The sequence below is a fragment of the Candidatus Poribacteria bacterium genome (genome assembly GCA_026702755.1).
Lineage (GTDB): Bacteria > Poribacteria > WGA-4E > WGA-4E > WGA-3G > WGA-3G.
On record JAPPBX010000096.1, the window covers coordinates 115,343 to 163,223 of the forward strand.

Below are 47,881 nucleotides of genomic sequence, written 5' to 3' on the forward strand. Positions count from 1 at the left end.
CGAGGCGTCCAGATAAGACGCACCTGCTTCCGAACTATCCCAACCCGTTTAACCCGGAAACTTGGATACCGTATCACTTGGCGAAACCCAGTGAGGTCCAGATCACTATCTATGATACGCGCGGCACCGTTGTACGCCACCTCAATCTTGGTCATCAGCAGGAGGGGTACTACACAAGTCGGAGCCGTGCGGCATATTGGGATGGATGCAACGATATTGGTGAAAAGGTGTCCAGCGGCATCTATTTCTACCAATTCCAAGCGGACAATGTTTCACTTCTCCGTAAAATGCTCATCTTGAAATAGGCACAATGCGTCTTTGCCTTCATTTGTTGGCGAGGGGATCCTCTATTATTGGGAAGGGGATCCTACCTCGCCTTATCCAAATACATTTTCCTTTCCAGTGGCGAGGTTTCCGAACCTCGCCTACTGATCGCTGACTGCTATCCTCTAACGGATCCGATACCGTTCAACAGCGTCCATATCAAGACTGATACCCAACCCTGGTGCATCCGATAGGTTGATTGCACCATTCGAGAGATCCATACTACCGCCAGAGAGGTCATCAACGCGGATGTGTGGAAGTTCGTCAATCGGCATTGTACAGTTCGGCAGCGTACATGCGATATGTGCCGCGAATGTCGATGCAACGCATGAACCGAAGGCGAAGATCTGCACCCAAATCGGTAGATCCGCCGCTTCGGCAACGGCAGCACTTTTGCGGAGACCGGCGACATTCCCGCCCATGTTGACCGCATCCACCGCACCTGCAAGGATATTCTCTAAAATCCCCGGCGGTGCCCCCAGATGACGGGCAACTGGAACCTCGACCTGTTCCCGCATTTGACGATACCAAGACAAATCCTCAAATCGTATTGGGTCTTCATAGACTTCGATGTTATAAGGAAGCAAATCCTCTGCGAGTCGTAGTCCGGTCTCCAGATCACCGAATTCCGTGTTTGGGTCAACGCGAATCTGGAAATCGGGTCCACACGCTTCTTTGGTTAACCGCGCTGTTTCGACGATAGTCGCCTTCCGAGCCTTGAGTTTATGCACCCGAAAACCCATGTCCGCAGCACGTTCTGCTTCTGCCGCTGTCGCTTCTGCTGGCATCGGCGGTGACCAATAAGCGAGTTCAACGCTATCTCTGTGTTTCTCGCCGATGAATTTATGAGCGGGTACTCCCAATGCCTGTCCTGCTAAGTCGTAAAAGGCACACTGGAGTGCAAATGACTCGGAGGCAAGATCAATATCCCAAAGGTTCTTGCCGACATATTTTTCGGCGATTCCATCGGCTTGGTCTGTAATATCACTATTCAGAGAATTGCTCTCACCCAATCCTGTCAGCCCTTCATCTGTATGTACCCAAATCAACGTGGTCGGATAATCCATGCCCGAATGTTCCTGTATCGCAGGAATAAAAGGGATGGAGATGGTCCGGTATTCAAAACCTGTGATTTTCATCGGTTTCCCTCCAATCTTTGGTCTCTAATGGTTGAAATTTTATGCGATTCATCCGATTGGTGTCAAGTGCTTTTCTGGTAAAATCGAAAGCGAACCTGTTTCAAAAGGTAGGTATATTTTCATATCGCCCTATAATCTCCTAACGCCACCCTATTTTCTTCTGGTTTTTAGATTGAGAATTTGCTATAATTTTCCTATATCTCGTAATTACAAAGGGCGCGACCTGTCTGCCCATATAAAATAAGGAAAGTATTCGTAATGAAACACATAAAGATTCCTGGCGTTAGCAAAGACATCTCACAGTTAATTCTGGGTACCATGATGTTTTCGCCCGTAAAATTCGACTATAGCACCGAAATGCTCGACGCATTTTTTGAAGCGGGTGGAAATGCCCTCGACACAGCACACGGTTATGGCGGTGGCGATAGCGAGATGCTCATCGGTCTCTGGATGCGGCAACGCGGCAACCGAGATGAGGTGTTTCTCATTGATAAGGGAGGGCATCCACAAGGCAGAGTGCCTCGCCCGCGTCTCTCCCCTGAAGAGTTAAAAAGCGATCTCGATGAAAGTCTCATCCGGCTCCGCACCGATGCCATTGACCTTTACATGCTCCATCGCGACGATCCTGTGATCCCTGTTAGCACGATTATTGATTATCTGAACGACGAGATTGGTGCAGGACGCATCCGAGCTGCCGCCGCTTCTAATTGGCAGCCGCAACGCATCATTGATGCTAACACCTACGCCGCCGAGAACGGGCTACAGGGATTTGTTTCTTGTAGTAATAACATTAGTCTTGCTGTGCCGATGGAACCGATGTGGGGGGGTTGCGTTTGCGTTGACGATGCCGCGCGTGAATGGCATAAAGGGAGTCAGTTTCCGCTGATGCCTTGGTCTTCACAGGCACGTGGTTTCTTTAGTGGTGCGTTCACACCGGAGAACCGAGACAATGGAGATATGGTACGCGTCTATTATAATGACGACAACTTTGAAAGGCTTGCCCGCGCAGAGAAACTGGGCGAGAAATACGGCTATTCTGCAATTCAGGTTTCCCTCTCATACTGCTTGAACATTCCATTCCCCGTTTTTCCGATTGTTGGACCGGCAACCTTAGCGGAGATGGATTCTTCTGTTGGTGCCATTGGGCTTGAACTCTCCGATGCCGAAGTGGAATGGCTCAACTTAGAAACGGATACGAACCCCCTATGAGAACTCGAATTTTTTTGATATTCCTCTGTTTCCAATTCATTCTTCTCCCACTCGGTTTCGTGCAGGAGAGCTGAGGCGCGTGAAGCAATCCCGCAATTCCACGTGGCGGGATTGGTGAAGTCAGTTTGACTTCAGGAGAGATGAAGAGATTTCAGAGCTCTTTCAGTATGATGCGGTGGTTCGATGCCCAAGGTGGACACTTAGAAACAAAGGGTATCTCACCAGACAGGAAAGTAATAGATGTCCCGCTTCATCGACACCACGTTACATTGAATGTTTTCCGTGTTGATGTTGGCTTGAAGTATCACCTCAGTTCTCGGTGGATACTGGAAGCAAATGTGCCTTACGAGACCAAAGTCCAAGAGGCAACGATTGAAGAAATTGAACCGGTTACACAGACAGAACTGGAAGCGATTATACGCAACCGGGACAATCATCACCGAAATGAGACCTACAGGGGACTCGCCGACACAGATGTTCTCTTGGGATATCATACACGTGGTCTTTTTAAGGAAAGTGATTTTGTAATAGGTCGTATCGGAACGACAATTCCGTTTGGCCAGACTGAAGAAGATCCTTGGAAATTAGGAGATGCAGGACTTGAGCATCTCCATATCCAATTTGGGACCGGTACCTTTAATCCGATGGCAGATTTACATTACAGCCTTCCTCTTTACAAAGGTGTGGGCGCGAGTGTTAGTATTCGCGGAAAGTTTCCGTTCTATGAGAACAACAAAACCTATCGTGGTTCCAGAGAACTGACTTACACAACCAGTCTAAATTACCGTCTTAATAATTGGCTCTCGTTCCAAGCAGGTTATTTTGGCTTTTATCAATCTTACGCGTATTGGGCAGGGGAGCAGGATATCAATACTGGGCTCCGTTTCAGTATGGCATCTGTAGGCGCGTCAGTCGCAACACCCTACAATATTCCATTGTCTGTGAGAGTGATGCTACCCTTGAGCCAAGAGACGCTTTATGATGATACGGATGCTTTGTTAGATGGTGTCTATGAGGAGAGCGATGCTTTTAAGTTCGGTCCTTTGGTGTCGTTAACGGCTCTGTATGCATTTTAGGGTTCCATCCTTGTCTATTGAGGAAATATCGCGAGCAGCGTTCACTCCTAAAGGAAGATATGAAATTACCGAAACGTCAGCGCACGTCGCAGGACATCAGTTTTAAGGTGTTGTTTTCAAACGAATGTTGCATAGTACTAATAGTGCTTGCACTTTTAGTCGGTTGTGGTGTGCCGAACAATCCATATCCGAAGTCTGAGCGGGATAAAGAGATTTACTATAGCACATTCGATGAAGAGCCAAAACACTTCGATCCGGCGGTCTCTTACAGTTCAGACGAATACAGGTTCATTCAACAGATTTATGAACCACCGTTGCAATATCATTACCTGAAGAGACCCTACGAATTGATTCCGTTGACAGCAGAGGCTGTGCCACAACCCCGTTATTTTGATGCCGATGGACAGCAGTTGCCGTTAGGTGCTCCTGCGGCATCGGTGGCGCGTGCGGTTTATGAAATCCGTATTCGACAGGGGATTATGTATCAGCAACATCCCTGTTTTGCGAAGACTGAAAGCGGCGAATGGCTTTACCGCAATTTAACAAGCGCGGATGTTAAAGGCTTTAAAGAGGTTAAAGATTTTTCGATGACAGGCACGCGTGAGCTCGTTGCCGCTGATTATGTCTACCAGATTAAACGCATGGCGGATCCAAGTGTCGCCTGCCCTATTCTCAGTACGTTGAAGGACTATGTCCTCGGTATGGAAACATATTCAGCCGCTGTTGCTGCAGGACAAAAAGACGCGCCATTTCCCGGTGTCAAGGTCGTGGATCGTTACACCTATCGGGTTATCCTCAAGACGAAGTATCCGCAGTTTGTCTATTGGTTGGCGATGCCGTTCTTTTCGCCGATGCCCAAAGAAGCAATTGATTTTTATAGTCAACCGGTTGTCGAAGATCGAAATATCACGATTGACAGGTTTCCTGTAGGAACGGGAGCCTATCGGATGGAAACTCTCCTCGCACATAAAGAAATTGTTCTCGTCAAAAATGAAAACTTTCGGGTAGCACGCTACCCATCAAGCGGGGAACCCGGCGATAGGGAAGCCGGACTTTTGGATGACGCATGGGAAGTCATTCCGTTTATTCCAAGAGTCGTCTACAAATTAGAGAAGGAATACATTCCGCGTTGGAATAAATTCTTGCAAGGCTACTACGATAGTTCTGGCATCTCTTCCGATACGTTTGACAGTGCGGTTTCTTTCAACGATACGGGTGATCCTGCTGCAAGTGAATCAATGAAAGCAAAGCGTATTGTGCTGCGCACCAACGTTGAACCGACGACGAGATACCTCGCTTTTAATATGTTGGACGATACCGTTGGTGGATACACTGCAGAGAAACAAAAACTTCGCCAAGCAATTTCCATTGCCCTCGATTATGAGGAATTTATTGAAATTTTTATCAACGGACGCGGTGTAAGTTCTCAGAGTCCTGTTCCACCCGGTATCTTCGGTTACGAAGCAGGGGAAGTTGGCATTAACCCTTATGTCTATAATTGGGATACCGAGACGCAGCGTCCGGTTCGGAAATCTATTGAAGAAGCACGGCAGCTTCTCGCAGAAGCCGGCTACCCGGGTGGGCAGGATAGTAAAGGGGATCCGCTCGTTGTCTCTTTTGATAACGCATGGAACTCCGCAGGTGCCACAGCATACTTAACATGGATGCGAAATAAATTAGAGCAACTCGGCATCACAATGGAGAGCCGCACCACCGATTACAACCGGTTTCGCGACAAAGTAAAAAACGGTAACTTCCAAATCATCTCTTGGGGATGGCACGCTGACTACCCTGATGCGGAGAATTTTCTATTTCTTCTCTATGGGCCGAACGGCAGAGCCACCCACGGTGGCGAAAACACCGCTAACTACGATAATAAAGAATACAACCAACTCTTTGAGCAGATGAAAAACATGGAGAACTCACCAGAACGGTTAGAAATCATTCGCAAGATGAACCATCTGCTTCAACAAGACGCACCGTGGGTCTTTACCTATCACCCTGTTGCTTTTGGGTTGTCGCATCAATGGGTGAAGAACAGCAAGCCGAGTTCTTTAGGCGGGGGGACGCTCAAGTATCTTCGCATTGATGCCAGTCAGCGATCAGAAAATCGTCTGGCATGGAATAAACCTGTTGTCTGGCCCCTGTGGGTATGCGTCGCGGTCCTCATTTTAGGCACGATTCCAGCTGCAATCACAATTTGGAAACGGGAACGAGGAACCTCTTAGCTGCGTTCTTTTTGTTGGCGTGTTTTCGACCACGCTTCTTTTCAGCGAGGCAACTTTTTTGTAGTAAAATCCAGAAATAAGAGGGCACTTTGGGAAACACAAAACACTTCACCACCGCTGGCGAGGTTTGGAACCTCGCCTTTCCACAATGTCTAATTAATTGTAGGTTTTACTATAAATGATCACTTATATTGTCCGACGAACCCTTTATGCGATACCAATTTTAATCGGCGTGAATCTTATTGTGTTTTTTCTGTTTTTTATTGTTAATTCACCCGATCAGATGGCGCGTCGGATTCTTGGTGAAAAGAATATTACACAGGAAGACGTTGACAATTGGAAAAAGCAAAACGGCTATCACCTCCCCCTTTGGTTCAATGCTGAAGCATCTGGAACCGCGTCTTTTACGGAGACTATCTTCTTCGAGAAATCGGTTAAACTTTTCTTCTTCGACTTCGGGACATCAGATGCCAATAACATTGATATTACATCACAAATTTCGCAACGAATGTGGGCAAGCCTCGCTATTGCCCTGCCGACCTTTCTGGTCGGTGTTCTGGTAAATATCACTGTTTCGATGATTGTTGCGTACTACCGAGCAACTTATGTCGATTTCTGGGGCACAATCATCGCGGTAATCCTTATGTCCGTCTCCACGCTCTTCTATATTATCGGTGGACAGTGGGTATTCGGGAAGATATTACGACTCTTTCCGATCTCTGGATACGATTCCGGTGTAGACATGCTGAAGTTTGTTATTCTGCCGGTGGTTATTGGCATTATTGGCGGGGTCGGTGGGGGTATCCGTTTTTACCGGACGATATTCCTTGAAGAGGTCAATCGGGACTATGTGCGCACAGCGCGCGCAAAAGGATTGAGTGAAGCGGTGATTCTCTTTAAACATGCCCTGAAAAATGCGATGATTCCGATTCTGACGAATGTGGTTTTGGTGATCCCCTTGCTTTTTATGGGAAGTTTGGTGATGGAGGCATTTTTCGCGATTCCAGGACTCGGAAGTTTTACGATAGAAGCCATCCATGCCCAAGACTTCGCGATTGTGCGAAGCATGGTCTATCTCAGTTCTGTGCTGTATATTATCGGTTTGTTACTGACGGACATCAGTTACACGCTGGTGGACCCGCGCGTTCGGCTTGGTGCCGCTGCCTCGTAAATTTAAAATATGGTTTCACAAAATAGAAGTTATCAAATTATGCAGGGAATAATGAGTCTCGTATTGGGATGCTTCAGTATCGGTTTACTGATAACATTCCGGCATTCAGGGTATCCGAGCGCGATTCTCTTCGTCTTTCTGGTCGTCGGACTTGCGCTAATCTTTTCCGGCGATTATCTTCTCAATCTTTTCAGACTGCCAGTCACACAGCGGAAGCAGGAATTGGCGAGTGATATTGGTCTCATCGCTTATGGACTACTGTATTTTGGCATCGCTATGTCGAAACTCTTACAACCCCGTTGGTTAACCTTCCATTTACCAGTCTTTTTACAACCGATTTGGGTGCGACGCGGATTAGCAGGCATCGGGATTGTCCTAATCGCTGCGGGTATTTACGGCATTTATAAATTGTATTCAGAAGGCTTGCCGGTAGAATCTTCGGAAGCAGAATAAGCGTGGTTAAAAACCTCACCTGATTACAACTGAATTCATTTTGCAATAATCACAGCGTAGCGGAGCGGGATCTCACCGACGTTGCGTATACCGTGTAAAACTTGACAATCGACATGGACGGCTTCGTTGTCGCTCACACGGTGCGTCTGCTCTCCAAATAGCACTTCACCTTCGCCAGAAAATACATAGAAAATTTCTTGTCCGTCGTGTGTATGCGGTGGATGCGCGCGTTGCCCAGGTCCAACTTCTGAGATGTGAAGATGGAGTTGTTCTCGGTCTGCCCCTGCTTCAAAGATAAAGCGGTTAATGCCTTTAATATCCTTTCTAATTTCCTTTTCCATGAGAAATTTCTCCTTTTGATATTGCTTACGAAACAGTATTGCTCTAAAAATTTGGGAATTAATGTAGCATGTACACGAAGAATTGTCAATTTGCAAATCAAATCACAAAGGTGTGTAGGTGTTTTTGCTTGGGTGTTTCTGCGGATTTCTCTTAGGTTGAACGGAGATCTCCTAAAAATCACACACAGCACAGATTTTTCTTTGCTTTTCCCTAAAAATATTGTATAATGTTAGTCAGATATGGTCTTATAATTTAATAATTGACATAATAACGAAAAAAATCAACTAAATTATAACCTCCGTTGCGAGTTGTAAGTCTAAGCGAAACCCAACATCTCACTTTTATTAAACTCAAAGATTAGTGTTCGGTAAAGTAAGATTCATCTGATGGTTCAATTTCAAATTCAAAAGGAGATTTCATGAATACGAAGAACTTAGTTGCCGAATTTATCGGTACTTTCGCGCTGATTTTTATAGGTGCTGGCGCGCTGGCGATTACTCAAGCGAATTTGGTGGGCGTTGCGCTTGCCCACGGTTTGGTGATTGTAACATTTGCTTATGCTTATGGACACATCTCCGGCACACATATCAATCCGGCTGTGACGCTTGGCTTGTTGGTAGCAGGTGAGATCGAATTCGTGGCAGCGATCGGCTACTGGATTGCGCAATTTCTTGGTGGAATCCTGGGGGCAGTTGTGCTTAACGCCGTGCTACCGAATCCCGGCGATCTGGGTGTAACAATTCTAACCACCGAGGCGAATGGTGGGGCTTTTACGGTTACTGCAACGCAAGGACTCATCGTCGAAATCGTACTCACTTTCTTCCTCGTCAATACCATTTTCAATACTGCTGTGAGTGGGAAAGCGGGGAATTTCGCAGGATTGGCTATTGGACTAACGTTGGTTCTTTGCATCCTGATGGGTGGTCCATTGACACGGGCTTCGCTCAATCCCGCGCGGACGCTGGGACCTGCCATCGTCAGCGGTAACTATGCGGACATCTGGCTCTACTTTGTGGGGCCCCTCGTAGGCGGAGTTCTCGCCGCACTTCTCTATATCGGTGTTTTGAAAGACAAGGGAGAGGCGTAGCGCGTTTATTATCGGCAAAAAGAGAAGGCTGGCACATTCACGCGCCAGTCTTCTTTTATTTTTTGCTATGGTAAATGTATTAGGATACAGTTGTGATAGGGACTTCGGTCGGTTTCGCAGCTTCCGCTTTCGGGATGGAGAGTGTCAACACACCATCGCTGAATTCGGCTTTGATGTCGTCCGTTTCCACTTCCGGTGGGAGTGCGAATTTCCGTTGGAAGTTCCCATAACGTCGCTCGACTCGGCGATAGCTTTGGGTGTCGTCCACCTTTTCCTGTCGCTTTTCGCCGCTGAGGGTCAAGAGGTTATCTTTGACGGAAACATGGAGATCGTCCTTTGCGACTCCGGGAAGCTCAGCGCGAACTTCAAAGTTGTCTTCCGTTTCTGAAACATCAACCGAGGGTGCCCAATTATATGCGCTTGTATCGGTTTTGACACGTATCGGTGCGAAGAAAGGGCTGTAAAACCCAAACGGATTTCTTGTCGGTTTGCGTAAGGTCAAATAAGTCATTTTTGTTCTCCTTTTATGTTTCATCGGTCATTGTGTTGTTGGGAGTATGCCCCGTGGACTGTTATCTATCAGACGGGGCATATCCGAGTTGTTAGCTTACGAGTTTGTCGCGATCGGGATCTCAGTTGGCTTTGTGACTTCCACCTTCGGGATTTCAAGTGTCAAAACACCATCCGTAAACCCGGCTTTGATACCGTCGGTCTCGACGTGTCTCGGTAGCGTGAAACTCCGCTGGAAGCTGCCGTATCGCCTTTCAACACGATGGTAACTTTTCCCTTCGCTCTCTTCCTCTTGACGTTTTTCGCCTTTGATAGTGAGGAGATTATCGGTTACGGAAATATTGATGTCGTCTTCAGAAACTCCGGGGAGTTCCGCGCGAATTTCAAACCCATTTTCTGTTTCACAAATATCAGCTGTGGGCATCCAAGCGGTATTATCTGTTTCATTTTCGCTTGAACCCAAGAGGTCACCGAAGACTCGCCCCATTTCGTTGTGGAGGCTGAACAGGTTTCTCATCGGTCTGCGTGTCGTTAAGTAAGTCATTTTTTTCTCCTTTTGAATTTTGTTTCTGTAGATGTTAGTGCAAGTTCCATGCCAAATAGGTTGCAAGTTTTATGCCAATCTTTTTTCAGGTACTTTAAGGCTACTTGCCTTCCTGTTTGCATATAGAGCAAGTTCCGTGCCAAAGTTCTTCTACGCAACGCTGGTAGGGATTTTACCTAAGCGCGTGGGTTTCTCTGAACAGAGTAGATGCGGTTTTCTAACCGCATCGGTTATTCTTTTGTCTGTAGGGGAGGTATTTATTATAGCAGGATTCACAAAGATTCAGGCGGGAAGCAGTTCGCCAAATTGGCACAATTCTTGCCACTGTGGCATTGCGTGATGTCAAAATGACTTTGGTAGATAATGCGGGTAAAGGCGGGCGCGCGTTCCGCGACTGTTAGCTGCTAAGATGACCGATTTTCCTTGATTCAATTTGATCACGGATTCCGGCGACAAGTGTATACAACGCAACCGGATTTTCGTCTTGGAACGGGATAATCAGATCCGCATACTGCTTGCAGGGTTCAGTATAGACAGGAAAATTAGGGAGGACATCGCGGCGGTACCAGTTAATAGCCCACTCCAGATCACCGCCGCGTTGTGCAACATCACGGAGCATCCGTCGGAGGACACGCTCATGCGCATCTACATCAAGGAATAGTTTGATGTCCATCAAATCGCGTAGGTCTTCACTCCAAAAAATGAGATGCCCCTCCACAATCACGACCTCGCTCGGTTGCACACTCGCTTTCTCGTCGTTGCGTTGCGCAGCGCGGGTACCCGGTGTCGGTGTCTCGATAACATTGCGCTCTCGGAGTTTTTTGATGTCTGTAATAAGGGCATCCCACAGGACGGCATCTGGGTGATTCGCGGTGATGACGCGTTCCCGTTCTGCTTCTGAGTATTCCGACCAATCGCGAAAATACGAGTCTTGGTTTAGCACGACAGGCGAGAATTCCGAGAGTTGTTCCGCTAAAGCACTCGCAAACGTTGTTTTCCCAGAGGCGGAACCGCCCATGATCCCAACAGTGATAGGTGTAGCGTGTTCTGATTTCTGCATAGTTTTCTCCATGTTGTCTTTCTTTTCCTATCTTAGCGGATGTAGGTTCTGGAGTCAAGATTATTTTCCGTATTCATCAGTAGAAAGGAAATCCGATTTCCGACTCTTAACCGAAAACTGAGTACTGAAAACTGAGTACTTCTTACAAAAAAGAAATTTGACTTGAAAAAGAAATTATGTTATTATATAACTAAAGTAAGTTCTGAAGGTCCTGTAGCGCGCGGCTCAATCTCGTATTGTAAACCTTGTGCTTATACCGAAAAAGATGTAAACGCTTTTTCACAAACAACGTCTTAAGTTATAGGAATATATGCTTCAATGGCACAATTTGCTTTCGGAACCTTAAACGTAAATTTCTTTGTTACCCGAATTTTTAGGAATTTGATAATGCAAACGCTTGAACCCAACACCACTACAGCACAGATAACTCATGGAGGGATTGCTCCGGTCTCCTTACGGAGCGGTACTCTCAGCGCATGGCCACTTTTTACGCAGCTTGCAAGCAAAAACTTGCTTTTAGCAGGCGTGTTTGGGTTATATCTGTACGTGTATTTTTATTTTTACGGCAACGAGAGGTGGTGAAGGTTCGTAGGCGATGCTATTCTAACCGATTGATTATCACCACCCAGCGTTGAAAATTTTCGATGTTGGGTAATTTTTTTTAACCGAATTTAATGTGGGACAGAGTTACTTTTCGGTGTATTGGTTGCCAGTCATCAGGCAGGGACTATTGATAGACTCTTGTGGCAGTTACAAAATTTGTTAATACCACAAGTTGCTCTTTACCGACTGCTGAAAACTGATGGCTGATTGCCACTCTTCCGAAAACTTGCTATTAAAGAGGCGGAGGTAGTTGAAAAGCATGGTAATCGTTACCAAGACTGATGCGACACAAGCAGATATCGATGCTGTTGTCAAACGGATCGAAGGTGTGGGATTGAAAGCCCAAGTCTCGACTGGCGAGCGACACACTGTCATCGGTGTCATAGGAGATAAAACGTTGCTTGGTGATATTCCGATAGAGTCAATGTCCGGCGTTGAACGGACAATGCCGATTACAGCACCGTTCAAGTTAGCAAGCCGTGAGTTTCGGGATGAACCCACGGTTATTGCGGTGAACGACACAAAAATTGGTGGACGGCAGGTGCCGGTTATCGCCGGTCCGTGTGCAGTAGAAAGCACGGAACAGATCGTGACCATTGCACAGCTTGTTGAAAAAGCAGGTGCGAGTTTCATCAGAGGCGGTGCCTTTAAACCGAGAACGGGACCCTATAGTTTCCAAGGTTACGGTGAAAGCGCGCTCAAAATGCTGGAAGCGGCGAAAGCTGAAACCGGACTCGGCATCGTCACAGAGGTTATGACACCGCATGAAGTGCAACTCGTCGGTGAATATACAGACATGTTCCAACTCGGTACCCGGAACATGACGAATTTCTATCTATTGCGTGAAGTCGGACGCGCACAGAAACCGGTGATTCTCAAACGCGGAATGTCCGCGACGATTGAGGAGTGGCTCCTCGCCGCCGAGTATATCCTCGCGGAAGGGAACCCGGATGTCATTCTATGTGAGCGCGGTATTCGTACCTTTGAAACGCATACGCGTAACACACTCGACTTGAACGCTGTCCCCGTTATTCACGAACTGAGCCACTTGCCTATTATTGTCGATCCGAGCCACGGCACGGGTATCAGGAGCCTTGTCTGCGATATGACGAAGGCATCTGTGGCTGCAGGAGCAGATGGGTTGTTACTTGAGGTGCATCACGATCCTGATCATTCAATGACCGGAGACGGAGCGCAATCCCTCTTCCCAGATCAATTTGAGACATTGATGCAGGAATTGAAACAGATTGCTATCGCTGTTGGTCGTGAAATGTAAGGAATAGTTATCAGTCGTCAGTTTTCAGTTAAGAGACTTCTTGAAGAGTGTAACTGATAACTCTTCTTCTGACGACTCTAAATTGGAGGAAAAGAGCCTTGGACAATGTTGAAAATAGCCAGCAGAAGGTTTATATTTTTGATACAACACTCCGCGATGCTGAACAGACCCCCGGTGCTGCACTCGGTATTGAGGAAAAGCTGGAGATTGCCAAGCACCTTGCCAAATTAAATGTTGATGTCATTGAAGCCGGATTTCCGATTTCGTCACCGGGGGATTTCGACGCTGTCAAACGGATAGCGAACGAAGTCGAGGGACCGGAAATTTGTGGGCTTTCTCGCGTTGTGGAGAAAGACATTACTGCGGCGTGGAAAGCCATTGAAGATGCCCCTCGCGCCCGTATCCATACTTTTGTTGGAACATCACCGATACACATGGGTCGTATCACGCGCACAACGCCTGAGGATACGCTCCGAATGGCAACCGACGCAGTCGCCTACGCAAAGAGTTTGTGCGAAGTACACCCGGACGCGAATGTCGAATTTTCACCGATGGATGCTGGACGGACGGAATTAGCGTTCCTCTATGAGGTCGTTGAGGCGACAATCGCTGCAGGCGCAACTGTCGTCAATATCCCAGAAACTGTTGGATGGACGGTGCCGACAGAGTTTGGCGATTTGATTAAAGGCATCATGGAGAACGTACCGAATGTTAACGATGCTATTATTAGTGTTCACTGTCATAACGACCTTGGGTTAGCCGTCGCAAACAGTCTGATAGCAGTTGAGCAAGGTGCGCGTCAGATAGAATGCACAATCAATGGACTTGGTGAACGTGCGGGGAATACCTCGTTGGAAGAGGTCGTCATGGCGATCCGAACCCGGCGCGATTATTTCAAAGAATATTATACCGACATTAACGCGAAAGAAATTGTCCCGATCAGTCGGCGTGTGAGTCGTACAATGGGTATTGCCGTTCAACCGAACAAGGCGATTGTCGGCGCGAACGCTTTTGCACACAGCTCAGGTATCCATCAAGATGGTATTATCAAGTCGCGTGTAACATTTGAAATTATTGATCCGAAAGAAATTGGATGGAAAGAGAGTCAATTGATTCTCAGCCCACGTTCGGGACGCAATGCACTCAGGCACCGACTCAGCGAACTCGGCTACGAAGTGGACGCTGAACAACTGGATAAGGTCTATGAAAGATTCCTGAGGGTCGCTGATAAAAAGAAAGCGGTGCAGGATGCCGACCTTGAGGCGATCATGAGCGATGAGATTCGCTCAATTCCTGCTGTTTATGAACTGGATTATATCCAAGTCGTCAGTGGAACGAGAATCTCACCGACAACGACGGTCGGTGTTCGGACGGAAGACAAGGTGATTGAGAAAGCGTCAACTGGTGATGGCCCCGTTGATGCAGCGTTTAAAGCGATTGGTCAGATTGTCGATATCCAACTAAATCTCATTGATTACCAGATCCGTTCTGTAACCGAGGGTGAAGATGCCATTGGTGAGGTCTCGCTGAAGGTGCAGGATAACGGGAACATCATCACAGGACACGGTGCCAGCACAGACATCATCGAGGCGAGTGCCCGCGCCTACATTCACGCTGTTAATAAACTAATTCAGATTCGATCTGAGGGATAATGTTTACAAGTTCAATTTGGCGGAAGGGGTTACTAAAACCTCTTTCGCCATTTTTTTTCTCTGGTGGGAGGGACTTTGAATCGCGACTTGTTCTATAAGATCGAAAATTCCAAATATTCTTGTTAAGGTTAGGATTTTACAATTTTATGCACGCTTTCGCTTTCAAATTACGTCATTAATAATTGAAAGGCTATTTACTCGTGATTTAAGTAACAATTACGTACCGCTCTCAATTAACATTAGCAATGGAAAGTGAGAAGTAAAAATCATGGCTAATTTAGAAAATCTATTCAGTACAGTCAAAACGAGTTTTAACGCGCCTCACGAAGTCAGTCTGCGTATCAAAGAACAACACGAAGGGCTATCTAAGCCAGAACGGCGAATGCTTCAGTTTCTACCGCAAAAATGTTGTATATTGGACATTGGATGTGCAACCGGCAGGGCATCAATTGCACTTGCTAAAGAAGGTCATGTTGTTACAGGCATAGATGTTGCTGAGCGACTCATCGAAGAAGCGAGAGTAAACGCCGCGGAACAAGAACTCACAATAACCTATCAGGTTTGTGATCCTGCGACGCTACCATTTCCAAATGAAGTTTTCGATGCGGTGCTGATGTTGAAAACATACTGTTACGTTCCCAAACGTCGGAATCGAGTTGCGTGGCTGAACGAGATTGCCCGCGTGTTGAAACCTGAGAGTTGGCTCTTCTTAGTTCAGTATTCCATTGATGGAATACTCGACAACTACGACTCGATTCATGAGGAGAACCAGCAGCGTTTCTCTGATGATATCCTTGAAACTTTAGAGGAAGGAGATGGCTTTTCGACGCATGAGATCCCGACATTTATCCACTATTTTATGGAGGCTGATCTAACGGATGAGTTAGTAACTGCCCCTTTTCAAATTGTGGATTCCTTTCGGGAAGATACGCTATGCCACTATGTCTTGAAAAGCCGACTTGGTTAGGGACATGTCTAATACCAATTCGATTTTTATGATGTTTCCAAGTCTATATTCTGAACTTAAAGAAACCGAAGTTTTAACTCGGAAACATCATAAGACTTTCTGCCTTTCATTTCAAAAACTACCAATCTTCAACTAACTGCACCAACAACCGCACACCGTAGCCCGACGCACCTTCAGGGATGTAGCTGGCACCTTTCATGCCCCAAGCAGTGCCAGCGATATCGAGATGCACCCACGGGTAACCCTCTGCGAATTTCTTCAGAAACGCCCCACCTGCGATTGTGCCTGCACCACCATCGCCGATGTTCTGTACATCTGCGACCTTGCTTTTGACCCCTTCATCGTAATCGTCCCAAAGCGGCAATTCCCAAACGCGCTCGTGTGTCTTTATAGCTGCCGACTTCACTTTCGCCATGAGTTCTTCATCTGTCCCCATCGCCCCTGCTGCGATATGTCCTAAGCAGGTAATTACGGCACCAGTGAGTGTGGCTAAGTCGATAACGCCTTTGGGGTTATACTGTGCTGTCCATCCGAGGGCATCCGCCAACACCAACCGTCCTTCTGCGTCAGTGTTGAGAATCTCAATAGTTTTGCCACCGTAGGAGGTGATGACATCACCAGGCTTAACAGCGGTACCACTGGGCATGTTCTCGGTTGCGGCGACCACACCAATAACACGAACATTGGGTTTGAGTTGACCGATTACTTGCATCGCTCCTATTACCGCCGCGGCACCTGACATATCATGTTTCATCTCATGCATGCCGCTGCCACTTTTGAGCGAGATACCCCCTGTGTCAAACGTAATCCCTTTTCCGACAAGCACGACCATGTCTTGCCCTTCACCGTCAGGCGTATATTCCAGAATGATAAACCGCGGCTCTTCGGCACTTCCTTGTGCGACGGCGAGAAGTGTTCGGAACCCTTTTTCTTCGAGGGTTGCTTTGTCAAAAATTTCGTAACTGAGACCTGATGTTTCTGCCACCGTTTGTGCTTTTTGAGCGAGTTGTGTCGGTGTGAGATAGTTCGCTGGCTGATTACTTAGGTCACGGGCAAGGAGTGTGCCTTTGGCTATCGTTTCCCCGCGCTGCGCAGCATTTTCTATCATTGCTTTGCTCTGTTCACTCTCAGCTAAGAACGTAATGGATTCAAGCTTCTTTTTTTCGTCGTCATCGTCGCTATCTGTTTTATGTTCATTGAACTGGTAGAGTGCGAGAAGGGTCGCCTCCGCTGCGGCTTGAATCATTTCAGGTGTGGCTTCAATCGGGATCGGAATCGCTGCGGTGCTTAATCCCTTGTCGCGAATTGTTCGTGCGGCATTACCGGCTGCCTCACGGACTTTCTCAACAGTGAGGTCATGATATTCACCTAAACCGACCAGCAGCACACGAGGGGCAGCTATCGCTCCATTTGTATAGATCCAACAAGTGGTTTTGTGTTTGCCTTTGAAGTCCCCAAGATTCATAACTTCGCGAATGCGCCCACCGAGTGCTTGTTCTATATTTTGGAGAGGCGCGCTATAGAAATCCGGATTTTCCAGTATACCGATGGCAATGACATCGCTCTGCTCTTGGGTAAACGCACCCGTTTTGACGGTAATATTCATAAATACTCCTTTTTTAGTTGTTGCGTTTTCGCATTCCCGTCAGGACGAGCAAGGGTTCTTTACTCGTGACGGTGATCGAATGATAGGTATTCGCAGGAACGTCCATCCGGTCACCAGTTTCAACGTTACCCTGTTCATCGGCAACCTTCACGTCAGCGGTGCCAGATAGGACACAGACAACTTCATCTTGGGTATGGATATAATCAAGGTAAGCACCCCCCGGACGACCTGTCCATTCATAAGCATTGAAACCTTCGGATTGCAATTGTTGTTTTAAAGCGTCAGCATCTGGGTGCTGTTCTGACCAGCGCGATTTCCAATTCATGAAGCATCTCCTTGGTTGGTTTATTGGTGAGAGATTTCTGTGGATATTATACCATTTCTGAAATTATATCCTGCACTCACGCCTCATATCAAAATGAACCACCCTCACTCAATTTCTACGATCTGAATATTATTTCCGCAAGTATCATCGAAAACAGCAAAAATTGTTGTTCCTATATCAGTAGGTTCTACACTGAATTCGACTCCAAGGTTGATTAATCGCTCATATTCTTTCTGAACGTTTCCTACACTGAATTGAGTATATGGAAGCCCTGCATCAAATACAGCTTTTTGATACGTTTCGGCGGGTTTAAAATGGTTATCAGATAATGGTTCTAATAAAAGTTCAGGCCCGTCTTGTTCTTCTTTTGATACTACCGTAAGCCATCTGTCCCCATTTTCTAAGGGAATGTCCCTCTTCTTGACAAATCCCAATTTTTCAGTATAAAACTTTAGGGCACTTTCCTGATCTTTAACGAAAATGCTGGTTACTCTAATTTTCATAATGTTATTTACCTCGAATTCGCCCGATGAAGCGAACATTTTTTACAATTTCACTTAAACTTGCTTAAATGAAAATTTTAGAATTTAATTCGGTTCTGTCCTAAACGGCTCTTACCCTTAACCATCAACGCGAAGAAACACCCAAGCAAAAACCCTCCGTTATAAATGTTAAAGCACGAGTTGATGGTTAAAACTGAAAACCCACTAAAGTGGCTCCAACCGCACCGGACACACTTTTAATTCAGCCGTGTGCGTAATCGGATCATAACCAGAACCTGTCAATAGATTGACCGGCACATCTGCGAAGCTAAAACTGGCGAAAACGGTCCCACTGGGCGAACGGTTCGTCGCTTTCACTTTGATCGTGATACTCCCGCGTGCACTACTCATTTTGCACCATTCTCCATCCGTTAAGTCCCATTTTTCGATGTCAGTGGGGTTAACTTCCAGGGATTCCTCCGATAGGAGGTAGTCGATCCCTTGTGCTCTGCCTGTCTGTGTACGGGTATGATAAGATTGCAAGCGTCTCCCCGTTGTGAGCCAGACTGGAAACTCTTCGCTGATCGTCTCAGCAGGATCCCGGTAATGCACATTGGAAAAGATACCACGTCCGTTTGTGAACGTTTCTTCGTGTAGCCGCGGCGTGCCTGGATGTTCTTTATGCGGTACGGGCCACTGATTGTTTAAGATGTCCGTGGCACCCTTGTCAATGCGTTCCCAATCTAATCCAGCATAAATCGGTGAAAGTTGACAGAGTTCGTTAAAGATCGGTTTCGGCGTATCGAATTCAAAACCTTTAAAACCGAGGCGTTGTGCGATTTGACAAATGATCCACCAATCCGGTTTCGCTTCACCGGGTGGTGGGACTGCGGCGCGCATCCGTTGGACACGACGCTCAGTATTCGTACAGATCCCGTCCGTTTCACCCCATGCGGTCGCGGGCAGCACCACATCGGCGAGTTCGGCAGTTTCGGTGAGGAAAATGTCAATAACCACGAGATGTTCCAACGAACGAAGCGCGTGCTCACAGTGCTCTCGATCAGGGTCTGATAGCAATGTGTTTTCACCATCAATGAGCATTGCGTGGATGCTGTCACCGCAGAGATCCAAGGCAGTGACTTTGGTAATCCCCTTCTCTAAGTCAACCTCTCTGCCATAAGCCGCTTTGAACTTCGCCTGATACTCTGGCTCTGTAACGGCTTGGAAACCCGGATAATTATTTGGCAGTGCGCCGCTGTCCCCTGCGCCTTGGATGTTATTCTGCCCACGCATCGGGTTGATACCTGTTCCTTCTCGTCCGACATTACCGGTCATTAGCGCAAGGTTACACAAACTCTGGACATTCTCAACGCCACAGATATGTTCCGTGATTCCGAGTGTATAGTAGATCGCACCTCTGTTCGCAGTGCCGTACCACATCGCCGCCGTTTCAATGTCTTTCGCTGGCACACCTGTGATCGTTTCTGCCCATTCTGGTGTCCATTCGCTGATGTGTTCAAAGAAGTCATCAAATCCTGTCGTGCGTTTGTTGATGAAATCTTCGTCAATCAACCCTTCGCGGGCGATCACGTGTGCCATACCGAGAAGCAATGCAGTGTCCGAACCGACGCGGAGCGGTAGATAAAGATGAGACATCTCCGCCAAGCCGATGCGCCTTGGATCTGCGACGATAAGTTTCGCACCGCGGGCGACTGCCTTCTTAAGCCCCGTCGCGGCAACAGGGTGGCATTCCGTCATATTCGTGCCGATGCAGAAAATAACATCCGGCTTCTCCATGTCAACCAGCGGGTTAGACATCGCGCCACGTCCGATTGTCGCTGCCAGACCGGCAACGGTCGGGGCGTGTCAGGCACGGCTGCAATTGTCAATGTAATTCGTCCCGAACCCTGTACGGATAAACTTCTGCATGAGATACGCCGCTTCACTGGGTGCGCGTCCAGAAGCAATCCCGTAGATGCTATGCCTCCCGTGTTCAGCATGGACGTTCCGAAACCCTTCGGCGACTCTGTCGAGTGCCTCTTCCCATGTGGTTTCGTGGAGTTCGCCATCGTCGCCACGGATGAGCGGGGTTTTCAGCCGGTCGGGATGTTGAACGAAATCGTAAGCGAACTGTCCTTTGACACAGAGCGCGCCTTGATTTGCAGGTCCGTCCATTGCGGGATGAATGCCGACGATCTTTTCGTTTTTCGTTAGCATATCAACGGAACAGCCGACACCGCAGTAGGGACAAATGGTGCGTGTTTTCTCAAGTGTATCGTCGGTTACCTCGTTAATTGCACGGAGTGCCTTCTTGTCGGCAAGTGCGCCGGTCGGACAGGTCTGGATACATTGCCCGCAGAAGGTACAGGCAGAGTCCTTGAGAAGACCATCAAATTCGGTCGTAATCTGTGTATGGAAACCGCGGCTCATGACGTTGATCGCATGGTCACCCTCTTGTTCGGCACAGACACGGACGCACCGATAACACGAGATGCAGAGTTCGTAATCTCTGAGAATGAATGGATTGTCATCATCAGTCTTGCTCGTACCAGATGTTGTGCCTGTTATGCCCGTACTGTTAACACCGTATCTGTTGCGGAGGTCGGCGAGTTCACCAGATGCATAACCGCGCAATGGTGACACATCGACTTCACGATTCTCACTAACCACCATTTCCAGCAGCGTCTTCCGGTATGCCTCTATTGTATCAGTTGTTGTTCGGACGACCATCCCTGCTGTCGCTTTCGTTGTGCAGGATGCTACCGGATTTCGCGCCCCTTCTAACTCAACAATACAAAGACGACATCCACCGAAAGGCTCAAGCCTTGGGTCGTAGCAGAGCGTTGGAATCTCTTTTTGATGACGTTCTGCGATTTCAAGGATCGTTTCACCCTCGGAAAAGGCAACTTCAACACCGTCAATTTCTATTGTGTGCGTCATGATGTATGCTCCAAACACAGATTTTCACATTTTGCAGAGCCTATTCTTCAGGCATCGCGGTGAAATCAGTTTGCGGTACTTCTAATGTGCCCGCGAGGATTTGCAGCCTCGCCTCTTCAATCTTTTGCTGCACTTCTTTGGGGACCTGATCCTTTAGTGCTGGGTTATAGGTCAAAGCGATTGCGCCGTCAGTTGTCATTGTGAAAACATAGAGTTTGGGTTCAAAAGTCCCTTCCTTGACAGCTGTCGCGAGTTGTACGTAGGCCCTCGGTGTAATGACGGCATTGGCAAGCACTGCACGAGGCGAGACAGCAGTTTGATCTCGGTTGGCACCGAATGCATAGACGGTCTTGCCAGCGTCTTGCGCCAAGACGACTGCTTCAAACACACCGATTCCCGCCTCATTCGCGTTGTGAAAAATAAAGTCAACGCCTTCATTAATCTGCGCAAGTGCCAGTTTCCTTGCCTTGGCGATATTTTCCCAGTCTCCCACGTATGCGCGTTGCACGACAGCGTAGGGATTAACGCTTTTCACGCCCCCTTCAAACGCCATAAACGTGCTATTACCGGACGGAAGTTCCTGCCCACCGATAATACCGATCTTGTCTGTTTCGGTCATCATACCGGCTATCATTCCCAAAAGATACGTAGCTTGTTCAAGCCGAAAGACGATCGGTGAGACGTTCTCGCGAATAGCCCCACTCGCTCCGGCGGACGTGATAAAGACGATTTCAGGGTAGTCTTGTGCAACCGCTATCGCTGCTTCCTGATATTCATAGCCGTGCCCGAAGATGAGGTGGTATCCTTGCATCGCATAGGCACGAAAATCCGCTTCCCAATCCGAGGGAGTTAAACTTTCAACGTAACTGACTTCCGCTCCTAATTCCGTTTCAATCGCTTTTAATCCGTCGTGTGCCAAGGCGTTCCATCCTTGATCGCTAATGGAACCTGGCAGAAGCATACCTACCTTGAACGTTTCCGATTCTGGCGCGTGGATAATTTTGCTGCTATCCTGAAGCCGCTCACAACCTAACATGAATCCGATTGCGAAAAGACACAAATGTACGGTATAGATTGCAATGCTATATCTTGATTTGCAAGATATATGTTTCACGCAACTCCCCCTTTGTATTTGCTGGCGCGCTGAAAAAACACGCCAACAACACACGATTTAGAAGAATATGTTAATCTTTGTCGTCTTCCTTTTCGGAGAAGTCGATTTGTGGCACCTTCAACTCACCAGCGAGGATTTTGGCTTTGGCACCTTCAACAGCTTTTTGCACCGCTTCCGGTACCTTACTTTTCAATGTAGGACTATAGGTAAGTGTGATCGCTTCGTCGGTTAGCATGTTGAAGGTATAGATTTGCGGTTTAAACTTGCCTTCTTTAATGATCTTGGCGATTTGCACAAATGCGTTCGGTGTAATCACTGCGTTTGCAATCACAGTTGGAGATATATCGCTTTTATCTCGGTTTGCCCCGAAGGTGTATACCATTCTTGCCTCTTTTTGGGCGGTTTCAGATTTATTAAAAATCTCAGCGGCTTCATAGGCACCGAGTCCAGCTGCGTCAGCATTGGGAAAAATAAAGTCAACGCCTTCGCTAATCTGTGCGAGTGCGAGCTCCTTGCCTTTGCCGATGTCCTCCCAATTTCCGACGTATACCCAAGATACCTCTGCATCAGGGTTCACGCTTTTTGCACCGCCTTCAAACGCCATAAACGTGCTGTTAACAGATGGGATGTTCTGTCCGCCCATGACACCGAGTTTATTTGTGTTGGTCATCATACCAGCAATCATCCCTAATAGATAAGCAGCCTGCTCAACACGAAAATTAACCGGTGAAATGTTGTCGGTGATGGTGCCGCCGGAAGACGTAATGAAGATCGTCTCAGGAAAATCCGGTGCGACTGCTTTGGCGGGGTCTTGAAACTCATACCCGTGTCCGAAAACCATGCTGTACCCATCAAGGGCATAGGCACGGAATTGTTCTTCCTGATCTGTGGGGGTTCGGGTCTCAGCATGGCTGATTTCCGCACCGAGTTGTTTTTCAATTTCTTTCAGACCTTCATACGCTAAAGCGTTCCAACCCGCATCACTAATTGACCCAGGAAGCAGCATGGCGACCTTAAATTTTTCATGTCCTTTTGCTTCAAGGTTTGTGCTACCGATTAGCATGAGTCCGATGATGAAAAGAGACAGGTGTAATGCATAGATTGCAACGTTATTTCGTAACTTGTAAGATATTTGTATCATGTCAAAATTTCCCCTTTTTTACCAAGAATATTTGAGATAGTATAGCATGTTTGCACGAAAAATGCAAAGTGTTAATAACATTGTCTCAGGTTATTAATTTCTTCTGTAGGCGGGATCTCCAAATCCCGACTTATCCATAGAAAATGATTGGAATCAACAAAAAGGTACTTGCTTGAATGGCTGAAAGTTGAAAATTGCTATAAATTTTCTATTGACACCTCTACACAAATCACGTATACTTTTTTCTGTTATTTCGAAGAAGGGATCGTAAATAATACAATTCGTGCTTTTTTATGGCGAAGAGTCCACATTAAATACAAATGGAAAATATGAAAAACATGTTTGAAGTCAAAGTAAATGCGAAAACACATTTAGTTGTTCAAAGCGATACAGGGCGTTGTTTAGGTGGTGTCGGTGCTAATTTTTATCGTCCCTTCGTTTTTCCGTTCTATACGCCAGCAGGACATACCGTTGTTCAGGAGTTCGCCTTCGATCATCCGTTCCACAACGGTATTTTTGTTGGACAAGGACCCGTGCAGGTCGGCGAGAGGGAAGCAGGTTTTTGGGCATCACCGCCTCGCCGCTCTTGGACAGACAAGGTTTTTGAAAAACTGGGACGGATGGACACGCAAAAAGAGGTTGAGATTACCCCGTATACCGATGGTGTTCAGTTTGTTCAGAATGTTATCTGGCGGGATGAAAACGAAGAACCGTTAATTGACGAAATCCGCACTGTCAATCTTTACGCGCTTGATGATGCCACAGTCTGCGATATGACGAGCGAAAAGATTGCATCCTACGGTGCTGCGACATACCCACAGACGAAGTTTGGAAGCATTGGCATGCGTGTCGAGCCGAGACTTCTGCCTGTCATGGGCGGTATTGTCCTGGCGGACAGCGGACGTAAAGGGAGCGTTGATGTCGTTCATGAAAGCGAATCGGACTATGTTGCCTATCAGAACGTGCTAACCGGACACGGACAGTTTGGTGTTTTTATGTCAATCCTTGATGAGAATATTCGGGGTCCGTGGTTTATTCGGGATTATGGGATGGCACTTTATAACCCGACTTGGACGGGTCCCGTATCAACACCAGCAGGTGAGCGTTGGAAAGTTGCGCTTCGATACGTCGCTTATGATGGCGAATTAACGGCGGGAAGAGCCGAAAAATGGTGTCTGCTGTAGATGGACAAAGAAAACATCCTTGAACTTCGGAATGTTACGAAGACCTTCGGCGATTTTGTTGCTGTTGACAGTGTTGATTTTGCGCTCCAAGCCGGTGAAATCCACGCGATTTTAGGAGAAAATGGTGCAGGGAAGTCCACGCTGATGAATCTTATCTATGGTATTTACCAACCATCAGCGGGACGGATCTATGTTACGGATCGCGAAAACTGGCGGCACAGATTCCGAGCGAAGTCGCCGCGTGATGCGATTGCGAACGGTATTGGCATGGTGCACCAACACTTTATGTTGGTTGAAAATCTTACTGTCGCTGAGAATATCGCTTTAGCTCTTGGGCAATTAAAAGGAAAGCAGAAAGATCGGAAGGATGGATCGAAGAACGGAAGGATGGATGCTTCTCAGTCTTCCAATCTTCCACGCTTCCTGTCTTCTCTTCCATTCCGTGCTTTTTGGTTTAAGAAAGAGGATGCGATTCGTATTACTGAAGAGCTCTCGGAACGGTTCGGTTTAGCTGTAGATCCAACTGCGCTGGTCCGGACGCTTTCGGTAGGTTTGAAGCAGCGTGTAGAGATCCTTAAGGCACTTGCTGTTGATGCTCGGATTCTGATTCTCGACGAGCCGACAGCTGTCCTGAGTCCGCAAGAGGTTGAAGGCTTCTTTACAATTCTACGCAAACTCCAAGCTGATGGTCGCGCAATCATCTTCATTAGCCATAAAATGAAAGAGGTTTTGAGTATTAGTAATAGGATTACTGTCTTGCGACGCGGCAAGAAGGTGTACCTTGGTAAAACAGGGGCACTCACTGCACGAGAACTCGCGCGGGAAATGATTGGCGAAGAAATTAGTGAGGTTGAACGTTCAGCCAGTTCGCACCTCGAAAGCGATCCACCAGATAGCGTCCTACAGCTTTCAAACTTGACGGTACTCGGCAATCGGGATGAGGTTGCGGTGTCAGATGTCTCTATGGAGACGTGTCGCGGTGAGATCGTCGGTATTGCGGGTGTAGATGGCAATGGCCAGCGCGAACTCGCTGAGGCGATTATGGGTTTACGACACAATGCATCTGGCACGATAAGCATCTTGGGTGCTAACCCGAAAGGGATAAATGCAGTACGACATCGCGGTGTCGGCTATATCCCTGAGGATAGACAAACGACAGGTGTCATCGCAGCGTTTTCAGTTACGGAAAACCTCTTGTTAAACGTAACCCACTTAGAAAACATTGCTCAGTGGAATATCCTTAACCAGAAGAAAAAGCGTGAAACAACAGAAAACCTAATTGCTGATTATGACATCCGCCCCCCTAATCCTGATATTCCAACTTCTGCCCTCTCTGGCGGCAATCAACAGAAAATCGTCATCGCCAGGGAAATCTCACTTCAGCCCGACCTCCTTATCGCCGTCAATCCCACACGCGGTTTAGATGTCAACGCCGCTCGCTATGTACACGAGAATTTGTTGGCACAACGCGACGAAAAGAAGTCTGTCCTCTTAATCTCAACAGAACTGGACGAGGTACTGCTGCTGAGCGATCGACTTTATGTCATGTCGAGAGGTAAACTCATTGAAGCGACTGCAGAACGCAACAACATCGAGGCACTCGGATTATTAATGACGGGGGAAGGGTTATAAGTTATCAGTTATAAGTTAAAGAGGTTCCTTGCAGTAATTCAACGGGTCTTGGAATATTCCAGAGCAAGGTTGATTGTTCCCAAACGCCTCTTAACCAACAACTTATAACTAACAACCGACAACCCTTAAAACATGATAGTAAAAAAAATCAATATTCACTGGTTGGCAACACCTGTTATAATTCTCGCGAGTGCGTTTGTCACAAACGCCATTATAATGTTGCTATGTCATTATAACCCGTTAGAAGCTTACCAAGCAGCGGTGAGCGGTGCGTTCGGTAATAGTAGGAAATTGGGAGAGACATTGGTGAAGAGTACCCCGTTTCTGATGGCAGGACTCTCGGTTGCGATGGCGTTTCGGTGTGGGATATGGAATATTGGTGCTGAAGGACAATTTTTGATAGGGGCGTTAACGGCGACCTGGTTTGGGACGAAGCTCGCTCCATTTTTCCCTCAAAACACGTGGATTGCTGTACCCATCTGCCTCTGCTTTGCCACACTCGCAGGCGGAATATGGGGACTCATCCCTGCCGTCCTTAAAGTGACACGCGGTGTCAATGAAGTTATTAGTACGATTATGTTGAACTACGTCGCTCTCCATCTGGTGAGTCTGATGATAGATGGGGGTCCATTGCAGGAAACAGCGCAACGCGGTCCGCAGAGCGATCGGATCGTCGAGTGGATGTTTCTCCCACGGCTTATCCCACCGCATCGAGTTCACTTGGGTATTATCATCGCTGTAATATTGGCGATTATTCTCACGTTCGTTCTCTTTCGGACGGCGTTTGGGTACCAACTCCGCGCAGTCGGAGAGGGTGCTGCTGCAGCGGAAGCAGCGGGGATTTCGATTGTACAAAACACGCTCCGGGTCTTTTTTATCAGTGGTGCACTTGCAGGACTTGGTGGAGCGATTGAACTAACTGCGCTGACCCGTCGACTTTTTCTCAACTTTTCGCCCGGATACGGTTACACAGCAATTGCTGTTGCGCTGTTAGCGAAGTTGAATCCATTGGTGACGGTTGCTGCTGCCCTCCTGTTTGGCGCGCTGACAACCGGTTCGTATAGCATGCAACGCGAAGTGGGTATCTCTGACAAAGTAACGTTCATAATGCAAGCAACAATTCTGCTTTTCGTTATTGGTTATGGTTCTATCCAACTTTTCCGTAAGCGTGCGACTGCACAGGAACAGTAGAGGGAATAGTTATCAGTTTGCCTCACAGTGAGAGTTACAAGAGGGTTCTGTTAAACGAAAACCTCTTAACTGAAAACTGAAAGGTTTTCTGAAAGAAAACCGTACTGAAAACTGACAACCCGTACAAAAATATGTTTGAAGAGATTCTTTCAGCTACAATTCGCGGGGCAACCCCGCTTCTACTCGCGGCGTTAGGCGAAGTCATTTCCCAACGTGCGGGTGTGCTTAACATCGGTATTGAAGGGATGATGCTCATCGGCGCGTTCTTCGGGATGGTAGGTTCCTTCTACACGGCGGAACTCGTGATGTTCGCACCGTGGTTTGGGCTTCTGATGGCAGGACTCAGTGGACTTGTCGCTGCCGCGTTGTTTGGGCTGTGTGCGATAAGATTGCGTGGGGACCAAGTTGTTATCGGCACAGCGATGACACTTTTGGCATTGGGTTTGACAGAGGTCATCTACCAGCGACTCTTTGGTGTAACAGGCATCGCGCAGGGAGTGCCAGCGTTTCAGCAGATAGACATCCCCTTGCTTTCACAGATTCCTTTCCTTGGATCTGCCCTGTTTTCACACAATATCCTTGTTTTCATCACGTTTCTGCTGGTGCCGTGTGTCTATTTTTTCCTGTACCACACGCAACCCGGGCTTCGGATACGCGCCTGTGGTGAACACCCAAGGGCGATTGCCGCTGCTGGCTCTAATGTCCACCGTTTGAGAATGCTCTGTTTGTTATTTGCGGGTGCTATGGCAGGCATGGCGGGCGGTTATCTCTCTATTGCCGATGTCCCGTATTTCACGCCTGGGATGACAGTTGGACGTGGGTTCATCGCTTTGGCGATCGTTATCTTTGGGAAATGGCATCCTGTGAAGGCGTGCGGTGCTGCGCTGCTCTTTGGACTCGGTTCAGCATTGGATGCGCGGTTCCAAGCATTGGGGTGGGAAATCCCGTACCAATTGTTTTTGATGTTGCCTTATGTGCTCTGCTTAGCAGTGTTGGCGGGGTTTGTCGGGCGTGCCGAAGCACCCCTCGCGTTGGGAAAACCCTACGGCGAATCAGAAGAATAGTTTTCAGTACTCAGTTAAACGCTTGTGTCGGTTACTTTTAGTGTTACTGCCACAAAACCCCTCTTAACCGACAACTATTATAGTAGAATCCGAAAATAAGTTTATATTTTGAAAAAACGCGCCCTGCTTCATGAACCCTGTAGGAGGGAATTCCGATTCCCGACTCTTCCCCTAAGAGTGTATAAGTAATTACGGGATCTACCATAACTCGTAAATGATAACTATTCCTCTAAAAAGTACTGCCGAGGCGAAGGTGGAAGGCTCTGTAGCGATCTAACGCACCTGGAACAGATGCGAGTGGGATCGCGTAGTCTATTCCGCCGGTGAGAGCACCGAGATCCAAGTAAAGTCCCGCACCAACAGAAGATGGCAACTGCGCTGTCGTATTGACATCTTCCAATGAATTCCAAACATTGCCAACGTCAAAAAAGAGCGCGCCGCGGATCCACCAATAGATCGGAAAGCGTAGTTCTGTATTAAAGATGAATTGTACATCACCGCGATGGATACCTGCGCTATCTTCAGGACCGAGAGAGCGTTCCGCGTAACCTCGAACTGTTGTCCCTCCCCCTGCCCAAAACCGCTCAAAAGAGATCAATTCCGCGCGACGGCTTGAGTGCAACCCAGTGGTGATACCGAATCGGAGTGCGGTTGCCAACACAAGTCCCGGGTTCCCGCCCGCTACTGAGAAGGGACCGACGAGTTTTTGGTAGTATCGGGTATCTGTTGTGGCTTTGATAAAACCGGTTTCGCCCTGCAAAAAGCCACCCGCATATTCAAGTGTGAGCGCGTTTAACATGCCACCCGTAGGATTCAGATAACGCACACGGCTATCATAGGTCCAGGAAAGTTGAACACTGCTCACAGTTGCACTGAAAGGGTTCTGCGCCTCAGAAAAACGGATAACTTCGAGTGTTTCCGGCATCAATGGAACCGGTTGGTCCAAGTCTCGGTAGCTATATCTTAGATCGAGGTGGTGCGATTTAAACAAGTCCCTGCTGAGAATAAAATTCCCTTGAAGTGCACGGACGTTATCGTCGACCTCTAATTTCTTGGCTAATACCTGTAAACTCCCCCGCGTCCGTCCAATCAACCACGGTTCCGTGAGCGTCGCATCGAAGAGATAACCTAACTCATCTCGCCACCCAAGTCTGCCGCGCACGCGCCCCCGGATGTTCCGTTTAAAGAGAAAGTTGCTATCTGTTAGTGCCAATGTTCCTCGGAAACCCTCTGCGAAACTGTAGCCGCTGCTTAAACTGTACGTCCGCGGTTTCTGTTTTTCGACCGTTATTGAAACATCATTGATTTTCCTTGGGCGAGGTGTCCCTGTGCTGCGGGTAGGCTGCGAGAAACGTTCATCTTTAACGCTGTGAAAAATCCCTAAACCGTAGAGATTTTGCAAGGCACTGCTTAACCTCTCTGCCGTCCAAAGGGTTCCCTCAAGATGTGTGACCTCCCTTTCAAGCACATGTCGCTTCACAACGTCCGTATCCCCTTCAAAATAGAATTTACCAAAAACTACCTGTTCACCTTCCGTATCCACGTTGAGTTGGAGGACACCGTGTTCAAAAACCTCAAGGTGCGTCGCTTCCTGTCTGAGTGTATAGCGAGGATTGCCTTCAATGTCTTGGATGCTCCAGCGGTTACCAATACGGGTTGCTATGTCAACACCAGCAAGCGTAAGATTGTGCTCTTTAAATTTTCTTCGGACTTCAAGAGGAAGTCTGCGCGCATCAAGGGACTCCGAGAAATTACCTGCAACGCGAAAGGCCGGGACTTCCGAGTCTGGTATATACCTGCCACTCGCCACTGCATCAATATACCCATGTTCATGATAGGCTTTTACGATTGCATTTCCATAGGTTTGTCGTGCAAGTGAGGCATTTGGCTGTGGGAGGGGGAGTTCACTTTGCAAACGCTCCAGAAGCGTAGTAGTATCTAACGCTTTGTTACCACTGATGTTACATCGGTGAATTATCTCTTTGCGTTCTTCAGTTATTGTAAGATGTATCGTGACTTCACCGATGTCAAGATTGTTGGGGCTCTTTTTATCAAGTACTCTTTTGATGGATGCCTTCGGATAACCTGCTCTTGCGTATAGAATTCCGAGTCGATCTATATCTGTGTCGAGTTCCTGTTCATAAAAAAAACGTTTCTGTTCTCGTCCAAATAATACCCTTGCAATGTTCGCTTGTAAGTTTCGCAAGAGTCCCGCTATAGGTTTTGTGGTCATCTCTTGGAGCAGTTTTGAATCCGAGAACGCTCGATTCCCTAAAAAAGTGACGCGCTTGACGACGTAGCGTGTGCCGGGGTTGATAGTGAGTTGAACACTGGATTCATCCGGGGTCTCCTCATCCACAATGGTGTCGTGGTAACCTTCGGTTTTAAAATAGGATTTTATCCTTCGTTCCCACATAGAAGGAGAAGCCGTGTTAATGAGAGGTGCTATATCTTCTCTGAATGCATCTTCAAGCAATAGCGGAAGTTCACCGATGTTCCGGACGAACTTCAGCTGGACGTGCTTACCTTCGTTGATATGAAATTGCAAAATACCGGTTTCATGAACGAAGGTCGGCGTGATCATGGCAGTCGGATAGCTGCTTTTGTGGTAGAGGTCTAACATGGATGCTACATCGGCTTCCACGTTGGATTGATTGTAAATCGGAGAGAGGCGGCTAAAGTTACAGACCTCTTTAAGGCGGTTTGTCGAGATAGCAGTGTTGCCCTGAATTTGCAGTATCTTAATAGTTGAGGCAGCCCCTGGGATTATCTGGTAGGTTAAGATGCCATCTTCGGTGAGAGCATCGGCAACCGTGACTTTCGCCTCGAAATATCCATGCTCTTGACATGTCCTTTCGATACGGCTGATGTCGGTTTTGACAATTGTCGGGACATATCTCCCACCTGGCTTTGATCTCATCGCATTTTCGATGGTGTTCTTGAATTCGTTTTCAGGGATTCCAGAGAGCACAATTTCCTTGATGCGCGCAAAGGGTGTTAGGTCATAGGTTAAAATGATGCCATCGGGGGTGTCTTGCGAGTAAACCCGAATTTGGGAATACTGTTCTGTCGCATAGAGTACTTTGATACTCTGTTGAATAGCACTTCGGGATAACCTGTCACCGGCATACACGACCGTTTGACTTCTGCGTATATTGAGGTGCTCTGTCGTTTCCTCTATGGGGTTTCCGTCTATAGCGTACGCTATCTTCGCGATGTGTTTGCGTTTGAGTTCTTCGCTTAGTGAAGGTGTGGTTTCACCCGATGTCCTTGTATCGCGTGAGATTTCTGTCGGTTCGTTTGCTTCTACGGATTGTAGAAGAAAACAGCAAAGCACCAGAATTAGCCAGTTCCATACTGTCAATGTGTAGTTTGAGCACAGCCTATGCATTTTCCGTTTTCGTTCGTCAGCAGAATGGTTATTGGAGGAATAGTTTTAACCATCAACTCGCGCCTTAGCAAAAGTATCTGTAGACGAGTTGATGGTTAAAGTTATAAGTTCGGTTCTTCTGCGAAAAAACCTTTCAGTGGTTAGTTAACATTCTGTGGCAGTAACAAGGTTTGTACCTGCCACAAGATATTTCTTAACTGGAAACTGAAAACTGATAACCGATAACTATTAAAAGCGTCCCTTGAGCTCAACGTCAATCCCGTGTTCCCTTCTTTCGTTCGTCTCAAATTTAATGGATATGTTTTTGCCAAGTGGGTACTCGGCACTAACAGAGCGTACGTCTTCCTCAAACGGGCGGTGAAGGCTAAAGGCAAGCTTCCCTAACTCCCCTGAAAGTGCGAGATTACGAAAAAGGAAAGCCGTAATATCTTCATCTGTGAGGACCTCAGTTGTCGTTTCAGAGGACGCGCTCAGGGTGAAATTAGGATTGTTTAGCGTACCGGTAAGGGCACCAAACACCTGAAGATCGACTGTGGTTTCATTTCTCGGCAGTATTCCACGAATACGGTTCGGGGTCTGGAGACGAACGTTGAGCACTGGATTAAAATCGACAGTACTCTGATTGCTGATTGTAGAACCTTCAACGATTTCAAAGGTTTGCGCAAAAAATCCAACTTTCCCCGTAAGCACTGAGACGTTTCCACTAAAAACCGGTTGATTAATTGGCCCGATGAGTCTGCCTAAGCAAGCAATCTCAATATCTGTTGGTCCGGTAATGGATGACAGCACACGAAAATTGTTGGGAATGTTGATATCCACATCAAGATGTAAATCGCGTAGAATTGGATAGTCTAATAAAATATCTGTTTCCTTGACTGAAACCCCCGTGAGCCAATCCCGAACGATTTCCCAGTTTTGTTGATAGTAACCTCCATTGATATGAAGGTTACCTGTTAAACGTGGGCGGAGAAGTTCACCTTGTAGGAAAAACTCAGTGGAATCAAGGTCTACCCGATACTGTCCTTGCTGTTCAAAGACCATTGATGTCAGGCTGGCTTGCATCTCCAGCGTTGGCGGTGTCTGCCATATCCGTCTGTCTGGCGGAGCTGTCATATTACCTCGGACCGAAAAGTTGCCTCCATTCAGCATACCATCAAACTGCGTAATGCTTGCCCCCTTTTCCGATAGCTGAAGCTTACCTTCCACATTTTCAATATTGATACCAGCATCCGGGAGTTCAAACCCAACATTTTTAAAAAGAATACCACCGTTGGCTTCTGGGGTTTCCATGGTCCCTGTCAGTTCGACATGCATTTCGCTTGTACCGGTTGTCGTTCTAAGTCCGGGAACTACAAATCGCAGCATGTCAAGGTCCTCTACTGCAATATCCAAGATTCCTCGCATTGGCATCTGCTGGAATTCCGTCCAGACTTTTTCTGGGGACTGTTGCAGTTCGATAAAAAACGGGATTAGTTCAAGTTGATAAGGCATGCTCCACGAGAAGTTAAGCTGGTTTTCACCGAATGTTGCTTTAAGGTATCGTCTCTCTGAAATTTCCCACTTCCCGTTCTGATATCGGATTCTCCATCGCAGGTCAATCGGGACATCATACAGATAGAGTTCGGCGGGTTCATTTTCGTGCCGCCGCAGGGTTATCTTCGGATTTTCGCTCGTGCCACTCATCTGTAGACTTCCCGACAACGCGCCAGTAATCCGATACGGTGCCGGCCACGTCTCAGTTATCGCTGAGACATCAAAATTCCTGAACCGAAGTGCACTGTCAAATTCTCCATTCACCGACCATTTGCTTTCGGCATCAATACTAAGCGTTGTTTTGGCTTCTTCAACCGTGTGCACGTTATCATTGATCTCGGCTGGTTTTTCATCTTCGTCGGTGAAAGTCTGCGTAACCGGAAAGGAATACTCGTTTTCAAGGATAAATGCTTCAGATAACGTTACTGTCCCTGCATTCAGGAATATCTGAATCGGTTGCGGGTCCTGGAAGTCGTACTGCCGATCCAGTGCCTTAAAACTAAAACGAACACTCTTAATTAATAGATCTGCGCTTGAAACTGCCACAAGGTTCGCGAGTGAGGGAACCTCTTGGATTTGCGGAAATGGCACGTTTTCTTCACTTGTCAGAAAACTGTCAAGAGGGACTGTTAGTTCATTGAGTGTCATGTTTAAATGTCCCTCTACTTCTTCGAGTAAGTCTGGTGGTAATGAGTGCTGAACCGTTGAACCGAGTGGGAATAGTTCAAATCTCAATCCGGCTAATGTGAAGTCTTTAGGCGTTAATCCGTCTAATGCCAATTGACCGTGCTGAAGTATACAGTAACCTGTGCCTATATCAAATTGGAGTTCTGTGACATCAATTGCGCCATCGTCTGCCTTGAGTCGCATCTTCATGTTCTGGATCGGTTCGTGAAAATTCTTCAAAAGAAGTTGCGGTGCCTCAAGCGATACATTCCCCATGATGTAGGGATCGCGGCTTGTACCTTGTAGTGCTAAATCTATGTCAACCGTGCCATCTGCTTCTAAAGAAAGAGTATCAATCCCAGGAAAAAAATTGAGGGGCAGTTCACTACCTCGGAGACGCATGTTGATCGGTTCGGCGAGGAACCGATCAGATATGTCCATCGCCACGAATGTCAGGTTAAACGGAATAACACCCGTGAGAGTTAACATATCCGTCCCATCTTTTAGCGTGATTCCAATGAGTTCTATCTCACTGTTCCTGTATTGGACATTTCCTGTCCACTCTTTTTGATTGAGCGTGCCGTTCCATCCTGCTGTGATATTAGGTGCGTCAAGCGTGCCACCAATATCAATGTTCATCAATGCTGTCATCGTAGGAGATGTGAGTTGTAAGGGGATATGCCCAGCGAGAGTCTCCGCCGCCTCAGTGATTCCGCTCGGATCAGATCTGAATTGGAGCGGTGCACTGTTCCTAAGACGGAAATCGTAGCCATCAAGTTCCAGTTTGCTTATTTCACCAATTACTGTAATCCGCTGTGGGTCTAAGTCTGTACCACTCAGCTTCACATATCCTGAAGCGACACCATAGTTCCCAACCTCTACTTGTGATGCTGACACATCAATTTCAAAATAGTTGTAGGGGTTGGGTGCCCCAACCCCTACAACTGCTTTTCCTTCGGCACGGTAGGTGCCATCTCCGATCTGTCCGTTCGCCTCTGCCTTTTGAATCCGTACAAATTCTGAATCGAAGTTAATATCTACACGAAGTCTCTCCAGTGTGATAGCCGGGATATAAGAGGCAAAACGAATCGGACGCTTTCCGACTGTTTCAGCGTATAGTAGCGCAAGAGGTTCAGCGAGCGTGCCGCCAATCTCCATTGAAGTCTCTAAAATCCCAGTTATTCCGTTACCGGAGCCAAAATTATCGATAGCTTCCATCGGCAAAGTGGCGAGATCCAAAGCACTTGTATTGACGCGGATGTGTAATTCCGAGTTGTTAACTTCCTCCGGGTCAACATCAATGTGCCCTCCCAGAGTAATATCGTTACCCAGGAGTTTGAAAGCACAATCCTCAAGACGCAGCGTCTCCTCCTGATATATTATTCCCCCCGCTGCATCCGTTGCGTTAATATCACCAACTTCCGTTTCTAACGTGAGTGTCGGAATTGCCCATTCTAATCTGACAATGGGTTGGGCGGATGTTCCGGTCACGTTCAAGTCATAACGAGCCGTACCGGCTTGCAGCATACCAAGCGGAAGTCCTAATACATTTCCAAATGGAGGCAGCGCGAACTCATTAGATACAGCGTGCAGATCCATCGTCTCGCTTTTTGCATCGAATGTTCCTGTCAATGCAATAAAGGAGGATTTGTCTTCGGATGTCCTTAGAGAGAGCGCGTCAATTGTCCATTTGTCGTCTTTGAGATGCAAGCGAATCGGTTCAGCATTTGTGAATTCAATTCGGTGGTCTGCTGTATTCTCGTAGTGGAGTTGAGCGGTAGTTACGAGAATATTGACATCGTAAGGATAGATCTGCTGTTTGTCGGATTCAGTAGTTTCGTTTTCAGGTGATGGTGCGAGGTCCTCCAATGTACCGGTTATTGATGCCCTCCCATCAGCGGTACCTGTAACCGCCTCAAAAGCCGGATGCAAGATGCTCAGAATCGGTTTAACCCTAAATGCTTTGTTCTCCGCTGTGAAATGGTAGGGATTCCCAGTATCCATACTGACGTAACCCCGAATCCGGCTCGTTCTTTCAAACCCATGTCCATGGAAATCAAAAATATCGGGTTCACCGGTGGTGTCTTTCCGTTCTATGAGTTTACCGAGCAGGGAAACATCACCGAGCAAATGTTTGGTGCCGCGTCCGTTATTTAAGAAAGTTACGTCTGAGAAATCGAGTTCAACCCGAAAATCGGCATCTTCAGGTTTCCTGAGCGTTCCAACAACCCGGACATCGAATTCTCCTTCAAAGGGGAAATCAGAGAGTTTCGCTGCTTTCGCAATTTCCTCTAAACGAACTGGGGCATCACTTTCAAGGAGGATGTCGTAGTCGGAATTGGAAGCGACCGAAACATTGAGCGTAACCTGCTGTCCGCGTGTCGTTATCTTAAAGTTCGGTAGTGTGACGTTGTAATCCTCAATCTCTAAAGGTAGCGTTAAGGGATCCAAATGGATGCCCCATGCCACGCCCTTGGCGACACCGAAGTTAGCCCTACCATCCAGATTGATGAGCGTTCCGTCTAATTTGAGTTCGCCTCTGATCTCACCATCTACTGGATATTCTGCCCCTAACAGGATCCTTGGATAATGTTGAACGTAAACAGGATCGGCAACAACGCTGAAATTCGCAGGAAATTCGCCTTCAACATCCACAGTCCCGGTAATTGTTGCGCGACTCTCATATTCGGTTTTAGTAGTTATCAATTGTCGGTTGTCAGCCATCAGTGAAGAGGCACTTGATACATCGTCCCCCTCTTTAACTGATAACTGACTACTGATAACTGATAACTTTTCTATCGTGTCTTTCGTCAGCAAGCCGTTTTCAATAAATACCTTGCCATCGTGATAACGAAAATCACCCATCAGCAGACCGATCGGGATGTCGTTAAATGTTGCCTCTGGAATCTCTATGGATCCTTTCAGTATACCGTCGGAGAGCTGCGCGGACACTTGGGCTGTACCGCCAATATCGGCACTTTTGGCAAGCTGCATTAGGTCGTCAAAGTTGACACCGGACAGGCGAATATCTAAAACATCTTGCTGTGCTAAAGGGAAGGGTCCTGTAATGTTAATCCCGGTTTCATCAAGGTTGCCATCTGCTGTCAAATTGCCATCTACTATTGTGCAGTTGAGCGTTGAATCCTCAAATCGGATCTCGTCGAGAATCGTCTCCATCACTGCTATCCGGCTGTCAAATTTGAGGCTTGAGATGTCTCTGCTATTGCCGTTGAATTCGGCGGTACCTGAGAGGATTCCAGCACCGTCTGCCAGGTTTTCTGGGAGTTCGACGAACATTGACAGGAGCGGTATCAGTTGCACTTCTGTGACAGACCATTTCCCCTTGTAGTTAAAGGGATGATTTACGAGTTGTTGAAATTGCTTCAACAGGTTACCTTCCGGTGGGTTTTCTAACGTAACACTCCCGTCACTGGTCATAGTGCCATCGGCAACTTGTACATGAAATGTTTTTAGCGTGAATGTCGGTGTGGGTTCAGAATTGAAATTCGCTTCAACATTGAGGTCTGCCAACGCTATGCTGGCGAGGATTGTATCCTCGCCTGTCTGTGAATTGTTTTTAGCAATAGAGAAGGTCGGCATCTCCGCAGTGAGTGTGCCGTCTAAAGTGGAATCTGTGCCGTTCACTCTCAGATTTGCTTTTACAACACCCTCAAGGTTTATATCTTCACTGAGGAATTGTTGTACGTCTGCGACATCGAGTTCTAAATTAACACGACCATCCCAAGAAAAAGGGGTTTTTCCGTGGGTATATCCGCCTGTAACTGTCAGGTCTGAATTGCCAAATTTGATGCGGAGATTCTTTAGTTCGTTCTTATTGGCTAAGATCGAAAACTCGGCATCAAAGTTGTCAATTGCCGTTTCGGAACCGTTAAACGTAAAACTGCCAGTCTCAATTTTCAGAGCTCCGTCGTGTTTCCATGTATTGAGAGGTCCCTCCACTTTGACAGAAATTCCATTGATCGTTATGTCAAGATTCCGTTGTGTGTCAATGTAGTTGATCCTTCCGTCGGTAAAATCGAGCAGTTCAATTGCAAAACCAAACTGTAGCGTATTTTTACTGGACGGGTCTTGTGGCGTATTTTTAGTAGACGGATCCTCTTGAAAGATGTTGGATAGATTGAGACTCCCATCAGGATTCTGATTCGCATGGATCTGGGGGTTATCTACCTTTAGTTTCTTCACCTCGAATTTACGAGTTAGAAGTCTCAGCGGATTGTATATAAGGCTGACTTCCCCTGTGGAAATTACAGGTTTGCTTTCCTTGGAAATCTCAACGTTTTTAACACTGACACTTCCTAAGATGTTCCCCTCTATCTTGCCAATGCTTGCAGTGTAGCCATCCGTTATCCGATTTTTTAGTTCGGTCTCCAGTCGTCTCTCTACCCAATTGAGGAAAGTCTGTGAACGAATGAAGAAGAAAGTGCCGAATAGCCCAACAATAAGGAATATTCCGAGGAAAATAGATATTTTTAGGAGTCTTTTTCGCATCTTCGTTTTCCTATGGGAGCGATCAATTTCCAAAGACTTCGTGAGCCTCCGCTACAATCTCAGCAGTTGTTTGTTGAGGTTGTAGATAATCTTCCGGATTGCGTGCTTGAGAATTTGGGTCGATTGTGAGCCAAAGCAGATATTCAATATTTCCAATGTCTCTGTGAATTGGCGAATAGGTCACGCCCATCACTACGGCTCCGAGTTTCTCCGTGACGAAAGCACGCAGGTTGTCTATTGTTTGGATGTGTACCTGTTTATCGGACACAATTCCACCCTTTTTGACGTATGCCTTCCCGGCTTCAAATTGCGGCTTGAGCAGTGCAACAATATCATAGTTGTCGGTTATCGGTTGTCGGTTTTGACCAACAACTCGCGCCTTAGCAAAATTATCTGTAGACGAGTTGTTAGTCAAGGTTAAAGAGGACTCTGATTTAGTCAATCCATCTCTTAACTGACAACCGAAAGGTTTTTCGCAGAAAAACCGAACCGATGCCTGATAACCATTTTGCTGTGTGATGAGTTTGATGACGCTCGGCAGTACTGTTCTCAAGGAGATAAAGGAGACATCAATTACAGCGATAGAGATAACGTTTTCGCTGTCGTTCAACGCTTCTGTTTTTACGCGTGCTGGTGTTAGATGTCGGATGTTCGTCCTGTCAATCGTCTGGACTTGTGGATGCTTACGGAGTTTCCACGCGAGTTGTCCGTAACCGACATCAACAGCATAGACGAATTTTGCACCGTGCTGGAGGAGACAGTCTGTGAACCCCCCCGTTGATGCCCCGACATCAAGCGCAACCCGATTCTGAACGTCTACATCAAAGGTACGTAACGCCTTCTCTAACTTGAGTCCGCCACGGCTTACATATTTTTGTTGCTGCTTGACGACGACCTTCGCATCGGCTGGAATCTGCTGTCCCGGCTTAATTTGGGTGTTTCCGTTAACGGCGACTTCGCCCGCGAGGATAAGTCGTTTCGCCTGTTCCCGACTCTCTACGAAGTCGTGCTCTACCAGAAAAGTGTCTATCCGTTGCATTGTTTTTATTGAGATGTCTTGGCATCACTCTTGCTGTTGCATTGCCTTTGCTGTACGGACGATTGCATCGGCATCGCATTGGCATAGGGCATAGAGGTACTGGACATCCCCATGCTCAACGAAATCGTCTGGAATACCGAGATTCGTAACCTGCACGTCTTTGATACCCGCTGCAGCGAGTGCTTCCAAAACTGCACTCCCGAAACCGCCCATCACCACACCATCTTCTATCGTAATTACCTTACCGATGCGTTCTGCAAGCGGAAGGATCGTTGCAGTATCTAACGGTTTTACGAAGCGTGCGTTTACAACCGTCGCGGAAATGCCTGAATCCGCTAAGGTCTGTGCAGCTTCAAGCGCGGGATAAACTCGGTTGCCAATAGCGAGCACAAGGACATCTTCACCTTCTCTAACGACTTCGCTTTTTCCGATCGGTAATGCCTTCGGTTCCGCAGCAATCTTTACGCCTATGCCGGTGCCGCGCGGGTAACGAAACGCAATGGGACCATCTTCGTAGACCAGAGAGGTTTTTACCATAGATTGTAATTCGTTCTCGTCTTTCGGTGCCATGACGACCATGTTTGGAATAGAGCGGAGATATGCCAAATCGAAAACGCCGTGGTGTGTTGGTCCGTCCGCCCCTACAAGTCCGGCTCTGTCCAAAGCGAAGATAACTGGAAGGTTTTGGATGCACACATCGTGTAGGACCTGGTCGTAGCTCCGTTGAAGGAAAGTAGAATAGATGGCGGCGACGGGACGCATCCCTTGTGCAGCAAGTCCGCCCGCAAAGGTGACAGCGCACTGCTCTGCCAATCCGATGTCAAAGCATCGACTCGGAAACGCGTCGGCAAACTTATCAAGTCCGGTACCACCCGGCATCGCTGCTGTTACACCGACGATTCGCGCATCGCGTTTCGCTAACTCAATCAAGGTTCGGCTGAAGACTTCCGTGTAGGCGGGTGTTGTGGATTTCGGTTTGATTGTTTTTCCCGTCTCCAGATTGAAGGGACCACTCACACTATAGAACCCAACAGGGTCTTCCTCTGCTGGCGTATAGCCGCGCCCCTTTTCGGTTACAACATGGAGTAAGATGGGACCGGAGAGACTGCGAATCCCAGTCAGGACCGGTATTAACGCCTCTAAATCGTTTCCATCAAGTGGACCGAAGTAGCGAAACCCGAATTCCTCAAAGAGAGTACCCGGTTTCAATGAAGCCTCAATTTTGCGCGCAACTTGCGTTGCATCTGCCGGTATTAAGTTGAGCAATTCTTTGACACCAGAGCGGAGGAAGTTATAGTGTGGTGAACTTGTGAGTTTATGAAAATGTTTTGAGAATGCACCGACAGTCGCTGAAATAGACATGTTGTTGTCATTGAGGATGATGACCATATCGTTTTTGAAGTCGCCGGCAGCGTTCAACGCTTCAAATGCCATACCGCCTGTTAATCCACCGTCTCCGATAACAGCAACGACTTTGTAATTCTCATTGGTAAGGTCTCGCGCAGTGGCGATGCCTAACGCGGCGGCGATGGAGGTGCTGGAGTGCCCGGCACCAAAAACATCGTATTCACTCTCGGCTCTGCTGAGGAACCCACTGATACCCCCACTTTGTCGGAGGGTTGAGAACGACTCTCGCCTTCCAGTAAGCAGCTTATGCGGATATGCTTGATGCCCGATGTCCCAGATGACTTTGTCGCGTGGGGTATCGAACACTTTATGTAATGCTACCGCCAATTCGACGGTTCCGAAGTTCGGCGCGAAATGTCCTGGATGCTGTGAGAGCACCGCCAATAAATAGGCGCGCATCTCTTCAGCAAGTGCTTTGAGTTCGTCGATCTCAAGTTTTTTCAAGTCTGCCGGACTATTGATTTTTTCTAAGAACATGTTATGAATCCTATTTTTTTAAGAGTTATCTGTTTCGAGAACGTTTTCTATGCGTTGTTCTGCGTTTTCAAGCATCTGCCTGCACGATACAGCCAAACCGATGCCTTCCTCAAAGAGTTTGAGGGAGTCCTCAAGCGGTAGTTGGTTGCCTTCTTCGAGCTGTTCAACAATCTGTGTTAGTTTTGTGAGTTTTTCTTCAAATGTCATGTTTGATCTCCATTTGATGATCTTCGTCCAGTAATTCCTCAACGCGACAAGCGAGATGTCCCTGTGCCAATTGCACCTCAATTCTGTCGCCTATTGATACCTGTTCGGTTGATGTTAGGATTTTACCATCTGTTTTTCGACTGATACTATATCCGCGCTGCAATGTGGCTAATGGACTTAGGGCGTTTAGACGTTGTGCGAGTGTATGGAGTTCGCGTTCGCTATCGGTACGTCGGCGTTCTGCTGCGGTACGACAAGCAGCCTCTAAAGTGTCCACTGTCTGATACAACTGATATATTGCATCCTTGCGCCGCGTTGGTGCAAGCCGCGTCTCAAGTTCCTGTATACGTGTCTTATGTCCTTGCAGTCGGTTTTTCGTTATCTCGCGAAGCCACGTGTCGAGTCCATCAAGTTGTGCGAAAAGTTCGTCCTGGTCTGGAACAATATGTTCAACTGCTGCTGATGGGGTTGGGGCGCGATGATCAGCAACCATATCAGCGATTGTGAAATCCGTTTCATGTCCGACAGCAGACACAACCGGAATCGTAGCGGCAAAGATTGCGCGCGCAACACGTTCTTCGTTGAATGCCCAAAGGTCCTCAATCGAACCCCCCCCGCGTCCGACGATTAACACATCTATATCGTCTCGCTGATTCATTATCTCAATTGCCTGCGCAATTCCTTCTGGTGCCCCATCGCCTTGGACAAGGGTCGGATGCAGCAACACTTCGGCTAACGGATAGCGTTTGCGAAGTTGCTCGCAGATGTCTTGGAACGCTGCACCTGTTGCAGAGGTAATCACGCCGATTTTCTGCGGAAATTTTGGCACCGGCTTTTTGTACTCGGCATCAAACAAACCTTCTTCGGCGAGTTGCTGTTTCAATTCCTCAAAGGCTCTTTGCAACGCGCCGATTCCAAGCGGCTCTACGGCATTAACCGTAATTTGGTATGACCCTTGAGGGGCGTAGATACCGATCCGTCCTTGGACCAGCACCTCTTCGCCATCACGTGGTAAAAACCGAAGTCGGGCCGCACTGCTCCTGAAGAGAACACAACTGATTTGACTATTCGCATCCTTGAGCGTGAAATAGGTATGTCCAGAACCTGCGCGCCTACAATTTGAAACCTGACCTTGCACCCATACCTTTTGAAGATGTGGGTGTTGCTCTATCAGATTTTTCAACAAATCTGTTATTTCACTGACACTACGGACAGTCCTTGTTGGCATCGAGAATTCTAATTGCATATTAGTACTCAGTTATCAGTTATCAGTTAAGAGGTTTTCGGGTATCCCAAAACCTCTTTCTGACGACTGAAAGATTTTTTTCGGAGAAAAAAATCGCCCTGACGACTGATAACTATTCCTCTGACAACTGACAACCATTCAATATTGCTGTTGCAACGGCACGATGTTCACTGCCATTCCTGTTGTTTCGTCTAATTCTATCTCAGCACCGCAGAGTTTGACGTTGTCTTTGGCGACAGCAAAACGGGTGGGCATCATCGTCAAAAACCGTTCAAGTACGTGATCTATTCGTGTCCCGATAACTGAATCGTAAGGACCCGTCATACCGACATCTGTAATGTAAGCAGTGCCTTGCGGAAGGACGCGCGCGTCCGCTGTCTGAACGTGGGTATGTGTGCCAACTACCGCCCCAACCCTGCCATCTGCGTGCCAACCCATCGCCATTTTCTCAGAAGTTGCCTCTGCGTGAAAGTCGAGGAGGACATGCGGTGTTACCGCTTTTACTTCAGGTAAAATCTCGTTGAAGGCGTGAAACGGGTTGGTGTAAGGACTCATGAAAAGCTGCCCGGCGAGATTGATGACACCGAGTTGGGTTTGTCCATCATCCGAGGTAACAATGGTTACACCGCGTCCGGGAACCTCAGCAGGATAGTTCGCGGGTCGTATCAGCTGCGGCGTTGTATCTATAAAGTCGAAAATATCTTTATTATCCCAAACATGATTTCCAGTAGTAATTGCGGAGACCCCAGATGCCAAAAGGTGGTCAACGATTTCAAACGTTAACCCTTTTCCGCCCGCCGCGTTTTCTCCATTAACAACAATAAAATCGTAGTCGTACTGATGTGCTTGCAGAAATTGCGTTGTCGCAGTTCTACCTGGATTTCCGACGATGTCTCCAATAAACAGTATCTTCATTTGCTCCTTATCACTTTCTACATAAAATTGTTTAGTTCCTCAAGTACTCTCTTCTGTAGGAGCGATCTCCCGATCGCGATGCCTGCTGATTGCTACTCTCCTTCTAACTCTGCGAGCGTGAAAACGGATGCAAAGGAACAACCGAGTGCGTTAATTTTCGCTTCACCGCCTGCTTGTCGGTCAATGACTGCTATGACATGTTCGACTGTGTATCCCTCGGCGCGGATCTGTTCAACTGATGTACAGACCTGCCCCGCGGTTGTAATCACATCCTCTATGACGACAAGTGTGCTACCTTCCTTAACGCCTCCCTCTATGAGATTACAGGTGCCGTAGGTTTTCGCTTCCTTTCGGACGTAGAAGCAGGGCAGTCCTGTTTGCAATGAGAGCGCGGTTGCGAGTGGAATACCACCTAATTCCAAGCCTGCTAAACCGTCACATTTCGACGGCAGCAGTTTCGCCATTTCTTCAGCGATCGCAATGAGTAGCGTTGGGTTACTCTCAAACCGGTATTTGTCCCAATAGAAGTTGCTTATATTCCCAGAGCGGAGTAAGAATTCTCCTGTAAGATATGAGGCGGTACGAATCTGTTTTGCGAGTTCTGTTTTTGTCATTATTAGTTGTCAGTTTTCAGTACGATTTTTCTGCGAAAAATCTTTCAGTTGTCAGTAGCTTTCAGTTGTCAGAGCGGTTTTTCTGCCAAAAACCTTCAGTTTTCAGAAAAAGAGTTGGGATACTCCCAAAACCTCTTAACTAACAACTGACAACCGAGAACTGACAACTATTAAAATATCTCAATGTGTGCAGTTTCGCCTGCTACCACTTCTCCGATAACAGCGGCTTCGGGGCAGTCGGCGGCGTGGAGTTCTGCTAACGCTGCATCGGCATTCTCAGCAGACAGTGAGAACAGCAAACCGCCGGAGGTCTCCGCCTCCATCAGAATATGATGCATCACTTCACTATTCGTATGGAAGGTGACCTTGTCCTCAAGGAATGTCATATTCGCGAGATAGGCTTGCGTGTAGGTGTCTTGCGCAACAAGCGCAGGCGCGTCTGCAAAGTAGGGCACTGCCCTGCTGTCAATCTTCAGACGAACATCGTTACCTGCTGCCATCTCCGAGGCGTGCCCTAACAAACCGTAACCTGTGACATCCGTGCAAGCACTGGCACCGTATTTTAGCATTACAGCAGATGCGGAGGCATTGAGACGGGTCATCGATTCAACAAGTTGTGGGAGGATAGCGTCGCCGATTTTATCGAATTTCAGTCCGGTCGTGAGGATACCGATGCCGAGGTTCTTGGTTAGGATGAGGACTTCACCCGGACGCGCCCCGTAGTTTTTGACGAATTTTTCTGGATGCACGATACCCGTTACGGAGAGTCCGTACATCAGTTCCGGTGCATCCACCGTATGCCCACCGACAAGCGCAGCACCTGCCTCAATAGCCTTCTCCGTTCCACCCTCGATGATGTCGCCGAGGATAGGAAGCGCAAGGTCGGCTTTGGGCCAACAGGTGATGTTCAACGCCGTTTTTGGGACACCGCCCATGCTATAGACATCGCTCAGTGAGTTCGTCGCTGCGATCGCACCAAATGTGTAAGGATCGTCTACGATAGGTGTGAAGTAGTCCACGGTGTTGACGAGCGCGATCTCGTCGGAAATGCGGTAGATTCCGGCATCATCGGAGGTTTCGGTACCGACGAGTAGGTTCGGGTCGGTAGATTTCGGGATTTTACCTAAAATGTGCGCAAGCTCACCCGGAGCGAGTTTTGATGCTCACCCAGCACATTTCACGGTTGCTGTTAGACGGATTTTCTCTTGTATCATAATAGAGTTGTCAGTTGTCGGTTGTCAGTACTCAGTTTAAAGAGGACCCTGATTTAACCAAGCCATCTCTTAACTGATAATTGTTAACTTGTTACTGCAGATCCTCCAAGACGGATTTTACGTACGCCACGCTCCTGCCATCCTGATGGAACTGATCGCCGTCGCGGATACCCTCAATCGCCAGATAGCCATCGTAGCCAGCATCAAGCACCGCCGCGATCGCGAAGCGGTAGTCGATTTCACCATCGGGCAGCGGGACTTGGACGTAGATAGCCGTTTCCAGATCGGGTATATGTACCCGATAGAGGCTCTTGCAATGCCAATAGTTGACGTGTGGTGCAACTGCTGTGATTGCGGCTTCACACGTCTCCTCTGGAATATCGTAGGTCCAGTAGACATTACCTAAATCCGGGTTTACGCCAACGTTCTGTGCGTCGATTAATTCTAACAGACGGAGCGTTGACGAACTGTTGTCCGCGATTGAGTTTTGATGGATTTCTATGGAGATCTCAATGCCGAGATCCGCGGCGACAACGGCGGCTTCACTCACAGCCTTGGCAGTCCGTTTGTAGTCTTCATCATTTGCTTGGCGGCTTGATCCTTGTGAGACGGATTCACCACGATATGTGCCTTTTCCCTCTGGATTGTCGGGGGGTGTCGTAACAGTGGAATTAACAATACCGCTGCCCATCTTCGCAGCGAAGTGAACGGCATCTATCATGCGTTGTTTGTTTGCTGCAGCGACTTGTGGGTCCCTCGCAGCACCACCGCCACCGCGAATTGCGACGCACGGCATACCTGCGTCTTCAAGTTCTGAGCGGAGCGTCTCAGCTTCAGCGTCAGAGAGGTTCATCGCAGGAAGTTCAATTCCCTCGAATCCAATCTTGTTGACGTGTTTCAAAAACCGTTGTCTATCTGTTGTATCAGTGGGTAACGCCCCACCGTTGTAGGGATACGATGCACATCGTCTAAAAGCGTAGGCTATCTTCATTAAGGCTCTCCTTCAAATAGGTATGCTACAGCCTGCTGAAATTCTTGAAAAAGTTGAGGGTTTAGAGCATCCATCGCCTCAGGAGTCTCCCGGGCATCATTGCTGTCGGAGGACTCTTCTTGGAGCGCGGTATCTTGGACATCGGATTGGGTACTCACACCGTTATTCTGGTTAGATAGTGTAGCACATTCTCCGCTTTTTTGTAAAGCGGTACCTCGGTCTGAGATTGCACCGAGGATGCTGCGATAATACCATGCTTGGTCTTCAATGCCACCGTGAAACCGATCCCACACAGTATCACCAATGACATCGTATTCTGAAATGATAGTGCGTAGATTGTGGAGTTTGTCGGCACATGTTACAATACAGACTTCAGGGCTAGCGGTTCGTAACGCTTCGATGCGTTCGGTTTTACGTGCTCGCCACCGCAACGCCTTGTTCTCCGAACACCCATCGACGATACTTGCGATATGGTCTCCAAAACGTTCCCGAATAAATTCCAATGTCAGTTCGGTGTCTTCGACAGTATCGTGGAGGATGCCTGCAATAATCACCGCTTCGGCGCACCCCGCTTCCATTAAAATAAGTCCAACAGCGTAAGGGTGTGTGATGTAAGGCGTGCGGGTACCTTTCCGATATTGCCCGTGGTGGGCTTCGGCGGCGACTTCTATCGCTTCTTCAATCCTGTTTTTCCCTGTTCCGTTCTGCGTCATACTTTCCAATTGGTGCCTGTAATTGTCGTAGCTCGCTGTTAAAAAATTCGAGACTTAAAGATTTTTAAATGATACACTATTTTCAAGGCATCCGTCAAGACTTTTTTGGGTGATTTGGGTTATAAGTTATAAGTTATAGGTTATAAGTTAAGCCTTATAGCAGTTGGAAAGGTTTAGCATGACACAAACACTCTTAATTTATAACCATAAACCAAAAACCGAAAAGGAGCATATATTGCAGAATTTCAAAAACTTAGAAGTGTGGAAAAAATCTCATGCATTAACATTAAGTGTATATGAATCAACATCCCAGTTCCCCCGCGAAGAGATATATGGATTGACAAGCCAAATTCGTCGAGCCTGTGCATCCATACCGACCAATATAGCTGAAGGGAGCGGGAGAGAAAGTGCAGCTGATTTCGCTCGTTTTCTTCAAATAGCAGTCGGATCCGCAAGCGAAACCGAGTATCTTGTTCTACTCGCTCGCGATCTGAAATACATCACCGCAGCACAGTACACCGAATTAATAGGGACAACGATTCGCGTGAAGAAAATGCTTATCGCTTTACTAAAGCGTGTCAGAGCTAGTAGTCTGTCACATTTATATTGCTGGATATAATTTGTTGAGTTTGATGCGTG

Annotated in this window: 36 protein-coding genes and 1 pseudogene (1 of these 37 only partly in view); 15 read left to right on the plus strand and 22 right to left on the minus strand. The window is 47.5% G+C overall.

Going from position 1 to position 47,881, the window contains the following annotated elements:
* Window positions 1–305, plus strand: partial view of a leucine-rich repeat domain-containing protein gene (locus tag OXH39_19430; GenBank protein MCY3552634.1) — the 3' end only. Its footprint begins 2,848 nt before the window's first position; only the last 305 of its 3,153 coding nucleotides appear in the window; the start codon falls outside the window, past its left edge; the stop codon is at window positions 303–305.
* Window positions 306–449: 144 nt separating this feature from the next.
* Here OXH39_19430 and OXH39_19435 read toward each other — a convergent pair whose 3' ends face one another.
* Entirely contained in the window at window positions 450–1,463 is a 1,014-nt protein-coding gene (locus tag OXH39_19435; GenBank protein ID MCY3552635.1) for a hypothetical protein, read from the minus strand.
* Window positions 1,464–1,721: 258 nt separating this feature from the next.
* Between OXH39_19435 and OXH39_19440 the strand changes: the two genes are divergently transcribed.
* The 5 genes from OXH39_19440 (at window position 1,722) to OXH39_19460 (ending at window position 7,600) form a co-directional block, all read left to right on the plus strand.
* Entirely contained in the window at window positions 1,722–2,672 is a 951-nt protein-coding gene (locus OXH39_19440) for an aldo/keto reductase (protein MCY3552636.1), read from the plus strand.
* A 140-nt stretch (window positions 2,673–2,812) separates the two neighbouring features.
* Window positions 2,813–3,748: a hypothetical protein gene (locus OXH39_19445; protein MCY3552637.1), complete on the plus strand. Its 936-nt coding sequence runs from the start codon at window positions 2,813–2,815 to the stop codon at window positions 3,746–3,748.
* Between the two features lie 59 nt (window positions 3,749–3,807).
* The gene (locus OXH39_19450; GenBank protein ID MCY3552638.1) at window positions 3,808–5,976 is read left to right on the plus strand and encodes an ABC transporter substrate-binding protein; all 2,169 of its coding nucleotides are present in this window, start codon (window positions 3,808–3,810) and stop codon (window positions 5,974–5,976) included.
* Window positions 5,977–6,154: 178 nt separating this feature from the next.
* Complete coding sequence (locus OXH39_19455) at window positions 6,155–7,147, plus strand: ABC transporter permease (protein MCY3552639.1); 993 nt, start codon at window positions 6,155–6,157, stop codon at window positions 7,145–7,147.
* 51 nt (window positions 7,148–7,198) lie between these two features.
* Complete coding sequence (locus OXH39_19460) at window positions 7,199–7,600, plus strand: hypothetical protein (protein MCY3552640.1); 402 nt, start codon at window positions 7,199–7,201, stop codon at window positions 7,598–7,600.
* A 35-nt stretch (window positions 7,601–7,635) separates the two neighbouring features.
* Here OXH39_19460 and OXH39_19465 read toward each other — a convergent pair whose 3' ends face one another.
* Entirely contained in the window at window positions 7,636–7,941 is a 306-nt protein-coding gene (locus tag OXH39_19465) for a cupin domain-containing protein (GenBank protein ID MCY3552641.1), read from the minus strand.
* A 419-nt stretch (window positions 7,942–8,360) separates the two neighbouring features.
* Here OXH39_19465 and OXH39_19470 point away from each other — a divergent pair, with 419 nt between their 5' ends.
* A complete protein-coding gene (locus OXH39_19470) occupies window positions 8,361–9,029 on the plus strand; it encodes an MIP family channel protein (protein MCY3552642.1) in 669 nt (222 codons plus the stop codon).
* Between the two features lie 79 nt (window positions 9,030–9,108).
* Here OXH39_19470 and OXH39_19475 read toward each other — a convergent pair whose 3' ends face one another.
* From OXH39_19475 to udk, 3 genes are all read right to left on the minus strand, one after another.
* Window positions 9,109–9,540, minus strand: a complete 432-nt coding sequence (locus tag OXH39_19475) for an Hsp20/alpha crystallin family protein (protein MCY3552643.1) — start codon at window positions 9,538–9,540, stop codon at window positions 9,109–9,111.
* A 96-nt stretch (window positions 9,541–9,636) separates the two neighbouring features.
* Window positions 9,637–10,083 carry an Hsp20/alpha crystallin family protein gene (locus tag OXH39_19480; GenBank protein ID MCY3552644.1) on the minus strand — a complete coding sequence of 149 codons (447 nt, stop codon included), beginning with the start codon at window positions 10,081–10,083 and terminating at the stop codon, window positions 9,637–9,639.
* Window positions 10,084–10,480: 397 nt separating this feature from the next.
* Window positions 10,481–11,143 (minus strand): uridine kinase, encoded by a 663-nt coding sequence (udk, locus tag OXH39_19485; GenBank protein ID MCY3552645.1) that lies wholly within the window; start codon window positions 11,141–11,143, stop codon window positions 10,481–10,483.
* 862 nt (window positions 11,144–12,005) lie between these two features.
* On the opposite strand from udk, the gene aroF reads away from it, so the two are divergent.
* From aroF to OXH39_19500, 3 genes are all read left to right on the plus strand, one after another.
* Window positions 12,006–13,022: a 3-deoxy-7-phosphoheptulonate synthase gene (aroF, locus tag OXH39_19490; GenBank protein ID MCY3552646.1), complete on the plus strand. Its 1,017-nt coding sequence runs from the start codon at window positions 12,006–12,008 to the stop codon at window positions 13,020–13,022.
* 98 nt (window positions 13,023–13,120) lie between these two features.
* Entirely contained in the window at window positions 13,121–14,674 is a 1,554-nt protein-coding gene (locus OXH39_19495) for a 2-isopropylmalate synthase (GenBank protein ID MCY3552647.1), read from the plus strand.
* A 268-nt stretch (window positions 14,675–14,942) separates the two neighbouring features.
* The gene (locus OXH39_19500; protein MCY3552648.1) at window positions 14,943–15,641 is read left to right on the plus strand and encodes a class I SAM-dependent methyltransferase; all 699 of its coding nucleotides are present in this window, start codon (window positions 14,943–14,945) and stop codon (window positions 15,639–15,641) included.
* Between the two features lie 118 nt (window positions 15,642–15,759).
* On the opposite strand, the gene OXH39_19505 is transcribed toward OXH39_19500, so the two are convergent.
* The 6 genes from OXH39_19505 to OXH39_19530 form a co-directional block, all read right to left on the minus strand.
* Complete coding sequence (locus tag OXH39_19505; protein MCY3552649.1) at window positions 15,760–17,247, minus strand: leucyl aminopeptidase; 1,488 nt, start codon at window positions 17,245–17,247, stop codon at window positions 15,760–15,762.
* Window positions 17,248–17,260: 13 nt separating this feature from the next.
* Window positions 17,261–17,572, minus strand: a complete 312-nt coding sequence (locus tag OXH39_19510; protein MCY3552650.1) for a cupin domain-containing protein — start codon at window positions 17,570–17,572, stop codon at window positions 17,261–17,263.
* Window positions 17,573–17,676: 104 nt separating this feature from the next.
* The gene (locus tag OXH39_19515; GenBank protein MCY3552651.1) at window positions 17,677–18,075 is read right to left on the minus strand and encodes a VOC family protein; all 399 of its coding nucleotides are present in this window, start codon (window positions 18,073–18,075) and stop codon (window positions 17,677–17,679) included.
* Window positions 18,076–18,279: 204 nt separating this feature from the next.
* The gene (fdhF, locus tag OXH39_19520) at window positions 18,280–20,994 is read right to left on the minus strand and encodes a formate dehydrogenase subunit alpha (protein MCY3552652.1); all 2,715 of its coding nucleotides are present in this window, start codon (window positions 20,992–20,994) and stop codon (window positions 18,280–18,282) included.
* A gap of 40 nt (window positions 20,995–21,034) precedes the next feature.
* On the minus strand, window positions 21,035–22,108 hold the full coding sequence (locus OXH39_19525; protein MCY3552653.1) for a BMP family protein: 1,074 nt from the start codon (window positions 22,106–22,108) through the stop codon (window positions 21,035–21,037).
* A gap of 70 nt (window positions 22,109–22,178) precedes the next feature.
* Window positions 22,179–23,249 carry a BMP family protein gene (locus tag OXH39_19530; protein MCY3552654.1) on the minus strand — a complete coding sequence of 357 codons (1,071 nt, stop codon included), beginning with the start codon at window positions 23,247–23,249 and terminating at the stop codon, window positions 22,179–22,181.
* Window positions 23,250–23,587: 338 nt separating this feature from the next.
* On the opposite strand from OXH39_19530, the gene OXH39_19535 reads away from it, so the two are divergent.
* The 4 genes from OXH39_19535 to OXH39_19550 all read left to right on the plus strand — a co-directional run bounded on the left by OXH39_19535 (window position 23,588) and on the right by OXH39_19550 (window position 28,320).
* Window positions 23,588–24,433, plus strand: coding sequence for a PmoA family protein (locus OXH39_19535; protein MCY3552655.1), 846 nt, complete (start codon window positions 23,588–23,590; stop codon window positions 24,431–24,433).
* Window positions 24,434–26,065 (plus strand): ABC transporter ATP-binding protein, encoded by a 1,632-nt coding sequence (locus tag OXH39_19540; protein MCY3552656.1) that lies wholly within the window; start codon window positions 24,434–24,436, stop codon window positions 26,063–26,065. It begins immediately after the preceding gene.
* Window positions 26,066–26,197: 132 nt separating this feature from the next.
* Window positions 26,198–27,256: an ABC transporter permease gene (locus OXH39_19545; protein ID MCY3552657.1), complete on the plus strand. Its 1,059-nt coding sequence runs from the start codon at window positions 26,198–26,200 to the stop codon at window positions 27,254–27,256.
* 131 nt (window positions 27,257–27,387) lie between these two features.
* Window positions 27,388–28,320 (plus strand): ABC transporter permease, encoded by a 933-nt coding sequence (locus OXH39_19550; GenBank protein ID MCY3552658.1) that lies wholly within the window; start codon window positions 27,388–27,390, stop codon window positions 28,318–28,320.
* A gap of 229 nt (window positions 28,321–28,549) precedes the next feature.
* Here OXH39_19550 and OXH39_19555 read toward each other — a convergent pair whose 3' ends face one another.
* From OXH39_19555 to OXH39_19605, 11 genes and pseudogenes are all read right to left on the minus strand, one after another.
* Entirely contained in the window at window positions 28,550–31,711 is a 3,162-nt protein-coding gene (locus OXH39_19555) for a BamA/TamA family outer membrane protein (protein MCY3552659.1), read from the minus strand.
* 228 nt (window positions 31,712–31,939) lie between these two features.
* On the minus strand, window positions 31,940–38,419 hold the full coding sequence (locus tag OXH39_19560) for a hypothetical protein (protein ID MCY3552660.1): 6,480 nt from the start codon (window positions 38,417–38,419) through the stop codon (window positions 31,940–31,942).
* Window positions 38,420–38,441: 22 nt separating this feature from the next.
* Window positions 38,442–39,458 (minus strand): TlyA family RNA methyltransferase, encoded by a 1,017-nt coding sequence (locus tag OXH39_19565; protein MCY3552661.1) that lies wholly within the window; start codon window positions 39,456–39,458, stop codon window positions 38,442–38,444.
* Between the two features lie 24 nt (window positions 39,459–39,482).
* Window positions 39,483–41,342 (minus strand): 1-deoxy-D-xylulose-5-phosphate synthase, encoded by a 1,860-nt coding sequence (gene dxs / locus OXH39_19570; GenBank protein ID MCY3552662.1) that lies wholly within the window; start codon window positions 41,340–41,342, stop codon window positions 39,483–39,485.
* An 18-nt stretch (window positions 41,343–41,360) separates the two neighbouring features.
* Window positions 41,361–41,549 (minus strand): exodeoxyribonuclease VII small subunit, encoded by a 189-nt coding sequence (gene xseB / locus OXH39_19575; protein MCY3552663.1) that lies wholly within the window; start codon window positions 41,547–41,549, stop codon window positions 41,361–41,363.
* Window positions 41,539–42,795 carry an exodeoxyribonuclease VII large subunit gene (xseA, locus tag OXH39_19580; protein MCY3552664.1) on the minus strand — a complete coding sequence of 419 codons (1,257 nt, stop codon included), beginning with the start codon at window positions 42,793–42,795 and terminating at the stop codon, window positions 41,539–41,541. The genes xseB and xseA overlap by 11 nt, the downstream gene beginning before the upstream one ends.
* A 138-nt stretch (window positions 42,796–42,933) precedes the next feature.
* On the minus strand, window positions 42,934–43,710 hold the full coding sequence (locus OXH39_19585; GenBank protein ID MCY3552665.1) for a TIGR00282 family metallophosphoesterase: 777 nt from the start codon (window positions 43,708–43,710) through the stop codon (window positions 42,934–42,936).
* A gap of 92 nt (window positions 43,711–43,802) precedes the next feature.
* A complete protein-coding gene (pyrE, locus tag OXH39_19590; GenBank protein ID MCY3552666.1) occupies window positions 43,803–44,324 on the minus strand; it encodes an orotate phosphoribosyltransferase in 522 nt (173 codons plus the stop codon).
* A 170-nt stretch (window positions 44,325–44,494) separates the two neighbouring features.
* A pseudogene (selD, locus tag OXH39_19595) lies at window positions 44,495–45,469 on the minus strand (selenide, water dikinase SelD).
* A 160-nt stretch (window positions 45,470–45,629) separates the two neighbouring features.
* Window positions 45,630–46,529, minus strand: a complete 900-nt coding sequence (locus OXH39_19600) for a sugar phosphate isomerase/epimerase (GenBank protein MCY3552667.1) — start codon at window positions 46,527–46,529, stop codon at window positions 45,630–45,632.
* Window positions 46,529–47,242, minus strand: a complete 714-nt coding sequence (locus OXH39_19605; GenBank protein ID MCY3552668.1) for an HD domain-containing protein — start codon at window positions 47,240–47,242, stop codon at window positions 46,529–46,531. The genes OXH39_19600 and OXH39_19605 overlap by 1 nt, the downstream gene beginning before the upstream one ends.
* 235 nt (window positions 47,243–47,477) lie before the next feature.
* Here OXH39_19605 and OXH39_19610 point away from each other — a divergent pair, with 235 nt between their 5' ends.
* Entirely contained in the window at window positions 47,478–47,861 is a 384-nt protein-coding gene (locus tag OXH39_19610; protein MCY3552669.1) for a four helix bundle protein, read from the plus strand.
* Window positions 47,862–47,881 lie beyond the last annotated feature (20 nt).

What these genes read in the sequence shown, in the direction of transcription:
- udk (MCY3552645.1), bottom strand. Translation starts at nt 11,143, where the DNA reads ATGCAGAAATCAGAACACGCTACACCTATCACTGTTGGGATCATGGGC.
- OXH39_19545 (MCY3552657.1), top strand. Translation starts at nt 26,198, where the DNA reads ATGATAGTAAAAAAAATCAATATTCACTGGTTGGCAACACCTGTTATA.
- OXH39_19530 (MCY3552654.1), bottom strand. Translation starts at nt 23,249, where the DNA reads ATGATACAAATATCTTACAAGTTACGAAATAACGTTGCAATCTATGCA.
- OXH39_19540 (MCY3552656.1), top strand. Translation starts at nt 24,434, where the DNA reads ATGGACAAAGAAAACATCCTTGAACTTCGGAATGTTACGAAGACCTTC.
- OXH39_19500 (MCY3552648.1), top strand. Translation starts at nt 14,943, where the DNA reads ATGGCTAATTTAGAAAATCTATTCAGTACAGTCAAAACGAGTTTTAAC.
- OXH39_19440 (MCY3552636.1), top strand. Translation starts at nt 1,722, where the DNA reads ATGAAACACATAAAGATTCCTGGCGTTAGCAAAGACATCTCACAGTTA.
- OXH39_19445 (MCY3552637.1), top strand. Translation starts at nt 2,813, where the DNA reads ATGAAGAGATTTCAGAGCTCTTTCAGTATGATGCGGTGGTTCGATGCC.
- OXH39_19515 (MCY3552651.1), bottom strand. Translation starts at nt 18,075, where the DNA reads ATGAAAATTAGAGTAACCAGCATTTTCGTTAAAGATCAGGAAAGTGCC.
- OXH39_19600 (MCY3552667.1), bottom strand. Translation starts at nt 46,529, where the DNA reads ATGAAGATAGCCTACGCTTTTAGACGATGTGCATCGTATCCCTACAAC.
- xseA (MCY3552664.1), bottom strand. Translation starts at nt 42,795, where the DNA reads ATGCAATTAGAATTCTCGATGCCAACAAGGACTGTCCGTAGTGTCAGT.
- OXH39_19565 (MCY3552661.1), bottom strand. Translation starts at nt 39,458, where the DNA reads ATGCAACGGATAGACACTTTTCTGGTAGAGCACGACTTCGTAGAGAGT.
- OXH39_19505 (MCY3552649.1), bottom strand. Translation starts at nt 17,247, where the DNA reads ATGAATATTACCGTCAAAACGGGTGCGTTTACCCAAGAGCAGAGCGAT.
- OXH39_19460 (MCY3552640.1), top strand. Translation starts at nt 7,199, where the DNA reads ATGAGTCTCGTATTGGGATGCTTCAGTATCGGTTTACTGATAACATTC.
- OXH39_19450 (MCY3552638.1), top strand. Translation starts at nt 3,808, where the DNA reads ATGAAATTACCGAAACGTCAGCGCACGTCGCAGGACATCAGTTTTAAG.
- xseB (MCY3552663.1), bottom strand. Translation starts at nt 41,549, where the DNA reads ATGACATTTGAAGAAAAACTCACAAAACTAACACAGATTGTTGAACAG.
- OXH39_19470 (MCY3552642.1), top strand. Translation starts at nt 8,361, where the DNA reads ATGAATACGAAGAACTTAGTTGCCGAATTTATCGGTACTTTCGCGCTG.
- pyrE (MCY3552666.1), bottom strand. Translation starts at nt 44,324, where the DNA reads ATGACAAAAACAGAACTCGCAAAACAGATTCGTACCGCCTCATATCTT.
- OXH39_19605 (MCY3552668.1), bottom strand. Translation starts at nt 47,242, where the DNA reads ATGACGCAGAACGGAACAGGGAAAAACAGGATTGAAGAAGCGATAGAA.
- OXH39_19555 (MCY3552659.1), bottom strand. Translation starts at nt 31,711, where the DNA reads ATGCATAGGCTGTGCTCAAACTACACATTGACAGTATGGAACTGGCTA.
- OXH39_19455 (MCY3552639.1), top strand. Translation starts at nt 6,155, where the DNA reads ATGATCACTTATATTGTCCGACGAACCCTTTATGCGATACCAATTTTA.
- dxs (MCY3552662.1), bottom strand. Translation starts at nt 41,342, where the DNA reads ATGTTCTTAGAAAAAATCAATAGTCCGGCAGACTTGAAAAAACTTGAG.
- OXH39_19550 (MCY3552658.1), top strand. Translation starts at nt 27,388, where the DNA reads ATGTTTGAAGAGATTCTTTCAGCTACAATTCGCGGGGCAACCCCGCTT.
- OXH39_19475 (MCY3552643.1), bottom strand. Translation starts at nt 9,540, where the DNA reads ATGACTTATTTGACCTTACGCAAACCGACAAGAAATCCGTTTGGGTTT.
- OXH39_19560 (MCY3552660.1), bottom strand. Translation starts at nt 38,419, where the DNA reads ATGCGAAAAAGACTCCTAAAAATATCTATTTTCCTCGGAATATTCCTT.
- OXH39_19465 (MCY3552641.1), bottom strand. Translation starts at nt 7,941, where the DNA reads ATGGAAAAGGAAATTAGAAAGGATATTAAAGGCATTAACCGCTTTATC.
- OXH39_19435 (MCY3552635.1), bottom strand. Translation starts at nt 1,463, where the DNA reads ATGAAAATCACAGGTTTTGAATACCGGACCATCTCCATCCCTTTTATT.
- OXH39_19510 (MCY3552650.1), bottom strand. Translation starts at nt 17,572, where the DNA reads ATGAATTGGAAATCGCGCTGGTCAGAACAGCACCCAGATGCTGACGCT.
- OXH39_19535 (MCY3552655.1), top strand. Translation starts at nt 23,588, where the DNA reads ATGTTTGAAGTCAAAGTAAATGCGAAAACACATTTAGTTGTTCAAAGC.
- aroF (MCY3552646.1), top strand. Translation starts at nt 12,006, where the DNA reads ATGGTAATCGTTACCAAGACTGATGCGACACAAGCAGATATCGATGCT.
- OXH39_19585 (MCY3552665.1), bottom strand. Translation starts at nt 43,710, where the DNA reads ATGAAGATACTGTTTATTGGAGACATCGTCGGAAATCCAGGTAGAACT.
- OXH39_19480 (MCY3552644.1), bottom strand. Translation starts at nt 10,083, where the DNA reads ATGACTTACTTAACGACACGCAGACCGATGAGAAACCTGTTCAGCCTC.